The organism is Staphylococcus sp. AC872 (assembly GCF_979255425.1).
Genome location: NZ_CEEDKW010000005.1, coordinates 1 through 57,671, shown reverse-complemented (window position 1 = coordinate 57,671; position 57,671 = coordinate 1). Strand labels below are relative to the sequence as shown.

Sequence of the window (57,671 nt, the reverse complement as noted above, 5' to 3'; positions counted from 1 at the left end):
ATGAACATTTAAAAGCTATAGAAGATAGTTTTGATGTCGTAATACATGCTCGTGGTCAAGAAATTGCGGTTAAAGGTGAAAAAATTGAGCATGTAGAAAAAGCCGAATTAGTGCTTACCAATTTATTGAAAGTGATTGAATTGGGAAATAATATAACGCTAAAAGATGTAGAAGCTGCTATTAAAATGGCGGAAAATGGAACAATTCAACAACTTTTAGACTTATATGATGAAGAAATTACTAAAGATGCTTTTGGCAAAACCATCCGCGCTAAAACTATGGGTCAGCGAATGTACGTAAATGCTATGTATCGAAATGATTTAGTCTTTGGTATAGGTCCTGCAGGAACAGGTAAAACATTTTTAGCAGTGGTCTATGCTGCTAAACAATTACGTAAAGGAAATGTTAAACGTATCGTATTAACACGTCCAGCAGTTGAAGCGGGTGAATCATTGGGATTTTTACCTGGTGATTTAAAAGAGAAAGTCGATCCATATTTAAGACCATTATATGATGGATTAAATACCGTGCTAGGTAGAGAACAAACCGCACGATTTATAGAACGTGGTATTATAGAAATTGCACCATTAGCATACATGCGTGGACGTACGTTAGACGATGCTTTTGTTATTTTAGATGAAGCACAAAATACAACTCATGCTCAAATGAAAATGTTTTTAACTCGTTTAGGATTTGGTTCTAAGATGGTAGTTACAGGTGATCAAACACAAATCGACTTACCAAAAGGTGTTAAAAGTGGATTGAAAGAAGCAGTTAAAAAGTTACATGGTGTTAAAGGGATTAATATTATGAAACTTGATCAAGATGATGTAGTGAGACATCCACTTGTAAGTAAAATTATAGATAGATACGAGGGAGAGGACTAAATGTTTACTATAGATTTTAGTGATCATACTGAGTTAGTTAAAGACGAATGGTATGAACAAATTGAAAAGCTACTTAATTTTGCTAAGCAGGAAGAACAAATAAACGAAGATGCTGAATTATCTATTACCTTCGTAGATAAATCTGAAATTCAAGAGATTAATAAGATGTATAGAGACAAAGACAAAGTTACGGATGTCATATCTTTTGCACTTGAAGAAGATGAGCCAGACATTGATATGAGTGAATTTAATATACCTAGAGTATTAGGAGACATCATTATTTGTACTGATGTCGCTCAAGAACAATCAGAATCATATGGTCATTCTTTTGAAAGAGAGCTTGGATTTTTAGCATTACATGGCTTTCTTCACTTACTAGGCTATGATCATATGAATGAGGAAGATGAGAAAGAAATGTTTGGTCGTCAGGATGCTATTTTAAATGCATATGGATTGACGAGAGACTAGTGATGAGTCGTTTTAAATATGCACTAGATGGTTTGAAAACACTTTTAATAAAAGACCAAAAATTCTCACTTCATATTTATGCTAGTATTATAGCAATTGTTTTTGGGTTTTTACTTCATATTAATCGTTCTGAGTGGATATTTATTTTATTAGCAATTAGTTTAGTTTTAGCATTTGAAGCAATAAATACAGCAGTTGAATATGTGGTTGACTTAGTTACTACTGAGTATCATGATTACGCTAAATATGCGAAAGATATTGCTGCTTTTAGTGTGATGATTGTTTCCATCTTAGCATTAATCATTGGCTTAATCGTCTTCATACCACATTTAATTAATTTAATATAGGAGGGCGAATAAATGAGTTATCAATCTCATTATTTTAAAGAAGTTAGAGAAGCACAACGACGATCATATTCACCATATAGTAACTTTAAAGTTGGCGCCTATTTGAAAGCTAAAGATGGACGAACATTTTATGGAACCAATGTAGAAAATGCTGCTTATTCAATGTGTATATGTGCTGAACGCGCAAGTTTAGTAGCTGCGATATCAGCTGGATATCAACCTGGAGATTTTGAGTCTATTACAGTTACAGTAGATTCAGAAGTACCATCATCACCATGTTGTGAATGTCGACAAGTATTAAAAGAATTATGTGACGATGATATGCCTGTTTATATGACTAATCATAAAGGGGATATGATCGAATCAACAGTGAAAGAATTACTACCATACGGATTTTCTGGAAAGGATTTAAATAAATGACAGAACATAAATCAGGATTTGTTTCAATTATAGGAAGACCAAATGTAGGTAAATCTACATTTGTGAATAGAGTTATTGGGCATAAAATTGCGATTATGTCTGATAAAGCACAAACAACGCGTAATAAAATACAAGGCGTTATGACTAGAGATGATGCTCAAATTATATTTATTGATACTCCTGGTATCCATAAACCTAAACATAAGCTTGGAGACTATATGATGAAAGTAGCCACAAATACACTTTCTGAAATAGATGCGATTATGTTTATGGTAAATGTTAATGAAGATATAGGTCGTGGCGATGAATATATTATGGATATGTTAAAAGATTTAAAAACGCCAGTATTTTTAGTATTAAATAAAATCGATTTAGTACATCCTGATGCATTAATGCCTAAAATAGAAAAGTATCAAGAATATATGAACTTCACTGAAATCGTACCTATTTCTGCACTTGAAGGTTTGAATGTCGACCACTTTATCGATGTATTAAAGTCATACTTACCTGAGGGACCTAAATATTATCCAGACGATCAAATTTCGGACCATCCTGAACAGTTTGTGGTTGGTGAAATTATTCGTGAAAAAATATTACATTTAACAAGTGAAGAAATTCCTCATGCTATTGGAGTTAACGTTGACCGTATGATTAAAGAAGATGAGGATAGAGTTCGAATCGAAGCTACGATATATGTAGAACGTGATTCTCAAAAAGGAATCGTCATTGGTAAGGGTGGTAAGAAACTTAAAGAAGTGGGTAAAAGGGCAAGACATGATATAGAGATGCTCCTAGGTTCAAAAGTATATCTTGAACTATGGGTCAAAGTGCAAAAGGATTGGAGAAATAAAGTTAACTTTATTCGTCAAATCGGTTATATCGAAGACCAAGATTAACTCAGAGAGATGGTGAGTTAGTATGCTAATGAAGCAAAAAGGTATCATAATTAAATCAGTGGAGTATGGCGAATCAGATAAAATTATTACAATTTTAAATGAATATGGTAGCAAAGTGCCATTGATGGCTAGAAGAGCCAAGAAAATAAAATCAGGTTTACAAGCGCATACACAAATGTTTGTGTATGGCTTATTTATTTATAATAAATGGCGAGGTATGGGTACGCTTAATTCTGTAGATGTGATTAACCAACATTATGAATTACAACTAGATTTGTATGAAAGTAGTTTTGCTACTTTATGCGCTGAAACGATTGATCGTTCGATGGAAGAAAATGAAATATCGAAATATAATTACGATTTATTAAACTTTGTTTTAACCAAGATATCATCTGGTCAGTCCGCACAATTAATGTCTATTATTGTATTACTCAAATGTATGAATAAATTCGGTTTTTCTGCTTTATTTAATAAATGTGTCATAAGCGGGAACACTGATCAGTCAAAATTAGTTGGATATAGTTTCAAATTTGATGGTGCAATTTCTCAATCTGTAGCTTACCAAGATCCACATGCATTACAATTATCCAATAAAACATTGTATTTATTAGATGTTCTTTATAAACTCCCCATAGACAAAATGAATGAATTAAATATTCATCAAGATATTTTAGACGAAATGTCAGAATTGATGATGATGCTATATAGAGAATACGCAGGTATGTTCTTTAAAAGTCAAAAGTTAATCAACCAGTTGAAGAGGTTAGAAATGAAAGACTAAGCTTTAACTTGCTCAAAAAAGACCGAACCACATTCACATGTGATTCGGTCTTTTTATAGATTATATATCATAGATGAATTAGAATTTAACTTTTTCAGCTAAGAATGCTTCTAATTCTGATATTGGCATACGAACTTGTTCCATTGAATCTCTGTCACGTACAGTAACTTGATTATCTTCTAAAGAATCAAAGTCGAATGTAATGCAATAAGGCGTACCAATTTCATCTTGTCTACGATAACGTTTACCGATAGATTGTGATTCATCAAAATCTATTGAGAAGCTTTGACTTAATTGTTCAAAGATTTTAATTGCTTCACTTGATAATTTCTTACTTAATGGTAAGATAGCCGCTTTATATGGTGCTAAAGCAGGGTGGAATTTAAGTACAGTACGTTCATCCTTACTTCCTTCAACACCTTCTTGTGAATACGCATCACATAAGAATGCTAATGTCACACGATCGGCACCTAATGAAGGTTCAATACAATACGGGATATATTTTTCATTTGTTTCAGGATCGTGATATTTGAAATCTTCACCAGAATGTTCACTATGTTTTTTCAAGTCAAAGTCAGTACGACTTGCGATACCCCATAGTTCGCCCCAACCAAATGGGAATTTATATTCGATATCAGTTGTAGCATTTGAATAATGAGATAATTCATCAGCATCATGGTCTCTTAAACGCATGTTTTCTTCACTGATATTTAAGTCTTTTAACCATTGGCTAGCAAATGTCTTCCAGTAGTTTTGCCATTCAATTTCTTCACCTGGTTTACAGAAGAATTCAAGTTCCATTTGTTCGAATTCACGTGTTCTGAAGATGAAGTTGCCTGGCGTAATCTCGTTACGGAATGATTTACCAACTTGTCCAATACCAAATGGTAATTTTTTACGCATTGATCGTTGAACATTTTTGTAGTTTACAAAAATACCTTGGGCTGTTTCTGGACGTAAGAAAAGTTCATTTGTTGAATCTTCAGTTACACCTTGGAATGTTTTGAACATTAAATTGAATTGACGAATATCAGTCCAATTAGCAGTACCACTTACAGGACAAACAATACCTTCATCATCAATAATTTTTTTCATTTCATCAAAGCTTAAACCATCAGCAATGAAGTTTTCGTCGCCTTTTTCATGTTGCATGTAATCTTCAATTAATTTGTCAGCACGATAACGAATTTTACTATCTTTGTTATCGATCATAGGATCATTAAAGTTACCTAAGTGTCCAGAAGCTTCCCAAGTTTTCGGGTTCATTAAAATCGCAGCATCTAGACCTACGTTATAAGGTGATTGCGTAATAAATTTTTGCCACCATGCTTTTTTGACATTATTTTTTAATTCAACACCAAGTGGACCATAATCCCATGTATTAGATAAACCACCATAAATGTCACTACCTGGGAATACAAAACCTCTGTGTTTTGCTAATTGTACAATTTGTTCCATATCATTTGCCATAATTTTTCTCTCCTTACACATAAAAACGCCCCAAGACAACAAAGCATCATAAATATACTTTATTATCTTGGGACGAGTTAATCATTTTTTATTTAGTATAAATCATATACATTAAAATATCATTTAACCCGCGGTTCCACCCAAATTAGTGTAGCCACTCACTTTAAAATTAATTAAATTTTTTATGCCAAAATTTTTATGCTAAGCTCACACCACCCTTAGCTCGCTTTATAATTATTCTAATTGATTAAATATTTAATAGCAAGCGTTTATATGTGTTTGTGGCAAATAAAAATAACAGTTATAATATGTAATGTATATAAGAGGGGTGAGGACCTATAGAATTAAATCAAAGACAAGAACAAATTATTGAAATCGTTAAGCAACATGGACCAATAACTGGTGAGCATATTGCTGATCAATTAAATTTAACACGTGCTACATTACGACCTGACTTAGCTATTTTAACTATGTCTGGCTTTTTAGAAGCACGACCAAGAGTGGGTTATTACTATTCAGGTAAATCAAAAAATAAAATTATACATGAACAGTTACGACAATATGTTGTAAAAGATTACATGTCTCAACCTGTTGTGGTTAAAGAAGATATGTCAGTGTATGACGCAATTTGTACGATATTTTTAGAAGATGCTGGAACATTATTTATTACAAATGACGATAATGACTTTATCGGTGTTTGTTCTCGTAAAGACCTTTTAAGAGCATCAATGATTGGAAATGATATTCATACAATGCCTATAAGCGTCAATATGACTCGTATGCCAAATTTAACATATCTTGAAGAAAGTGAACTAATTATTTATGCGGCAAATCAAATGATAGATAAGGAAATAGATGCAATCCCCATCGTTAGATCTAAAGATAACCAAAAATTTGAAGTAGTTGGTAGAATATCTAAAACGACAATTACAAAATTATTTGTATCATTATTTAAAGAATAGGTGGTTAATAGATGGATAATATAAATATTATTGTTGCTTCTGATTCAATCGGGGAAACAGCAGAATTAGTAGCGAGGGCTGGTGTTTCTCAATTTAATCCTAAGCAATGTAAACATGAATTTTTACGTTACCCATACATAGAATCCTTTGAAAATGTCGATGAAGTGATTCAAGTTGCTGAAGATACAGACGCAATTATTGTATATACTTTAGTCAAACCAGAAATCAAAAAATACATGGTTGCTAAAGTTAAAGAGCATCAATTAAAGTCAGTTGATATTATGGGACCACTTATGGACTTATTATCTGGTTCAATAGAAGAAACACCTTACTATGAACCAGGTATTGTACATAGATTAGATGACGCTTATTTTAAAAAAATAGATGCTATAGAGTTTGCCGTTAAATATGATGATGGTAAAGAACCTAAAGGTTTACCCAAAGCTGATATTGTTCTATTAGGTATTTCAAGAACGTCTAAAACACCTTTATCACAATACTTGGCACATAAAAGTTATAAAGTGATGAATATACCGATTGTTCCAGAAGTGACACCTCCAGATGCATTGTTTGATATTGATCCTTCAAAATGTATTGCTTTAAAAATTAGCGAAGAAAAATTAAATCGTATTCGTAAAGAAAGACTCAAACAACTTGGATTAGGTGACTCTGCTAGATATGCTACAGAAACTAGAATTAAAGAGGAATTAGAATACTTTGAATCATTAGTAGAAAAAGTAGGGTGTCCAGTTATCGATGTAACTGATAAAGCAATAGAAGAAACAGCAAATGATATCATTTATTTTATCGAAAACAATAAAACAAAATAATTTCAATTAATGCATAAAAAAGGTATAATATTAAGACTAATATGTCATAGGTGATTTAATTTGCGTATAGAACAATCAGTTATAAATGAAATTAAAGATAAGACAGATATACTCGACTTGGTAAGTGAATATGTAAAGTTAGAAAAGAGAGGGCGCAATTATATAGGTTTGTGTCCTTTTCATGATGAAAAAACACCTTCGTTCACAGTTTCTGAAGACAAACAAATTTGTCATTGCTTCGGATGTAAAAAAGGTGGTAATGTATTTCAATTTACTCAAGAAATAAAAGATATTTCGTTTACAGAAGCAGTAAAAGAACTTGGTGAACGTGTTAATATTACGGTTGATGTTGGAAATAACGAATATCAGAATACTAATACTCAAATTGCTTCAGATGATTTACAAATGATAGAAATGCATGAGCTAATGCAAGAATATTATCACTATGCACTTATGAAAACAGTGGAAGGTGAAAAAGCTCTTACCTATTTAAAAGAAAGAGATTTTCCAGAACAGTTGATCAAAGAAAGAGGTATAGGTTATGCACCTAATTCATCACATTTCTGTCATGATTTCTTAGAAAAAAAAGGGTATGATATTGAATTAGCTTATGAAGCTGGACTTTTATCAAGAAATGAAGAGAATTTTAGTTATTACGATCGCTTTAGAGATAGAATTATGTTCCCATTAAAAAATGCTCAAGGCCGAATTGTTGGATATTCTGCAAGGACGTATACTAATCAAGAACCTAAGTATTTAAATAGCCCGGAAACACCAATATTCCAAAAAAGAAAATTGTTATATAACCTCGATAAAGCACGTAAAAGCATTAGAAAAAATGATGAAATCATATTACTTGAAGGTTTTATGGATGTTATAAAATCAGATCATGCAGGTTTAAAAACAGTCGTTGCGAGTATGGGTACCCAACTTTCAAACGAACATGTTACCTTTATAAAAAAGTTAACTTCTAATATTACATTAATGTTTGATGGTGACTTTGCAGGTAGAGAGGCAACCTTAAAAACTGGTCAAGCATTATTAGAACAAGGATTAAATGTGTTCGTTGTACAATTACCGTCAGATATGGATCCAGATGAATATATTAGAAAATATGGAAATGATGCATTTATAGAATTTGTTCAAAAAGATAAAAAATCATTTGTAATGTTTAAAGTCAATACACACAAAGATGAAATTCAAAATAATGATTTAGCATATGAAAAATATTTAAAAGAAGTAACTCAAGATATTGCGGCTATGACTTCACCTATACTACAGAAAAAAGTATTGCAAGACGTTGCAGAATTGTTTAAAGTAAGTTTTGAGACTCTAGACTATGAAGTGGGATTACGTCAGCAATCTCAAGGAAACGTACCTTCGTATCCAGACTATGCATACGCATACGAAGGACAACCTCAGCAAGTTATTCAATTTAACCAACTCACTCGTCATGAAAAAGCTGAACGAGCACTCTTAAAACATTTCTTGCAAGATAAAGATACGTTCCTAAACTATCATCAACAGATAGAAGTAGATGACTTTACAAATGCTTATTTCAAGCGTATATTTAATATTTTGCATGATTATTATTCAAATAATGATACGTATCAACTCAGTTCTATGATTCAATATATAGATTCTGATGATTTAAGAGAAGCGCTAATTTCTTTAGACTCACATGTTTTAAATGAAGAACCATTTGAACATGAATTAGAAGATTACATCAACATATTAAATGAGAATAAAAATGAAGATTCATTAGAAGTCTTGAACCATAAACTGCGTGAAGCAACGAGAATAGGGGATATTGAACTTCAAAAGTATTACTTGCAATTAATAGTAAATAAAAACAAAAGTAGAATGTAATATTATAAAAATTTATGGTATTGTTATACTTTAGGCATTGAATAATGGTTATTACACTCATACATTGGGTAAATATGTAATATCGAATATTGCACAATATGACCTAACCATTAAATTATTAGGGAGTTTAGAATAGAAACTTATTTGATTGGTGTTGAATTAAAAATTAATTAGGCCACATCTCATACAATAAGTTATGATGAATGCGTTATTAAAAAAGTAATATATTGAGTTTCGATAATTAGACGCATCATCAAATAAAATGAAGTAATTACAAATAATTATATGAATAAATTGAAAGTTTATATTAATACCAGGAGGCCTTTTCATGTCTGATAAAGTTAAAATTAAAAAACAAACAATTGATCCGACTTTAACATTGGAAGATGTTAAAAAACAATTAATTGAAAAAGGGAAAAAGGAAGGTCACTTAAGTCACGAAGAAATTGCAGAAAAATTACAGAATTTCGAAATGGATTCTGATATGATGGATGATTTCTTTGATCAATTAAATGATAATGATATCACATTAGTAAATGAAAAAGACCATTCAGATACAGATGCTAAATTAAATCCTAATGATTTAAGTGCACCTCCAGGAGTTAAAATTAATGACCCTGTGCGTATGTATTTAAAAGAAATAGGTCGAGTTGACTTATTAAGTGCCCAAGAAGAAATTGAACTTGCTAAAAGAATTGAGCAAGGTGATGAAATCGCTAAATCAAGACTAGCAGAGGCCAATTTACGTTTAGTAGTAAGTATCGCTAAAAGATATGTCGGAAGAGGTATGTTATTCCTTGATTTAATTCAAGAAGGTAATATGGGCCTTATTAAAGCCGTTGAAAAATTCGATTTCAATAAAGGATTTAAGTTTTCTACTTATGCAACGTGGTGGATACGACAAGCAATCACACGTGCAATTGCTGACCAAGCACGTACAATTCGTATACCTGTACACATGGTTGAAACTATTAACAAATTAATTCGTGTTCAACGTCAGTTATTACAGGATTTGGGTCGTGATCCAGCACCTGAAGAAATTGGGGAAGAAATGGACTTACCACCTGAAAAGGTAAGAGAAATTCTTAAAATTGCACAAGAACCTGTGTCATTAGAAACTCCAATAGGTGAAGAAGATGACAGTCACTTAGGAGACTTCATTGAAGACCAAGAAGCACAAAGTCCTTCAGATCATGCTGCCTATGAATTGTTAAAAGAACAACTTGAAGATGTTTTAGATACATTAACAGACCGTGAAGAAAACGTTCTTCGTTTAAGATTTGGACTAGATGATGGAAGAACTAGAACATTAGAAGAAGTTGGTAAAGTATTTGGTGTGACTAGAGAACGTATTCGTCAAATCGAAGCAAAAGCATTAAGAAAGTTAAGACATCCAAGTAGAAGTAAACGTCTAAAAGACTTTATGGATTAATATATTTAGGCTGGGGCATAATGGTTGTCCCAGCCTTTATTTCATTTATAAGTGATATAACATACATACAATTATATACATTTAAATACATGTAAAAAGGAGACCATCTTAATGATTACGATAAATCATAGATTACGAACTGTATCAGAATTTATCAAACCTGGTAAACTTGCTGATATTGGTTCAGATCATGCTTATTTACCTATTTACGCTATTCAAACAAATTTAATTTCGCAAGCTATTGCTGGTGAAGTTATAAAAGGGCCTTTCGAAGCTGCAAAAAAGAATGTTCGAGAATACGCGCTAAGTAACCAAATTGATGTGCGTCTTGGGGATGGTTTAGAGGTAATAAAACATAATGAACAGTTAGACAATATCACAATTTGTGGTATGGGCGGTCCTTTAATAGCAAAAATATTAAAAGAAGGACAACAAAAACTTAAATCAAATCCTAGACTTATCCTCCAGAGTAATATACAAACACAAAATTTAAGAACGTTATTACAAGACATTCAATATCAAATCATTGATGAAAGAATTATGGAAGAGAAAGGACATATTTATGAAATTGTAGTAGCTGAGCATCAACCCAAAATGTTCAAATATAACGAATTTGAACTTAAATTTGGCCCAGTTTTACTAGAAAACAAAAATGAATGTTTTTATAATAAGTGGGAAAGAGAATTACAAGCTTTAGAAAAGATAAAACAACAACTTAATCCAGACATTCATCAACATCGATATCAAGAGATTGAGACAGAAATAGAAATGATCAAAGAGGTGCTTACAAATGAAAATCAATGAATTAATGGTTATGTTAGATGAACATGTGCCTTTTAACACTGCAGAATCATGGGATAATGTTGGACTACTTATAGGTGATGAATCGCAAGAAGTTACTGGGATTTTAACTGCACTAGATTGTACGTTAGAAATTGTAGAACAAGCAATAGAAGAAAATATCAATACTATTATTAGTCATCATCCATTAATTTTTAAAGGTGTCCAATCCATTACTAATCAAGGCTATGGTGAAATAATAAGATTACTTATACAAAACAATATCAATTTAATAGCAATGCATACCAATCTAGACGTTAATCCTAGAGGTGTCAATGCTATGCTTGCTTCTAAGATTGGTCTGAAAAATACTAGTTTAATTAATAAAGAACCTGAACGATACTTCAAAGTTCAGACTTTTATTCCCGAGAGCCATGTTGAAACATTTAAACAACAACTCAATAATATTGGTTTAGCTAAAGAAGGTAATTATGAATATTGCTTCTTTGAAAGTAAAGGTAAGGGACAATTTAAACCTATAGATGATGCCAATCCTTATTTAGGTGAAATCGGTGAAATTGAATATGTAGATGAAGTGAAATTAGAATTTATGATTTCATATCAACAACAACAACTAACTGAAAAAGCGATTCACCAATATCATCCATATGAAACCCCAGTTTATGATTTTATTGAATTAACAAAAGAAGGTTCGTATGGTTTGGGCATTATTGGAGAATTAAATGAACCAATGAATATAGAGGATTTTGTTTCGTTAGTAAAATCTCGATTACAAATTCCTAGTGTACGTTACGTTGGTAGTTCAAATACACTGATTAATAAAGTAGCTATGATTGGTGGTTCTGGTATTGGTTTTGAATACGAAGCTTCACAATTAGGTGCAGACATATTTATTACGGGCGATATCAAACATCATGATGCACTTGATGCCAAAATTGCAGGTGTCAACTTACTAGATATCAATCATTATAGTGAATTTGTGATGAAAGAAGGACTAAAACAATTATTAGAAGAATGGTTAGTTGAAGAAAATGAAAATAACATAAAATTAGTAGCGTCAAATATTAATACAGATCCATTCACATATATTTAAAGTATAATTATAAATCTGATAATCGTTAATCAAGCAATTATAACTGGTATCAAAGATGAATTATATTTAAAAACACCATTAATTACTTTATAATAGTAAAGATGAACTTATAAGGAGGCCATACAATGGCAAAACATCCATTTGAACACTTCGGTTTAAACTCAAGTATGATCGAAGCTGTAAAAGATTTAAAATTTGAGAAACCTACTGAAATTCAAAATAGAATTATTCCAAGAATATTAAAAGGAACTAACATTATTGGACAATCACAGACGGGGACAGGTAAATCCCATTCGTTTTTATTACCGTTAGTTAATCAAATTGATACGGACATTCATGAACCTCAAGCTATCGTTGTTGCACCTACAAGAGAATTAGCACAACAACTTTATCAAGCAGCTAACCATTTAAGCGGTTTTAAAGAAGGCGTCAATGCTAAACTATTTATCGGCGGTACAGATATTGAGAAAGACAGACAACGTTGTAACCAACAACCACAGCTAGTCATTGGTACACCAACAAGAATTAATGATTTAGCTAAAAGTGGTCATTTACACACACATTTAGCCTCATATTTAATCATAGATGAAGCTGATTTAATGATAGATTTAGGATTGATTGAAGATGTAGACTTTATCGCTTCACGTTTAGAAGAACATTCAAATATTGCTGTATTCAGTGCAACAATTCCAAAATCATTACAGCCATTTTTAAATAAATATTTAGAGCAACCTGATTTTGTAGAAGTTGATAGCCAATCACAAAATAAAAAGAATATTGAATTTTATTTAATTCCTACTAAAGGAACTGCAAAAGTTGAAAAGACACTTAAATTAATTGATATACTAAACCCTTATTTATGTATTATTTTCTGTAATAGTAGAGACAGCGCAGATGAATTAGCACGAACACTCAATGAAGCCGGTATCAAAGTGGGTATGATTCATGGTGGATTAACACCTCGTGAACGTAAACAACAAATGAAACGTATTAGAAATCTAGATTTCCAATTTGTGATTGCCAGTGATTTAGCATCAAGAGGTATTGATATTGAGGGTGTAAGCCATGTCATCAATTTCGATGTACCAAATGATATTGATTTCTTTACTCATAGAGTAGGACGTACTGGTCGAGGAAACTATCGAGGTGTAGCAATTACCTTATATAGTCCAGATGAAGAGGAAAATGTTTCTGCGATTGAAGATAGAGGTTATGTCTTTGAAAATGTGGATATTAAAAACGATGAACTTACACCTATCAAAGCACATAATACTAGACGCACTAGACAGCGCAAAGATGACCATTTAACTAATGAAGTTAAAAACAAAGTCCGTAGCAAAACAAAACGCAAAGTTAAACCAGGTTATAAAAAGAAATTTAAACAAGAAGTTGAAAGAATGAAACGACAAGAACGTAAACAATTTAGTAAACGTCAAAACCGTCAAAATAGAAAGAGTAGAAAAGGATAGGTGGATTATATGTTACTTGGATCACATGTATCAATGAGTGGTAAAAAAATGTTAGAGGGATCTGCAGAAGAAGCACACAAATTCGGTGAATCTACATTTATGATTTATACAGGTGCACCTCAAAATACTCGTCGAAAAAGTATTGAAGATTTAAATATCACAAAAGGTCATGAAGCTATGGAAAAATATGGCTTATCTAATATCGTGGTACATGCGCCTTATATTATAAACATTGCTAATACTACTAAACCAGAAGTTTTCGAATTAGGCGTTAACTTTTTACAAAATGAAATTGAACGTACTCAAGCCATAGGAGCTAAAGATATCGTCTTACATCCAGGATCACACGTTGGTGCTGGTGCAGAAGTAGGTATTAAAAAGATTATCGATGGATTAAATGAAGTATTAACCAATGACAATAATGTCAGAATCGCATTAGAAACAATGGCTGGAAAAGGATCAGAAGTAGGTCGTACATTCGAAGAAATCGCGCAAATTATTGATGGCGTAACACATAATGAACGTTTATCAATATGTTTTGATACTTGCCATACACATGATGCTGGTTACAACATTAAAGATGATTTTGATGGTGTATTAAACGAATTTGATAAAATTATTGGTGTAGATAGAATTAAAGTCGTTCATGTCAATGATAGTAAAAACGAACAGGGTGCACATAAAGATAGACATGAGAATATTGGATTTGGTCATATCGGCTTTGATGCACTCAATTATGTAGTACATCATGATACATTTAAAGATATACCTAAAATTTTAGAAACACCATATGTTGGAGAAGATAAAAAAAATAAAAAGCCTCCATATAAACACGAAATTGAAATGTTAAAATCACAAACATTTGATCCAAATTTAAAAGAGAAAATTTTAAATCAATAATTAAGTAAACTGGCGTTACAGATAATTCTGTAACGCTATTTTAGTCGTAAACATTACTATTTACATTACGTATATCAAGATGTATAGTATAAAATGAGGTGAAAAAATGACAACACCAGTATTTGAACTCAAAAACATTGATTATTATTTTGATCATAAGCAAGTACTCGAAAATATAAATATTAAAATTAATAAAGGGGAATTTTTAGCAATAGTAGGTCCTAATGGTGCTGGAAAATCGACTCTTTTAAAAATCATTTTAGGATTATTACCTTTACAATCTGGAGAAATTTTTATTGATGGTCATCCAATAAAAAATAATAAATCTTCCTTGAAAATAAGTTATGTTTCTCAAAAGGCCTCTTCATTTACTGCCGGTTTCCCAGCAAGTGTTAAAGAAGTAGTTCTTAGCGGACTAACTAAGACGAAAAAACTCTTCCAACGTTTTAATCAAAATGATGTGAAACAAGTTGAACATGTTTTAGAACGATTAAATATTTCACATTTAATTCATAAAAATATTGCGGAGCTTTCAGGTGGTCAACAGCAACGTGTTCTCATTGCTCGTGCTTTAATTTCTAACCCGAGTGTATTGGTTTTAGATGAACCAACTAATGGAATTGATGCTAAACACGTCAATGAGTTTTATGAAACTCTAGATCGCTTAAAAAAAGAAGGCATAACTATTATTTTAGTTACACATGATATTGGTGTAGTTGCTGATACAGCTACAGAAGTTGCATGTTTAAACAAACATTTACATTTTCATGGTACTACAGAAGATTTTAAATCTCTTGACGAAGTTGAAATTTCTAAAATATATGGTCATCCTATTCAATTCGTTGATCATCAACACAATAGAGAATGTTGTAACTAATATTATTATTAATGTTTATATATCTAATTAGAAATATTTTTGAGGAGTGTAACTCATGATAGATGCATTATTAAATTTTGATTTTATGAGATACTCCTTAATTAGTGGTATCTTAATAGGTTTTATTGCACCTTTAATTGGTGCTTTTATAGTAGTACGAAGGCTTTCACTTATTGCTGATGCATTGAGCCATGTTACATTAGGTGGAATATCATTTGGGATGTTTGTGATTACTGTTATACCTGCACTAACTTTAATTAACCCAATGTGGTTTGGTATATTATTTGCTATTATTGGTGCATTATTAATAGAAAAATTACGTACATCTTATACAAATTATCAAGAAATCGCAATTCCGATTATTATGAGTGCGGGTATCGCATTAAGTGCTATTTTTATTTCATTGGCAGATGGATTTAATCAGGAAATTGTTGGCTTGTTATTTGGTTCTATCAGTGCAGTAAACCTAAGTGATTTAACAACTATCATTTTCATTACTATATTAGTATTATTATTTATTACATTATTTTACAAAGAACTGTTTATATTATCTTTCGACGAAGAATATAGTAAAGTGATTGGTATTCCAAAATGGATTCAGTTTTTATTTATTGTCGTAGTGGCAATGGTTATTTCTGCATCCATGAGAGTAGTTGGAATATTATTAGTTAGTGCGTTAATCACATTACCTGTAGCAATTGCTATGCGTTGGACGAAAGGATTTAAACAATTAATTGTGTTAAGTATTATTATTGGTGAACTTTCAGTTATATTAGGACTTATTGTAGCTTTTTATATCAATATTTCACCTGGTGGCGTGATTGTAGTACTATTAGTCATTATGCTAATGATAACGATGACTTATCAAAAATTAAAAACAAAGTCACAAAAGGGAGATCGAAAATATGAATACTAGTGATGCAATAAAAATTTTAAAAGATAACGGTTTGAAGTATACAGATAAACGTAATTATATGCTTAATATTTTTGTTAAGGAAGATAAATATATTAATGCTAAATATATTCAACAAGTGATGGATAAAGATTATCCAGGTATTTCATTTGATACTATTTATCGAAATCTTCATTTATTTAAAGATTTAGCCATTATTGAAAGTACTGAATTAGATGGCGAAATGAAATTTAGAATTGCTTGTACGAATCATCACCATCATCACTTCATCTGTGAAAAATGTGGTGACACAAAGGTGATCGATTTTTGTCCAATTGATCAAGTCAAACAATATTTACCAAATGTCGATATTCATACACATAAACTTGAAGTTTATGGTGTTTGTGAAAAATGTCAAAAGGTAGCTAAATAATTAAACGATACTTTAATATTAAGATGGAATCATCAATAGGCTTTAGTAATTAGTCTAACTGATTCCATCTTATTTATTGTGAAAGTACACAAATATTCTCAATATGCATACTCCATTAGTATGAAATCGATTAATATGCATTTTTTATTATGTTTTAATGTTTAAAATAAGCCATTTTGAGATATATAATGACTGTAACGATAATTAGTAGCACATAAGTAAGCACATTAATTGTCGAAATTGTGACTGCTTGTTATGATGAAATTACAGACATTTTAGGAGGATGATTATTTATGGCATTTGAATTACCAAAATTACCATATGCATTTGACGCATTAGAACCACACATCGATAAAGAAACTATGGAGATTCACCATGATAAACACCACAACACTTATGTAACAAAATTAAATGCAGCTGTAGAAGGTACTGACTTAGAAGCTAAATCAATCGAAGAAATTGTAGCTAACTTAGATAGTGTTCCTTCTGATATTCAAACTGCAGTAAGAAATAACGGTGGCGGACACTTAAACCACTCATTATTCTGGGAATTATTAACACCTAATTCAGAAGAAAAAGGTGAAGTAGTAGATAAAATTAAAGAACAATGGGGTTCTTTAGATGAATTCAAAAAAGAATTTGCTGACAAAGCTGCAGCTCGTTTTGGTTCAGGTTGGGCTTGGTTAGTTGTTAATAATGGTCAATTAGAAATCGTTACAACTCCAAACCAAGATAACCCATTAACTGAAGGTAAAACACCTATCCTAGGCTTAGATGTTTGGGAACATGCTTATTACCTTAAATATCAAAACAAACGTCCAGATTATATCAGTGCTTTCTGGAATGTTGTTAACTGGGAAAAAGTTGACGAATTATACAACGCTGCTAAATAATTTAACAGTATTTACTAGAGTCTGGAACTTTAATAGTTTTCCAGACTCTTTTTTTATCAAAATGATAGAAAAATTTCTGATTTTCATATATCATTTTAAAGAGATACTTTGAATAGAGGTAGGTTGTTTTGCTTAAAAGATTAAAGGAAAAATCAAATGATGAAAAAGTAAGAAACACCATGAATCGAAGAATAAATTTTATCTTTGGTTTAGTTGTGTTTATTTTTGCAATTATGGTATTAAGGCTTGGCTATTTACAGATTGCACAAGGTTCACATTATAAACAGTTAATTAAAAATGATGAGAATATTACCGTGAATGAATCTGTACCTAGAGGACGCATTGTAGACCGTAATGGTAAGGTCTTAGTAGACAATGCATCTAAGATGGCTATTATATATACAAGAGGACGTAAGACATCGCAAAAAGAGATGCTCGAAACAGCTAAAAAGTTATCTTCATTAATTAAGATGGATACAGACAAAATTACTGATCGAGATAAAAAGGATTTTTGGGTCACTTTACATCCCCAAAAAGCCAAAGACTTAATGAAAAAAGAGCAGTCTATGTTAGAAGATGGAAGCATCTCTCAAGAACAATATGATGAACAACAACGTAAGAAAATCGGTAAAAAGCAATTAAGCGAATTATCCAAAAAAGATTTACAAATTTTAGCTATTTATCGAGAAATGAATGCGGGTAGTACATTGGACCCTCAAACAATTAAAAATGAAGATGTTACAGAAAAAGAATATGCAGCAGTATCTCAACAATTATCTAAATTGCCAGGTGTTAATACATCTATGGATTGGGATAGAAAATATCCTTATAAAGATACGCTAAGAGGTATTTTTGGTGATGTATCTACGTCAACAGAAGGTTTACCAAAAGAACTAACCGAGCAATATTTATCTAAAGGCTATTCACGAAATGATCGAGTAGGGAAATCATACCTAGAATATCAATACGAAGATGTACTTCGTGGTAAAAAGAAACAAATGAAGTATACAACTGATAAATCTGGTAAAGTCATCAATTCTGAAGTCGTTAATCCTGGTTCAAGAGGACATGATTTACAGTTAACAATAGATATTGACCTACAGAAAAAAGTAGAATCTCTTTTAGATAAACAAATTGCAAAGCTACGTAGTCAAGGTGCTAAAGACATGGACAATGCAATGATTGTTGTCCAAGACCCTAAAAACGGGGATATCTTAGCTATGGCAGGTAAACAAATTAGTAAAAACGGTAAATTAACGGATTATGATATCGGAAACTTTACAGCACAATTTGCTGTAGGTTCTTCTGTTAAAGGTGGTACATTACTTGCCGGATATCAAAATAAGGCTATTAAAGTTGGAGAACAAATGGTTGATGAACCATTAAAATTCCAAGGTGGACTAACAAAACGTTCTTACTTTAATAAAGATGGTCGTGTAACTATTAATGATAAAGAAGCGTTAATGCATTCATCTAACGTTTATATGTTTAAAACAGCCTTGAAATTAGCAGGAGATCCATATTATTCAGGCATGCCATTACCTAATGATATCTCAATTGCAGGGCAAAAACTTCGTAAAGGGCTAAATCAAGTTGGTTTAGGTGTTAAAACAGGTATCGATTTACCAAATGAAACAAATGGTCAAATTGAACCATTAACAAATAATCCAGGTAATTATCTAGATTTGTCTATTGGTCAATATGATACGTATACACCTTTACAATTGTCACAATACGTTTCAACTATTGCTAATAATGGATACAGAATTCAACCACATATTGGACTTTCTATACACGATGCAACAAATAAAGATGAATTAGGTCCAGTAAAAAGAAAAGTAAAAGGAAATGTATTAAACAAAGTTAATAATTCTCAAAAAGAAATTGATGAAGTGAAAGATGGCTTTAAAATGGCATTTAACGAAAAAGATGGAACAGGATATGCTAGTTTCAAAGATACAGTAGTACCTTCAGCAGGTAAGACAGGAACAGCTGAGGTATTCCAAGATGGTGAACCAAGAGTAAATTCGACATACATTGGTTATGCACCAATTAAAGATCCAAAATTAGCTTTCTCAATAGTTTATACGAATCAACCTGTACCGCCTCCTTGGTTAAATGGTGGAGATTTAGGAAGAGATGTCATTAATTATTACTTTAAAGATAAAGATAAAAATGGTGATAGTACAGAAAACTAGTCGTTTCATTTAATTCTATTTAGTATTATTTTCAAAAGTATTACTATTGATTCTTAAAATTTACTTTGCATTTAATAAACTAATTGGTATAATGTAAAGGTCGTATTTAGAAAAGGTAAGGAGGAATAATCATGCGCGTTAACGTTACATTAGCTTGTACAGAATGTGGTGAAAGAAACTACATCTCTACAAAAAACAAAAGAACAAACCCAGAACGTATTGAAATGAAAAAATACTGTGCACGTGATAATAAACAAACTTTACACCGTGAAACTAAATAATTAATTTATTTAACTAAACAAATATTCAATACAAAAAGACGGAAATCTAAATTTAGATTCCGTCTTTTATTTTTAAGCAATGCTTAACATTAGTTAAATTTTGACAATCATTCTACAGAATTTTGAACAATATCTTCAATATAGAAATGGTATTCACTAATATACGATTCAACTTAATGACATAAAATTATATAAACGTTATAATATGGAATAGTAAAAGTAGGTGAAAAAATGAATAAAAAAGATATAAGATCGTCTATTTTAACCACAATGAAAAAACATTCTAATACTGAAAAAAATATTGCTGATGATTGGTTAGCCAATCAATTTTTTAATTCTCAATCATATCAAGAGGCAACATCAATTGGTATAGTTTTATCCTTACCGCATGAAGTTAATACATATATAATTATTCAACAATCACTGAAAGATCATAAAAAAATATTTGTTCCTGAAGTAGACTACAAATCCAAATTGATGACTTTTAAACAATTATTAGATTTGAATGAAATAGAACGTGATGCAAAAGGGATTTATCATTCCATTTCAAATACTCAAACCACAGATCAATTAGATTTAGTTGTCGTCCCCGGTGTCGGATTTAAAAGTGATGGATATAGGATAGGATATGGGGGCGGTTTTTATGATCGTTTTATTTCAAATTTTAATCCGAAAACAATTAGTTTATTATATGATTTTCAATTAATTGATTTTGAACCGGATAAACACGATCAGCCTGTAGATGAGTTGATTATATATAAAAGCCGCAAATGGAGGCAAAAATGAACATAAAAAAACAATTTTGGAAAACCATATATTACTGGATTAGATATTTAAATTATGATGTTATAAGTAGGGAAAAAGATGACCAAGAAATATGGTTAAGTAATAAAAAGAAAAAAAGTATAGTCATATTTTCAAATTATGTTACTACCACGCAAGAAATTCGTTTTGATAAAAGTAAAATAATTGAAAATAAAGAAAAAATTGAATCAAATGTTGGATACAAACCTTCATCCATTCAATTTTATTACTTTACAGACAAATCAATAACAACAGATGCTTTAGACAGAACATATCCTTTAAAATTGAAATTCAAAATTATAAATGAAGATAGAGATTTAGAACGCGCGATGCCTAATGTTTTCTTAACTAAATTGTTTAAACGTGATGATTCAAAAAAAACAGCTATCTCATATAGAAATAAAGTACTATCGAACAATATTTTAGATAAACATATGCAACGTTTTTCACCCGTTACTTATATATTAATTATATCGAATGTTATCTTATGGTTATGTATGATACTTTATTTCAACCGCTTTTCTGATATAAAATTACTTGATGTAGGTGGGTTAGTACATTTTAATGTTGTTCATGGTGAGTGGTATCGATTAGTGACATCAATGTTTCTACACTTTAATTTTGAACATATTTTGATGAATATGTTATCACTTTACATTTTTGGTAAAATTGTAGAATCAGTGTTAGGATCCTGGAAGATGTTGGCTATTTATTTATTTGCTGGCATTTTCGGTAACTTCGTATCATTATCTTTTAATACAACTACAATTTCCGTTGGTGCTAGTGGTGCAATCTTTGGACTAATAGGTTCAATTTTTGCCATTTTATATTTAAGTAAAACATTTGATAAAAGAGTAATTGGTCAATTATTAATTGCATTGGTTATTTTAATTGGTCTATCATTATTCATGTCAAATATTAATGTTATGGCTCATTTAGGAGGATTTATTGGTGGACTACTAATCACCTTAATTGGCTATTATTTTAACGTAAACCGTAATATATTTTGGATATTATTGATTGTCTTATTAGTGCTTTTTGTGGCAATGCAAATTAGAATATTTAGTATTAAAGAGGATAATATTTATGACAAATTAATACGAGATCAAATGTTATCAGGACACTATGATGAAGCCAAAAAAATTGTTAATCAATCTATTAAAAAAGATTATGCAGATGATCAAACATATTATTTAAGTGGATTGATCACTGCTACTAAAAGTTCTAAAGCCGAAGCTATGGCAGACTGGGAACGTGGGTTAAGATATTTTCCCAATTCGGCTACATTAAATTATGAAATGGCAATAGCCAACCGTTCATTAAAAGATAATGATAAAGCTTTAAAATATATAAAAAAAGCGGTAAAAGCTAACCCTAAAAATTCTCAATATAAAAATTTAGAAAAAGAGTTGAGTGAAAAAAGTGACTCGTAAACTTAATAATTTTTATGATGTTTTACAGTTATTAAAAAAATATGGATATATCATCTATTTCAAAGATCCTCAAGATATGTATGAAATGATGTTACAAGAAATCAAATCTTTATACCATTTTGAGTTATTAACCAAAGATGAATATCTTAAATGTATAATGATAATAAACCAAAGAAGGAATGAACATAAATGACGAAAATTATTTTAGCTGCAGATATTGGTGGGACTACTTGTAAATTAGGTATATTTAATACTAATCTCGACCGTATTGAAAAATGGTCAATCCATACAGATACAACTGATCATACAGGAAAATTACTTTTAAAAAATATACATGAATCATTTGAAGAAAAAGTTGCTGAACTAGGTTATGAGATGTCAAATGTTATCGGAGTGGGAATTGGTGTTCCTGGACCGGTAGACTTTGAAACTGGCGTAGTTAATGGTGCTGTCAATTTACATTGGGAAGATAGTGTTAACGTTACTGAAATTTATCAAAGTTTCATAGATTGCCCAGTCTATGTTGATAACGATGCGAACGTTGCAGCATTAGGTGAAAAACATAAAGGCGCAGGTAAAGGCGCTGATGATGTTGTTACCATCACTTTAGGAACAGGCCTTGGTGGCGGCATTATTTCAAATGGTGAATTGGTACATGGCCATAATGGTTCTGGTGCTGAAATAGGTCACTTTAGAGCTGACTTTGATCAACGATTCAAGTGTAATTGTGGTAAATCCGGTTGTATAGAAACTGTTGCCTCTGCTACTGGTGTTGTTAATTTGGTTAATTTTTATTATCCTAAATTAACTTTTAAATCATCAATCCTACAACTCATTAAAGATAATAAAGTAACAGCTAAAGCAGTATTTGATGCAGCTAAAGAAGGTGACCAATTCTGTATTTTCATTACTGAAAAAGTCGCTAATTATATTGCATACTTATGTAGTATTTTAAGTGTAACTAGCAATCCTAAATACATTGTATTAGGTGGAGGCATGTCTACAGCAGGACTAATCTTAGTAGAAAATATTAAAACTGAATACCGTAACTTAACATTTACGCCTGCACAACAAGATACTGAAATTGTACAAGCAGAGTTAGGAAATGATGCAGGTATAACTGGCGCAGCTGGCTTAATTAAAACATACATTTTAGATAAAGAGGGTGTGAAATAATGGCAATTGTTGACGTTGTAGTTATTCCAGTAGGTACTGAGGGTCCAAGTGTTAGTAAGTACATTGCTGAGATTCAAACAAAATTAAAAGAATATAAAGATCAGGGCAAAATAGATTACCAATTGACTCCTATGAACACGCTTATCGAAGGTGATTTAAAAGATTTATTTGAAGTAGTACAAGCAATTCACGAATTACCATTTGATAAAGGTTTAGATAGAGTTTGTACCAACATCAGAATTGACGACCGCAGAGATAAATCTAGAAAAATGAATGATAAGTTAAAATCTGTACAAAAACATTTAGATAATGGTGGGGAGTAAATCATGAGAATCTCTAGTTTAACTTTAGGGTTAGTAGATACCAACACGTACTTTATAGAAAATGATAAAAAAGTATTACTTGTGGATCCATCTAGTGAAACAGATAAAATTGTTAAAAAGTTAAATCAAATTAACAAACCTTTAGAAGCAATAATACTTACTCATGCACATTATGATCATATCGGGGCATTAGACGATATTATAAATAAATACAATGTACCAGTATATATGCATAAAGAAGAATTTGACTTCTTAAACGATCCAGAAAAAAATGGTGCATCAAAATTTAAACAATACGGTATGCCACAAGTAATTAGTCAGGCGAATCCTGAAGCACTTGATGAAGGTCAGGCACAAATAGGGGATTTCACATTTAATGTATTGCATACACCTGGACACTCGCCTGGAAGTTTATCATTTGTATTTGATGAATTTGCAGTCGTAGGCGATACTTTATTTAATAATGGTATTGGTAGAACTGATTTATATAAAGGTGATTATGAAACCCTAGTTGATTCTATTAAAGATAAATTATTTGAATTAGATGGCGATTTACCATTATTCCCTGGACATGGACCATATACCACAGTCGACGATGAACAATTGAATCCATTTTTAAATGGTTAAAGTAAATTTAACACCTCCTACGTAAATATAAGTAGGAGGTGTTTCTTTGAAGATATTATTTCAAGAAATAATTAATAAAGCTATAGTTTATAAAGCAAGTGATGTACATTTTATTCCAATGGAACATTATGTTCATATAAAATTCAGAGTGAATGATACTTTAACATCATATGAAACTCTTGATATCGGAATTTATCGTAAATTACTTGTTTTTATGAAATTTCAAGCAGGATTGGATGTGTCGACGCAGCAAATCGCTCAAAGTGGTCGTTACACATATAAATTAAGATCAGTTTATTACTTACGTATTTCAACTCTCCCTTTATCAATCGGTAGTGAAAGTTGTGTAATTAGAATAGTGCCTCAATATTTTCAAAATAAAAAGGAAACTTATGAATTTAACGATTTTAAACATTTAATGAATAAGAAACAAGGATTATTGCTTTTTACAGGACCAACTGGTTCAGGTAAAAGCACACTCATGTATCAAATGGTTATGTACGCGCAAAAAGAATTGAATCTCAATGTCATATCTATCGAAGACCCCGTAGAACAAATTTTAAAAGGTATTACTCAAATCTCAGTGAATACTAAAGCCGGTATTACTTATGCAAGTTCATTTAAAGCCATACTTCGGTGCGATCCAGATGTTATTTTGATTGGAGAAATCAGAGACGCTGAAATAGCAAAATATGTGTTTCAAGCAAGCTTGAGTGGCCATTTAGTATTAAGTACATTACATGCTAATGATTGCAAAGGGGCATTGTTAAGATTATTAGAGATGGGTATTACGATTCAAGAACTATCACAAGCTATCAATTTAATATCTAACCAACGTTTAATAACCACTTCAAGCCAACGACGCCAATTAGTTTGTGAACTTATGTTCAAAAATCAAATCAATTACTTTTTTGAACATAATCAAACAATGCCTAGATCTTTTAAGCGACTATCTTCAAAACTAGATGATATGACTAAAGAGGGAATTATATGTGAAACAATTGCTGATAAATATATTTAATCAATCTAAGCGAAAATGTTTAACCAAAGTCGAACAGTTAGATTTGATGCAACGATTACATCAATTACTAACAAATGGATTCACATTATACGAATCCTTTAAATTTTTGAACTTGCATTTTAAATATAAAGGCGACAAAACTCAAATGGAACTTATGGCGAAGATAGAAAATGGTGCACATTGCTATGAAGTCTTTCAATATTTAGACTTTTCCAATGATATCATTACTCAAATATACCTAGCTGAAAGATTTGGAAATCTGGAGGCTACTTTACATGAATCAATACTTTTTTTAAAAAAGCAAATTCAAGTTAAACAAAGTGTTATTAAAACGATTCAATACCCTGTTGTATTAATGATTATATTTTTCCTTATCTTAATGCTTTTAAATTTCACTGTAATACCTCAATTCAAAGAACTATATCAATCAATGAATATTGCATTATCACCACTCCAATTAGTACTTTCCTCATTTATATCTGGACTTCCATTTTTCATTTTATTTCTCACTTGTATTATTTTAGTTATTGTTATCCTCATTCATACTAGTTATAGAAATATGCCTACAATCAAACAAATTCATTTAATGAGCAATCTACCTATTATAAAAAGCTACTATAAAATTTTTAAAACATATCAATTATCTAATGAACTTGCTCATTTTTATAGAAATGGAATTAATCTTCAACTTATCGTAGAAATCTTTCAGCAATCAAATAGTAATCAATTCCACCAATATTTAGGCGATATAATTTTAAAACAGTCCAATCAAGGTGAAAAACTTCCTAATATTTTAAAGCAATTTAAGTGCTACGAAAGTGATTTGATCAAATTCATAGAACAAGGTGAAAAGAGCGGAAAGCTTGATATTGAATTAACACTATATAGTCAAATACTTGTACATCAATTTGAAATATTAGCGAAACGACATATCAAATTCATCCAACCAATAATATTTCTAATGCTAGGTATATTTATTGTTACTTTATATTTATCTATCATGCTACCAATGTTCGATATGTTGCAATCAATTAATTAGAGGTGTCATATAATGAGAAAACATAAATACTCACTTAAAACTAAAGCTTTCACCTTAATAGAAATGCTTTTAGTATTATTAATCATAAGTTTATTACTTATTTTAATTATACCTAATGTCGCCAAACAGACGGCACATATTCAATCAACTGGCTGCGATGCACAAGTTAAAATGATAAATAGCCAAATTGAAGCGTATACTTTAAAACATAATAGAAATCCAAATACTATTCAGGATTTAATTACAGAAGGATATATTAAAGAGAATCAAAAAAGTTGTAAAACAGGTGAAACAATTTCAATAAGTAATGGCGAAGCGATTGCAAATTAAAGCGTATAATTACATAGAAATATTAATGGTATTATTCATTTTGTCTATACTATTGTTGTGTACTTTAAGCAGTAAAAATCTTTTAACATTATCAATGTCTAATGATGAAATGAATATTAATCTACTAATAACTCAATTGAATTATATAAAATCAAAAGCAATTAGCGAAAAACAATCAATCACTTTAATGTTTAATCATCAATCTTCTCATATAAATGTTAAAGAAGAACATGGTAAAAAGTATCAAATAAAAATAAAAGATGGGAAGATCATAAAGATAACGAAAATAAATCTAATTACCTTTGATAAAAATGGCAATGTTAATCATTTTGGTTCGTTAAATATAAAAATGAAACATTCAATATACAAAGTCATATTTCATATTGAGAAAGGACGAATAAGGTATACCAAACTATAAAATAAAGGGCAGTTTCATGCTGGATAGCTTATTTGCATTTTTTATTATGAGCATAATCACCTTAACATTTATTGAAATGATCAATCATTTAATGATTAATTATCAAAATCAATTAGATAATATCGAGATGCAAAAAATAACCATTGTAAGCTTAAATAAATTTGATTTAGATCATTTGAAGCAAGGAGTTAAAATAGATGATTTTACAATTAAATTGTCTAATAAGGAAATTTGTACCACAAATAACCAAAATCAAAAGCGCTATTGTATTAAAAAATAAACTACCTAGTTTTACATTTATTGAAATGATTTTTTCATTATTGATAACTATAGTCCTACTAAGTACAGTACCATTGACTATCAAAATTATTAGTCAATATAAACAAATTGCTTTAGAAAATAGTTCAATAGAATTTGAATTATTTCATAGCGATTTGTTAAAAGAACAAAAAAAGGATGCACTTAAACCAATTATTAAAGATAAGCATACTTTACACTTAATCAATAAAGAAAAGAATGCAGAATATATTTTCAAAAACAATAAAATATATAAACAAATAAATGGTAAAGGCAATATTACATTGCTGAATCAAGTCAGTATGGTAAAAATGATAAAGTCGAACGATAATATCATCAAAATAATTTTGAAAGTAGGAAATCCGAATTATAATCAATACAAAACATTATTTTTATAAACAAAAAGCCTTTATTAGTCCATTCTTGATGATTATTTTTTCTTTATATTTAACAGTTATATCTTTTTATATTACTCAATATAGTTTAAAATTAAAGACAACACATAACTTAGAAAAAATATATAAAGAAGTTATCGTTAATAAGCTTATAGAGGTTGATGTTGTTGAAAAATCTAGAAATACCAATCATTCTAATAGGATTCATGGGAACCGGTAAAACAACAGTAGGTCAATATTTGATGAATCAATTACATCTAAGTTATGTAGATCTAGATGAGTATATCGAGCAAAGAGAAAGCATAACTATTCCTGAAATATTTGATGAAAAGGGAGAATCTTACTTTAGAAAATTAGAATTTAAATATTTGAATGAATGTATCAACCAATTTGATATCATTTCTACTGGTGGTGGAATAATAGAAAATGATGCTTCATTAGATCTTTTAAAAAAACAGAAGCAAGTCATATGGTTAGATTGTGATATTAAGATTGTCTTTAATAGAATAGTGAATGATCCCCATCGTCCTAATGCGAATAATAAGTCCCTAGAACAACTAAAAAACTTGTATTTATCAAGGATTTCAAGATATAATGAAATCGCATTCATGAAAGTGAATAGTAATCAAAATGTATCTGAAATTTATCAAGAAATAACAACTTTATTAAGTAGCGATTGATCAGTATTAGAGAGCATAAAAAGATAACTTTTTATCGCCGAAGGTGCAAGTAATTTTATTACGAAACTCTCAGGCAAAAGGATAATACTGTAACGCGTTCCTGGAAAAAATATTTAAACAGGGTAGCAAGTTTTGCTATCCTGTTTTTAAATAAATATAGGGGGTTTTCAAATGACAAGTGAGTTAAAAAAGACGCCATTATATCAAAATTACGTAGACAGTGGTGCTAAAATAGTAGAATTTGGTGGATGGGCAATGCCTGTTCAATTCTCAAGTATTAAGGAAGAACACAACGCTGTTAGATATGAAATCGGACTTTTCGATGTAAGTCATATGGGAGAAATTGAAATTCAAGGTAATGATGCGAAATCTTTTGTACAATATATTTTATCCAATGACACTAATAATCTAACAGATTCTAAAGCACTATATACTGCATTATGTAATGAAGAAGGTGGCATTATTGACGACTTGGTTACATATAAACTAGCAGATGATGACTATTTATTAGTGGTTAATGCTGCCAATACTGATAAAGACTTTAAATGGATTGAAAAACATGTTAAATCTTTTGAAGTTGAAGTTAAAAATGTATCTGAACAATATGGCCAATTAGCACTTCAAGGTCCTAAAGCTAGAGACTTAATGCAAAAATTAGTAGATATAGATATTTCTGAAATGGGAATGTTTGAATTTAAAAAAGATGTTCAATTATTCAATAAAAATGTAATTCTTTCACAATCTGGCTATACTGGTGAAGATGGCTTCGAGATATATTGTGATGCCAATGATACAGTAGCAATCTGGGAAGGTTTACTTGAATATGATGTAACACCATGTGGTCTAGGAGCCAGAGATACTCTTAGATTAGAAGCAGGACTTCCATTACATGGTCAAGATTTAACAGAATCTATAACACCATATGAAGGTGGTATCGCATTTGCTGCTAAACCATTAATTGATGATGACTTTATTGGTAAATCTGTTTTAAAAGATCAAAAAGAAAATGGATCATCTAGAAGAACAGTTGGTTTAGAACTTTTAGATAAAGGTATCGCTAGAACTGGCTATGAAGTATTAGACATAGATGGTAATCAAATTGGAGAAGTCACTTCAGGAACAAAATCTCCTTCGTCTGATAAATCAATTGCATTAGCTATTATTAATAGAGATGCATTTGAAATGGGTCGAGAGTTATTAGTACAAGTAAGAAAAAGACAGGTAAAAGCTAAAATCGTTAAGAAAAATCAAATCGAAAAATAGAACAAAGGGGTGGACAAGTTGAGTCATCGTTATATTCCATTAACTGATCAAGATAAGCAAGACATGTTAGACACTATTGGTGCGAAATCTATTAATGAATTATTTGGAGATGTGCCTTCTGACATTTTATTAAATAGAGATTTAGGTATCGCCAGTGGAGAAGCAGAAACTACTTTACTTAAACGACTAAACAAAGTTGCAAGTAAAAATATTACTAAAGAAACACATACTTCTTTCCTTGGCGCAGGTGTTTATGATCATTATGCACCATCAGTTGTAGATGCAATGATTTCTAGATCTGAATTCTATACTGCTTATACACCATATCAACCTGAGATTTCTCAAGGAGAATTGCAAGCAATTTTTGAATTCCAAACATTAATTTGTGAATTAACTAATATGGATGTAGCAAATTCATCAATGTATGATGGTATGACTAGTTTTGCAGAAGCATGTATTTTAGCATACAGCCATACTAAGAAAAATAAAATTGTCGTTTCAAAAGGACTACATTACCAAGCTTTACAAGTTTTAAACACATACGCTAAAACTCGTGAAGAATTCGAAGTTGTAGAAATTGATTTAGATGGTACGATTACTGATTTAGAAAAATTAGAACAAGCTGTAGATGATAATACTGCAGCAGTTGCCGTTCAATATCCTAACTTCTTTGGTTCAATAGAAGATCTTGAAAAAATTCAAAGCTTTATTGAAGGTAAAAAAGCATTATTTATCGTGTATGCAAATCCATTAGCATTAGGTTTATTAACACCACCAGGTTCATTCGGTGCTGATATTGTTGTTGGTGACACACAACCATTTGGTATCCCTGCACAATTTGGTGGACCACATTGTGGTTATTTTGCAACTACAAAAAAATTAATGCGTAAAGTACCAGGTAGACTCGTGGGTCAAACACAAGATGACGAAGGAAATAGAGGTTTCGTTCTCACTTTACAAGCTCGTGAACAACATATCCGTCGTGATAAAGCGACATCAAATATTTGTTCTAACCAAGCATTAAATGCATTAGCTTCGTCAATCGCAATGTCTGCATTAGGTAAACAAGGTGTTTATGATATTGCTGTGCAGAACTTTGAACATGCAAATTATGCTAAGCAAGCATTTAAAGAAGCTGGGTTCAATGTATTAGAAGGTACTTCATTTAATGAATTCGTTGTTGAATTTAATAAATCAATCACTGAAGTTAATAAGGCATTAGCAGAAGAAGAGATTATTGGAGGCTTCGACCTAAGTGTTGTTTCTAATGAGTTTGAAAATCATATGTTAATAGCTGTTACTGAGTTAAGAACAAAAGATGAGATTGATACATTTGTTAAGAAAGCTGGTGAAATTAATGGTAAGTAAATCAAGCCCACTTATTTTTGAAAGATCTAAAGAAGGAAGATATGCCTATTCTTTACCGCAAAGCGATATTAACAATAAATCATTTGAATCTATTTTAGATGATAAATTTATTAGAAAAGAAAAAGCAGAATTTCCTGAAGTAGCAGAATTAGATTTAGTACGTCACTATACAGAATTATCTAATAAAAACTTTGGTGTAGACTCAGGATTCTATCCTTTAGGATCTTGTACTATGAAATACAATCCTAAAGTAAATGAAAAAGTAGCTAGAATTCCTGGATTTAGTGAAGCACATCCATTACAAGATGAAAATCAAATTCAAGGTTCTCTTGAAATTATTTATAATTTACAAGAAGAACTTAAAGAAATAACAGGTATGGATGAAGTGACGCTTCAACCAGCTGCTGGTGCACATGGTGAATGGACTGCACTAATGATTTTTAAAGCGTATCATCAAAATAATGGAGAAGGACATCGTGATGAAGTTATTGTACCTGACTCAGCTCACGGAACAAACCCTGCTTCAGCATCATTTGCAGGTTTTAAATCAGTAACGGTTAAATCAAATGAACGCGGCGAAGTAGATATTGATGACCTAAAACGTGTTGTTAATGAAAACACTGCAGCTATTATGTTAACAAATCCAAATACTTTAGGTATTTTTGAAAAGAATATTATGGAAATCAGAGAAATTGTCCATGAAGCAGGAGGATTATTATACTATGATGGTGCTAACCTAAATGCCATCATGGATAAAGTACGTCCTGGTGATATGGGATTCGATGCTGTACATTTAAATCTCCATAAAACATTTACAGGCCCTCATGGAGGTGGCGGCCCTGGTTCAGGACCAGTCGGTGTCGTGAAGGAATTAGCTAGTTACTTACCTAAGCCAATGGTTATAAAAGAAAATGACTATTTCAAATATGATAATGATATTAAAAACTCAATTGGACGAGTAAAACCATTTTACGGTAACTTTGGAATCTATTTAAGAGCCTATACTTATATTAGAACAATGGGTGCTCAAGGATTAAAAGAAGTTTCTGAAGCGGCAGTATTAAATGCTAATTATCTTAAAGCAAGATTAACTGATCATTTTGAAATTCCATATAAACAATACTGTAAACATGAATTTGTATTAAGTGGAATTAAACAAAAACAATATGGTGTTAGAACTTTAGATATGGCCAAACGATTATTGGACTTTGGTGTACATCCACCTACAATTTACTTCCCATTAAATGTTGAGGAAGGAATGATGATTGAACCTACTGAAACAGAATCTAAAGAAACGTTAGATCATTTTGCTGATACGTTAATTCAAATTGCTAATGAGGCGAAAGAAGACCCAGATAAAGTACTTGAAGCACCTCATACTACAATTATCGATAGATTAGATGAAACGACTGCAGCAAGAAAACCTATTCTTAAATTTGAAAACTTGCACGCTGAAAAATAATATATTACTTCAAAAACCATTCCTTTACCTAGTTAATTGTAGAGGGATGGTTTTTTGAATAAAAAAATGAGTGAAAAGTATAAGGCATTAATTTGCCTCAAACGTTTCACTCATAATTCATAAATATTATTCTAGGCCGAGCCTAACTATTTTTTGGACTTGATTTTGCCAGTCCATTTTTTATAGCCGCCTTTAAGCATATAAAGATCTGTATAGCCGTTTTTTCTTAACATACGAGCAGCACGATAACTAGCAATACCATTTGCATCACAAAGATAAATAGGTTGGTCTTTTCTTAGACCTTGAAATCTTTGTTTAAACATAGTAATGGGAATATTTCGAGCGCCATTGATGTGACCATAATCATAGTCAACTTTTTCTCTCACATCAACCACTTGTGCTTTACGTAAGCCTTTATGAAAATTCTTTTGGTCTAATTCTTTAACAGCTCGCTTATTAAGAATTTGTTGAACGACCATATAACCAATTATTATAACTAATATAATAATTGCAATATACAAAGAGATACTCATGTTGCATCCTCCCTAATTTACCGATATTATAATTATAAGACTGTTAGAACAAATTATCAAAATATTTTTATGATATCACAGATGTTTTAATAATTTATTCAAAATTAATAAGCAAAATAGCAAATTTTGTTACTAAGCATTCATTTAATGGGGGATTTTAATCATGACAGAAACATGGAACTTTATTAATACTGGTAGTCACGATCCATATTATAATATGGCAATGGATGAAGCATTACTTAATTTCGTATCTAGAGGTGAAATTGATCCTGTCATTCGTTTCTATACTTGGGACCCAGCCACATTATCAATCGGCTATTTCCAACGATTAACTAAAGAAATTGATATCGAAAAAGTGAAAGAAAAGGGCTATGGACTTGTAAGACGCCAAACTGGTGGTAGAGGCGTATTGCATGACAAAGAGTTAACTTATAGTGTTATAGTACCTGAATCACATCCTAAAATGCCATCAACGATAACAGAAGCTTATAGAGTAATTTCACAAGGATTATTAGAAGGATTCAAAAACCTAGGCTTCGATACTTATTTTGCTGTTCCTCGTTCTAAAGAAGAAAGAGAGAAATTAAAGCAACCTCGTAGCTCTGTATGCTTTGATGCACCAAGTTGGTATGAGCTTGTAGTAGAAGGCCGCAAAATAGCTGGTAGTGCTCAGACACGTCAAAAAGGTGTCATTCTACAACATGGATCTATATTACAAGATATAGATATCGATGAACTATTTGATTTGTTCATTTTCAAACATGATCGTTTAAAAGCAAAAATGAAAGAAGCTTTTGTAGACAAAGCAGTGGCCATCAACGACATATCAGAACAACATATTACTTTAAATGAAATGGAAAAAGCATTTGAAGATGGCTTCAAAAAGGGATTACAGATTACGTTTAAACCACTAACATTAACTGATGCACAATTAGAAGAAGTAAGAGCATTGGAAGAAAAATTCCGTTCAGACGATTGGACCTATAGAAAATAAAAAATGAATCAATACAAAAAGCAGTAGTCAATCAAATCTATTTGATAATGATGACTACTGCTTTATTATAATTTGTTTATTATTTACGTTTACGATACTTACGTTGCGCTCTTTTATACTTACGCTGTTCTTCTGTTAAGAAGAAGAAATAATATATAAGATATATCACTAAAACTAAAATTGCAAAGCTAATTAACATTCTAACGATTGAAAATAGAAACACATCTAAATTCATAATTAAACCAAATGCTGCAATAGCTAGTACAATATAAAACCAAATATTTTTCATTGAAATTCACCTAATTCTAATTTGCATCTGTTTGTATAGTCGATAATTTTTGTTGACCTTTTTCTATTTTCTTTTTATCTTTTTCTTGATATCCTGTTTCAATTTTATCAAAGGCAGAAGTAATATCTTTATTTAAACTGCTAATATTTTTTTTAGTTTGTTTATCTTCACTAGTCATAGAATCTTCATCGATATCAGAATTATACGTATTATACGCATCTTCTAAATCCGAAGATATCGTCGATAATTTCTTTTGGATTGATTGACTACCTTTATTTTTAGTTACATCAGGTTTAATGTTATTATACTTATCAACCGCACTTGCTACATTGTCATAATACGTAGAACTCGCCTTTAAATTTTTCTCTTTTTTCTTATTATCTGCTGTTTGTTTGCCATTCTCTTTATCTTTTTGTAATCCTGCAATCGTCGACTTTTGATTACTAATGTCTTGATTTAATTGTTGAATATCTAATTTTAATTGATGATTGTCATCTCTTAATTTTGTAGTTTTATCTTCGAGTGGTGCAAGATTTTGACTACCACAACCAGCTAATAAACAAGATGCGCCAATCACGATTATATATCTCTTCATGATTATCTCCCTAAACTAAAAACTATTATATTATTTATTGATTATGCTATCATTTTAATGTATTCATATAAAATGTACAAACGTTATACAAGATTTGGAGGGGATTCTATGAACAAATTAGGACAAGTACATGAACTTTTAGAACGAAAAAAGCTAGATGCAGTTGTGATTCTTTCAGATTTTAACAGAAGATATTTATCTGAGTTCACAGGCACAAGTGGTGCATTAATTATTTCACCAAACCATCAATATTTGGTTACAGACTTTAGATATATTGAACAAGCAAAAAATCAAGCTTCAGAATTTGAAATCATAAATAGAAAATCTGATTTAATTTCTGAAATAAAAGCAATATTAAAAAAAGAGAACTTAAGTAACGTAGGATTTGAAGGTCATGAAGTTAGTTATGATACTTATATAGAATTAAATAAAGGTATGATAACTTTAATCAGCATTTCTGATGCTATTGAAAAAATCAGAGAGGTAAAATCACAATCAGAAATCGAAATAATCAAAAAAGCTGCTCAAATTGTTGATGAAACATACGATTATATTTTAACAATTGCTAAAGCAGGTATGACAGAACGTGAAGTAAAAGCTGAACTTGAAAGTAAAATGTTACATTTAGGTGCGGATGGTCCATCTTTTGATACAATTGTAGCATCTGGCCATCGAGGCGCTTTACCACACGGTGTTGCAAGTGATAAAATTATTGAGCAAGGTGATATGGTTACATTAGATTTTGGTGCATACTATAAAGGTTATTGTTCAGATATCACAAGAACTTTTGCGATAGGTGAACCAGATCCTAAAATGAAAGAGATTTATGATATAGTATTAAAAGCACAACAAAAAGCGCTCGATGAAATTAAACCGGGTATGACTGTAAAAGAAGCTGATGCTTTATCCCGAGATTTCATTGAAGCACATGGATATGGTGAGGAATTTGGCCATTCATTAGGTCATGGTATTGGTTTAGACATACACGAAGGACCATTACTATCTAAAAATGCATCCGGTCAACTTCAAGTTAATAACTGCGTCACTATCGAACCAGGTATATATGTTGATGGTTTAGGTGGCGTTCGAATTGAAGATGATATATTGATGACAGAAAATGGTTGTGAAGTCTTTACTAAATGCACAAAAGACCTTATTATTTTAAAATAAGCGTGTATATTGAGGAGGAAACTGAATGATTTCAGTAAATGATTTTAAAACAGGTTTAACAATTTCTGTAGATAATGGCATTTGGAAAGTAATTGATTTCCAACATGTAAAACCAGGTAAAGGATCTGCTTTCGTACGTTCAAAATTACGTAATCTAAGAACAGGTGCTATACAAGAAAAAACATTTAGAGCTGGTGAAAAAGTAGAACAAGCTATGATTGAAAATCGTCGTATGCAATACTTATATGCTGATGGAGATAATCATGTTTTCATGGATAATGAAACATTTGACCAAACAGAATTACCAGGTGACTACTTAAAAGACGAATTAAATTACTTAAAAGCCAATATGGAAGTTCAAATTCAATCATATGATGGTGAAGTAATTGGATTAGAATTACCGAAAACAGTAGAATTACAAGTAACTGAAACTGAACCAGGTATTAAAGGTGATACTGCCACAGGTGCTACTAAATCAGCTACTGTTGAGACAGGATATACATTAAATGTACCTTTATTTGTTAACGAAGGTGACATTCTTGTTATCAACACTGGTGACGGAAGCTACATTTCTAGAGGTTAATCTAGAAAGGCAGTTTTAACATTAAGCACATAACTTACAATGTTGTAGGTTATGTGTTTTTTTATGCGAACAATTGGGCGTGCATCTTGCCAATTATTAAATTGTGCACTTGCTTTTTTATATTTTATACTATAAAATTGTATAAAAATACGAAAAGAGGTTTAAGTATGCGTATAAGTATTGTAGGAATCACTGGATATTCAGGGCTAGAACTATTGCGTCTTATACATCATCATCCTCATATTGAGGTATCATCAATACATGCTACTCAATCAATTGGTAATCCTATTTCAGATCTATATCCACATTTAAAGGGGATATGCGATTTAACTGTACAACCATTTGATGCAAATGAAATTATGAAACATAGCGATCTAGTTGTATTCGCAACTCCTAGTGGTATTGCTAGTCAATTATCTCCAGAATTTGTCATTTCAGATTTTCCAGTAGTTGATATTTCAGGCGATCATAGATTACCACCAGATGAATATAAATTATGGTATAAAAAAGAACCAGTTGATTATCATATTCAAAAGCAATTCACATATTGTTTGCCAGAGTTTAATACATCTAAGAACCATCGCTTTATATCAAATCCTGGGTGTTATGCAACTGCAGTTGAACTGGCACTCATTCCTTTGTTACAAAACAAATTGATACAGTTAGACTCAATTATCATTGATGCTAAAAGTGGTTTGTCAGGTGCTGGTAAAAATCCTACAACAGCTAGTCACTTTGTTAATATAAATAACAATTATTTAACTTATAAATTAAACGAACATCAGCATATACCTGAAATAATACAGATGTTAAAACATTACGATCATAATTTACAGAATATTCAGTTTTCCACTTCTTTAATACCTGTTAATAGAGGTATCGTTGCAACCATTTACTGTAAATTAAACAATCCGACATTCACTAATCAGATTACAGCAACATATGAATCAATTTATAAAGATAAGCCATTTATACGCATTCTAAGAACCATGCCACAATTAAATGAAGTTGTCGGAACTAATTATGTAAATTTAGGATTTAGATACAATGATAAAACAAATGTTTTAACAGTTATGGTAGTACTAGATAATTTAATCAAGGGCGCTTCTGGACAAGCACTACAAAACATCAACCTTATGTATGGTTTTGATGAAACTGAAGGACTATGCAGTGTACCTCCATTAGTGTAGTAAGGAGTTTAAAAAATGAAAGAAATTTTAGGGAATATTGCGAGTCCAAAAGGTTTTTCTGCAGATGGAATTCATACTGGTATCAAAAAAAGAAAATTGGATTTAGGTTGGATTGTGTCCGAATGTCCATCAAGTGTCGCTTATGTTCAAACAACAAACAAAGTCAAAGCAGCACCTTTAATTTTAAATAAAAGAACAATACAAACTAAAGGAAAAATTCAAGCTATCATTGCCAACTCAGGGATAGCCAATGCATGTACAGGAGAAAAGGGTATGGAAGATGCCATTTCAATGCAACAGCAAACATCAGAATCATTAAGTATCAATCAGGATTTAATTTGTGTTGCTTCTACCGGAATTATTGGTCAACGTTTACCAATGGTTAAAGTTAAAAAAGGTATACAACAACTTAACATAGATGGTAATGCTAATCATTTTGCAAAAGCAATTTTAACTACTGATTTAACAACTAAAACATGTGTCGTAAATGAAACATTTGACCAAACGACTGTGACCATGGCAGGTGTTGCTAAAGGTTCTGGCATGATTCACCCAAATATGGCTACAATGCTAGCTTTTATAACATGTGATGCTAATATTTCTACTGAAACATTGCAAGTTGCATTAAAAACAAATATAGATAAAACGTTTAATCAAATTACTATCGATGGCGATACATCTACTAATGATTTAGTGTTAGTTTTATCAAATGGCTTAGCTAAAAATAAAGAAATTTTACCGAACACTGAAGAATTCACAACATTTTGCAATATGTTAGAACATGTCATGCGTTCACTTGCGATACAAATTGCCAAAGACGGTGAAGGCGCTACAAAATTAATTGAAGTGACTGTAGACGAAATGCCAGATGAAATAACCGCAAGAATGATAGCCAAGACAGTTGTGGGTTCCAATTTAGTAAAGACTGCTATTTATGGAGAAGATCCTAATTGGGGACGCATATTCGCAGCAATAGGTTATACACAATCCAACTTTGACATCAATAACGTTGATATTTTAATAGAAGGTATCCCTGTTATGAAAGGTTCAACACCTATCACTTATAACATTGATACGATGCAAAATAAATTAAAAAATAAAGATATTCATATCAACATTAATATGCATCAAGGTAATACCTCAGGTACTGCATGGGGTTGTGATTTAACTTATGATTACGTAAAAATTAATGCATTATATACAACATAGAGGTAACAAAATGAAACAAATTATAGTAATTAAAATGGGTGGCATAGCTATAAAACATTTAACCGAAGATACTCTTATACAAATAAAGCATTGGATTCAACAAAACTATCAAATAATCATCGTCCACGGTGGAGGTAATGTTATAGAATCATTATTGATAAAAGCTAAACACCCCACAATCAAAAAAGATGGATTAAGAGTAACTGCTAAGGAAGATTTACCAATTATTAAGGATGCCCTGTTTAATTATATTGGTAAAGGGTTAGCTAGTGATTTAAAAGCTGTAAACTTAAATGTTAAGCAGTTAAGAGAAGAACAATTTTTAATCATTCAAGCTGATTATTTGGATTATCATCAATACGGTTCAGTAGGTAAAAATATACAAGTAAATGTAAGTGCAATTCAGAAATATTTAAATCAAAATATGATTCCTGTTATAAGTTCTATCGGTTCACATCAAGATGATGATTTAATTAATATCAATGCCGATCATTTAGCAACAGCAATTGCCATCGCAATGAAAGCACAAAAATTAATATTAATGACTGACGTTCAAGGTGTGATAGAACATGGAACTTTGATAAAAAGGTTAAATATTAGCGATGTGCAATCTAAAATAGACAACCGTATCATTACTGGTGGCATGATACCTAAAGTTGAAAGTGCAGTAGCAACAATTAAGGCAGGAGTTAATGAAGTCATAATTGGAAATAATTTATTAACAGGAACCATCATAGAAGGGAACAACAAATGAGTTATTTATTTCAAAATTACAAAAGAACAAATGTCGAATTCGTAAGAGCAGAAGGAAATGAGTTAATTGATACAAACGGTAATAAATATCTCGATTTTTCTTCAGGTATAGGTGTAACAAATTTAGGATTTCACCCATACGTTAAAGAGCAATTACAGATACAAGTTGCCAGTATTTGGCATACACCTAATTTATATTTAAATACGCTACAAGAAGATGTGGCTCAATTATTAGTACGTCAATATGACTATTGTGTATTTTTCTGTAATAGCGGTGCTGAAGCAAATGAGGCTGCTATTAAATTAGCACGTAAATATACGGGCAAACAATCTATTATATGTTTTGACCAATCATTTCATGGCAGAACATATGGTGCAATGTCTGCTACAGGACAAGGAAAAATAAAAGCAGGCTTTGGAGATGTAGTTCCTCACTTTAGTTATGCAAAATTTAATGACATCAATAGTGTGAAATCACTAATCACTAAAGATACAGCAGCTATCATGTTAGAACTTATTCAAGGTGAATCTGGTATACACGTTGCTAAATCAACCTTTATTAAACAATTAAGTCAACTATGTAATGAACATGATATCTTATTAATCGTAGATGAGGTACAAACTGGTATTGGACGAACGGGTAAATGTTTTGCTTTTGAACATTACGATATAGAACCTGATATTATTACTTCTGCTAAAGGACTTGCTAATGGCGTACCCGTAGGCGCTATGTTAGGAAAGCGAAGTTTATCATATGTTTTTGATTATGGTAGTCATGGGTCTACATTTGGTGGGAATAAACTTGCAATGACAGCTGCCAAAGCCACCTTAGAAACCATTAATGATGCACAATTTTTAAATGACGTTTCAAAAAAATCAGAAGAATTATTTACTAAATTAAACAAAGCTTTATTTGACAACCCTCGTATCATTGACATACGTGGCAAAGGATTAATGATAGGTATTGAAACAGATTTAGACTTGTCTCAACTTGTAAACAAAGCACGTCAGCATGGTTTAATCATTTTAACTGCAGGTCAAAACGTTATACGATTATTGCCACCACTAACCATTAGTTCTCAAGAAATTAATCAAGCAGTATGTGTGTTAAAAGACATCTTTAATGAATCATAAATAAAGTTTAATGTGAGGATATGATTAGCTATTATATCCTCACATTTTTATACTTTTAATGAGTTATCTTAACTATCGTCCTTTGATTTGGATTATCTCTCGATACTGTGATTTTAAGCTAACCATTTTATTTCATAATATAGGATATCTTATCATGCTTGAATTGAAAGGTTGTCTCAAGTAAAATAGACGGGTAGATGAAAACAAACTGAAGGAGTCAGTAATAATTATGAACTTTAAAGAAATAAAAGAATTAATAGAGATTCTTGATCAATCAAACTTAACAGAAATTAACATTGAAGATAATAAAGGTAGCGTAGTTAACTTAAAAAAAGAAAAAGAAACTGAAATTATCACACCTCAAGTAGCACAACAACCAGCACCCTCTGTAGCTCAACCTCAAGTTGCTCAATCTGCACCACAAGTGAGTGAAGATACACAATCACAAGAAGTTGTGGCAGATAATTACGAAACTATTAATGCACCAATGGTTGGTACATTTTATAAATCACCATCACCAGAAGAAGGTGCTTACGTACAAGTTGGAGATAAAGTCTCTAATGACACAACTGTTTGTATTTTAGAAGCAATGAAACTATTTAATGAAATTCAAGCAGAAATCTCAGGTGAAATTGTTGAAATATTAGTAGAAGACGGACAAATGGTAGAGTATGGCCAACCGTTATTTAAGGTGAAATAATGAAAAAAGTACTTATTGCAAATCGTGGCGAAATCGCAGTTAGAATCATCAGAGCTTGCCACGAGCTAGGTATTCAAACAGTTGCTATTTATTCAGAAGGAGACAAAGACGCTTTACATACTCAAATTGCTGATGAAGCATATTGCGTTGGTCCAACTCTGTCTAAGGATTCATATTTAAATATTCCTAATATCTTATCAATTGCTACATCAACAGGATGTGATGGTGTTCATCCAGGTTACGGTTTCTTAGCTGAAAATGGTGATTTTGCTGAATTATGTGAAGCTTGTCAATTAAAGTTTATCGGGCCAAGCCATGAATCTATTCAAAAAATGGGTATAAAAGATGTCGCTAAAGCTGAAATGATCAAAGCCAATGTTCCTGTTGTTCCAGGTAGTGAAGGTTTAGTTCATAATATTGACGATGCGAAAAAAGTTGCAAAGAAAATTGGTTATCCTGTCATAATTAAAGCCACAGCTGGTGGTGGTGGAAAAGGTATACGTGTAGCTCGTGATGAGAAAGAACTAGAAACAGGCTATCGAATGACACAACAAGAAGCGGAAACTGCATTTGGTAATGGCGGGTTATATTTAGAAAAATTCATTGAAAATTTCCGTCATATTGAAATTCAAATCATAGGTGACAGTTATGGTAATGTAATTCATTTAGGTGAACGTGACTGTACAATTCAAAGACGTATGCAAAAATTAGTAGAAGAAGCACCTTCACCAATCTTGTCAGAAGAAACACGTCAAGAAATGGGTAACGCTGCTATAAGAGCTGCTAAAGCCGTTAACTATGAAAATGCTGGAACGATAGAATTTATATATGATTTAAATGATGATAAATTCTACTTCATGGAAATGAATACCCGTATTCAAGTTGAACACCCAGTTACTGAAATGGTTACAGGTGTGGACTTAGTTAAACTGCAATTAAAAGTGGCGATGGGTGAAGCATTACCATTTAAACAAAAAGATATCAAAATTAATGGTCATGCGATTGAATTTAGAATTAACGCCGAAAATCCTTACAAAGATTTCATGCCATCTCCTGGTAAAATCACACAATATTTAGCACCAGGTGGATTCGGAGTCAGAATTGAATCTGCATGTTATACTAATTATACAATTCCGCCATATTATGATTCTATGGTTGCTAAACTTATCGTACATGAGTCAACAAGAGATGAAGCAATCATGACAGGTATCAGAGCGTTAAGTGAATATTTAGTTTTAGGAATTGATACTACGATTCCATTCCATTTAAAATTATTAACAAATGATATCTTTAGAAGTGGTGAATTTAATACAAAATTCCTAGAAAAATATAATATTATGGCTGATGACAACCAATAGGAGGTTAAAACAATGGTCAATGTTGCGGATTATTCTCATACAAATTTAGGCAAAATCGAAATTGCTCCAGAAGTTTTATCTGTTATTGCTAGTATTGCTACATCAGAAGTAGATGGCATTACAGGACATTTTGCAGAATTAAAAAATACTAACTTAGAAAAAATTAGTCGTAAAAATTTAAATAGAGATTTAAAAATAGAAGCTCGAGAAGATGGTATTTATATCGATGTTTATTGCGCTTTTAAACACGGTATCAATATCTCTAAAACAGCTAATCAAATTCAGTCTGCTATTTTCAATCAAATTTCTACAATGGCAGCAATTGAACCAAAACAAATTAACGTTCATATTACACAAATTGTAGTAGAAAAATAAATATTAAATTAAGTTAGGTACTAGTATAGAGATGTCATCAATTTAAAATACATCTCAATAGTACCTAATCTTTTATAAATACGTTTGAAGGAGTTATTTATGAGTCGTAAAGAATCAAGAGTTCAAGCTTTTCAAACTTTATTTCAATTAGAAATTAAAGACACTGATTTAACTATCAAAGAAGCAATTAACTTTATTAAAGATGACTACCCAGATTTAGACTTTGATTTTATTAATTGGTTAGTGACTGGTGTTAAAGATCATGAACCCGTATTAGATGAAAAAATCAAACCATATCTTAAAGATTGGTCACTCGAAAGATTACTAAAAACAGATCGTATTATCTTACGCATGGCAACTTTTGAAATATTACACAGTGATACACCAGCTAAAGTAGTCATCAACGAAGCCGTTGAATTAGCAAAACAATTTAGTGATGATGATCATTATAAATTTATCAATGGCGTACTGAGTAACATAAACTAATAAAATTGAGTGATATATATGACTGATTACTTAACAGTTTCGACATTAACAAAATATATTAAGTATAAATTTGATCAAGACCCACATTTACAGTCTGTTCTTATAAAAGGAGAACTTTCAAATTTTAAAAAACATTCAAGTGGGCATTTATATTTCAATGTAAAAGATAAAGAAAGCGTTATTAGTGCAATGATGTTTAAAGGTAGTGCTTCTAAACTCAATTTCGAACCTAAAGAGGGCGATGAAGTACTATTAGAGGCACGTGTATCTGTCTATGAACGTAGAGGCAACTATCAAATATATGTAAATAAGATGCAGCTTGATGGTATTGGTAATCTATATCAAAAATTGGAAGAACTAAAGAAAAAACTTTCAAAAGAAGGTTATTTTGATAATAGTAATAAAAAACCTATACCGCGTTTTCCCAAAAGAATTGCTGTCCTTACTGCAAGTACAGGTGCCGCTATCAGGGATATACATTCAACAATCAATAGTCGCTATCCACTTGTGGAACAAGTACAAATTAGTACATTAGTACAAGGGAAACAAGCCAAAGACGACATTATAGAAAAGATTAAGTATGCAGATCAATTAGATGTAGATACCATTATTGTTGGACGTGGTGGAGGATCAATTGAAGATTTATGGAACTTTAATGAAGAAGAAGTTGTTAAAGCTATATTTGAATGTCAAACGCCAATTATCTCAGCAGTTGGACATGAAACCGATTTTACATTAAGTGATTTTGTGGCTGATGTAAGAGCGGCTACACCAACACAAGCTGCAGTTATGGCAACGCCAGATCAGTACGAATTATTGCAACAAATCAAGCAATATCAATTCACTCTAACTAGACATATTAAACAATATGTGGAACAACATAAAAAGCATCTTGAACATCTAGCCTCGTACTACAAATTTAAACAGCCATCTCTCTTATATGATCAACAAATTCAAAGAAGAGATGATCTTGAGAAGCAATTAAATCAAAAGTTGGCTAGTAAGTTAGAGCAACAACAACATCAATTAAATATTTTGAAACAAAGATTTAATCCAAAACATCTCGAAACGTCTATTGTTAGAAATCAACAACAAAATGGTCAACTTAAATCACGACTAACTCAAAAGATAAATAACGATTTATCACAATATAAAAATGCACTTAAATCAAAAATTGAACAACTGAATCAATTAAGCCCAACAAATACTATGTTACGTGGATACGCAATTGTAAACAAAGATGATGACGTAGTTACAAGTACCAAAGATATGTCGGAAAATGATGAAATTGTTTTAACTATGAAAGATGGACAAATTGATGCTATTGTTAAGAAAGTAAGGTGTAATGATGAGTAAAGAAAAACAAAGCTTTGAAGAAATGATGCAAGAACTTGAGAGCATTGTACAAAAATTAGATAATGAAACTGTATCATTAGAAGAATCTCTAGATTTATATCAACGAGGAATGAAATTATCTACAGCATGCGATTCAACATTAAAAGATGCCGAGAAAAAGGTAAATAAATTAATGCAAGAAGAAGCAGAGGAACAAGATAATGAAGAAACTACAAATGAATGATTTAATTAATGAAATAAATGACGCTCTTAAGAAGTCAATACCAGAGTCTACTCTAAATACGAATTTAGAAGAAAGTATGCTTTATTCTCTTAATGCAGGTGGAAAAAGAATTAGACCTGTATTATTGTTACTTACTTTAGATATGTTAAATGAAGATTATCGTCAAGGTATGCAAAGCGCTTTAGCCTTAGAAATGATTCATACATATTCACTTATTCATGATGATCTTCCAGCAATGGATAATGATGATTATCGTAGAGGCAAGCTTACTAACCACAAAGTATATGGTGAATGGAAAGCCATTTTAGCCGGCGATGCACTTTTAACTAAAGCTTTTGAACTCGTATCTTACGATTCAGCTTTAAGTGACACCAAAAAAGTTAAAGTCATACAAAGACTAGCTTTTGCTAGTGGACATCTTGGTATGGTTGGTGGACAGACACTAGACATGCAAAGTGAAGATAAAGCTATAGATATTTCAACATTAGAATCTATTCATAGAACAAAAACAGGTGCACTACTTACTTTTGCAATTATGAGTGCAGTAGACATTGCCGACACTGATGAACATACATCTGCAATGTTAAATGAATTTAGTGACCATCTTGGATTAATGTTTCAAATCAAAGACGATTTATTAGATATATATGGCGACGAACAAAAGCTAGGTAAAAAAGTGGGTAGTGATTTAGAAAATGATAAAAGTACTTATGTCTCATTATTGAATAAAGGCGGCGCAGAAGATAAATTAAATTATCATCGTAATGAAGCACTCAAATGTTTAGATAAAATAAGTGATCAATATGAAACTACAAATTTAAGAGACATAGTAGATTTATTCTACCATCGTGATCATTAATTTTATTTATTTTTCCATTTTAATCACATAATAGAGGTTAACAGAAATTATTTTCAATTTTTGTTAACCTCGTTTTATGTTCAAAATTAAATTCAAAATTGTTATACAATAATTATTCATCAATATCATCAAAATGCATATAAAGTACGATTAATTTATTTGTATAATAATATTCTTAAAAAACTATATTAACAGTTTTTTAACGTGCTTTATTACCTTGTTTAAAAGGGTGATGAGTAGTAGTTAATAAATGCATATGTTAAAATAACTGTATAAATATTCGTAACTAGAGGTGTTAATTTTGCCAAAAAAATCGGTAAGACATATAAAAATCAGAGAAATAATATCGAATGAACAAATTGAAACACAAGATGAATTAGTTAAACGATTGAATGAATATGAATTAAATGTGACACAGGCGACAGTCTCTCGTGATATTAAAGAATTACAACTAATAAAAGTACCAGCTGCATCAGGCCAATATGTTTATAGTTTACCTAATGACCGTAAATATCATCCTCTTGAAAAACTCGGAAGATATTTAATGGACTCATTTGTAAATATAGAAGGTACCGGTAATCTACTAGTATTAAAAACATTACCAGGTAATGCACAATCTATAGGCGCAATATTAGACCAAATCGATTGGGAAGAAGTGTTAGGTACAATTTGTGGTGATGATACTTGCCTTATTATTTGTCGTAATGATGAAGCGAGTGAAGAAATCAAAACTAGAATTTTCAATTTATTATAAGGATGCGATGAATTTATGTTACAAACCTTATCAATAAAACAATTTGCAATCATCGATGAATTAGAAATTCAATTTTCAGATGGTTTAACTGTTTTAAGTGGTGAAACAGGTTCAGGTAAATCAATTATTATAGATGCTATTGGACAACTTATTGGTATGCGCGCGTCATCAGATTATGTTAGACATGGTGAGAAAAAAGCAATCATTGAAGGGATATTCGATATCGATAATAGCAAAGATGCGATACATGTGTTACAAGATTTAAATATAGATATCGACGAAGACTTTTTATTAGTTAAAAGAGAAATTTTTAGTTCTGGCAAAAGTATCTGCCGAATTAATAATCAAACAATTACGTTACAAGATTTAAGAAAAGTGATGCAGGAACTTTTAGATATTCATGGTCAACATGAGACGCAATCATTGCTTAAACAAAAATATCATTTACAATTACTCGATGATTACGCTGGCGATCAATATAGTGATCTTTTATCACAATATCATGATGTCTTTAATCGATATAAATCTAAGCGCAAAGAACTCGAAGAACTAGAATCTGCTGACCAAGCATTACTACAAAGATTAGACTTGATGAAATTTCAATTAGAAGAATTGACTGAAGCATCTTTAAAAGAGGGAGAAGTCGATCAGCTAGAAACAGATATTAAAAGAATTCAAAATTCAGAAAAACTAAGTTTAGCATTAAATAATGCACATATGACTTTAACAGATGAAAATGCAATTACTGATCGACTCTATGAGCTAAGCAATTTCTTAAATGAAATTAATGACATCGTTCCAGATAAATATGTGAAATTAAAAGAAGCAGTCGATCAGTTTTACTATACGTTAGAAGATGCCAAGCATGAACTTTATGATGAAATGACTAACACTGAATTTGATGAACAAGTCCTTAATGAACTTGAATCACGTATGAACTTGCTTAATAACTTAAAGCGCAAATATGGTAAGGATGTTTCTGAGTTGATTGCATATCAAGGCAAACTTGAAAATGAAATCAATAAAATTGAAAACTATGAACAAAGCACATCTCAATTACGTGAAGAGATTAACGATTTATACAAACAAGTGATTAAAGTAGGTAAATCGTTATCTGCTAAAAGAAGGAAAGTTGCAAGAGAATTAAGAGACCACATTGTATCAGAAATACAAAATTTACAAATGAAAGATGCCAATTTAGAAATTTCATTTAAACCACTCGATGAACCAAATATTGAAGGTATTGAATTTGTGGAATTTTTAATTAGTCCAAATAAAGGTGAACCTTTAAAAAGCTTAAATAAAATAGCTTCAGGCGGAGAACTATCTAGAATTATGCTTGCATTAAAAAGTATATTTGTTAAATCAAGAGGACAAACAGCTATTTTATTCGATGAAGTTGATTCTGGTGTTTCAGGTCAAGCAGCTCAAAAAATGGCTGAGAAAATGCGTGATATCGCTGAATATATTCAAGTTATATGTATTTCACACTTACCTCAAGTAGCTACAATGAGTGATCATCATTTACTTATTTCGAAACATACTACAGAAGATCGAACAACCACTCAAGTTAAAGAACTTGAAAATGATGATCGGATTGATGAAGTAGCTCGTATGATTTCTGGCGCAAGTGTTACAGATTTAACGAGAGAAAACGCAAAAGAAATGATTGCTCAAAATCAAAGAAAATAATGTCTTAGATTTAAGTAAGTAAAACTTCTATTTAAAAAGTAACCTTAATCTTTGATGAATTGTTAGTCTGTATATTTTCCGGTAGTATTGATTAGTCACTTTTTATACAAAAAAATGAAGTTTTTAGAATTTCGAAAATGTTTTAACTGATGTAGAATATTATAGTATTGATTAATTTTGAAGATGCAAAGAAAGATAACCATTTATTATCAGAGAATTTTTAATAAACTTAGTTTTATTAATGTTCTCTATACATATAGTTAGGAGTAAGCAAATGTCTGAAAAGCAATATGATTTAGTTGTATTAGGTGGTGGCACTGCAGGTTATGTAGCAGCAATACGTGCTTCACAGTTAGGTAAAACGGTTGCTATTGTTGAAAAATCGCTATTAGGAGGTACGTGTTTACATAAAGGATGCATTCCTACTAAATCACTACTAAAATCTGCAGAAGTAGTCCATACTATAAAAAATGCGAAACAATTTGGTATTGAAGTTCCTGAGTATCATTTGAATTATGAACGTATTTTAGATAGGAAAGATGAAATCGTAAATCAAATGTATCAAGGTGTTCAGCATTTAATGAAACAGAATCACATTGATGTGTTTAACAGCACTGGTCGTATTTTAGGAGAATCTATATTTTCTCCACAAAGTGGTACGATATCAGTAGAATTTGAAGATGGAGAAAATGAAGTGATTCCAAATCAATTCGTACTTATAGCTACTGGTTCTTCACCACAACCGTTGCCATTTTTAAACTTTGATCATCAAGTAATATTATCGAGTGATGATATTTTAAATATGGATATTTTGCCAGATAGTATCGCAATTATTGGTGGGGGTGTCATTGGTTTAGAATTCGCATCGTATCTTACGGATTTAGGTGTCGATGTGACAATTATTGAAGCTAATGAACGCATTTTACCAAATGAAAGTGCTCAAATTGCAAAAACAATTAAACGAGAATTAGAAAATCGCGGAGCAAAATTCTTTGAAAATGTTGCCTTAGATGAACAAAGTGTTGAGATTAACAAAGATAACAATAGCGCAACAATTCATATGAATAATCAACAAATCTCTGTAGATAAAGTCTTGTTATCGGTTGGACGTAAACCAAATACTTCTGATATCGGATTACAAAATACAAAAGTGAAAACGACTCAATCAGGTCACATTATCACAAATCAATATCAACAAACTGAAGATAAGCATATATATGCTGCAGGTGATTGTATTGGTAAATTGCAATTAGCACATGTAGGGTCAAAAGAAGGTATCGTTGCAGTTGAACACATGTTTGATGATTCACCTTTACCTATCAACTATGATTTGATGCCAAAATGCATTTACACTTATCCTGAAATAGCTTCAATAGGGAAAAATTTAGAACAGGCTAAAGAAGCTAATATTAATGCTAAAAATTACAAAGTTTCATTTAAAGCAATTGGTAAAGCAATGATAGAATCTACTGGTCCACAAAATGGCTTTTGTGAAGTGGTAGTTGATCAGGATCAAGATGAAATAATTGGATTAAATATGATTGGCCCACATGTAACAGAATTAATCAATGAAGTATCATTATTACAATTTATGAATGGCTCATCATTAGAATTAGGTTTAACCACTCATGCCCATCCATCTCTATCTGAAGTATTGATGGAACTTGGCCTAAAAATTGAAAACCGAGCAATTCACGTTTAAATAGGAGGAAATAACATGATTGACTATAAGTCAGCAGGCCTTACAGAAGAAGACCTAAAAAATATGTATAAATGGATGGACCTTGGACGCAAATTAGATGAAAGACTTTGGTTACTCAATAGAGCTGGAAAAATTCCTTTCGTCGTTAGTGGTCAAGGACAAGAAGCAACTCAAATTGGTATGGCGTATGCTATGGAACAAGGCGATATTTCATCTCCATATTATAGAGATTTAGCTTTTGTAACATACATGGGTATGACGCCACTCGATACAATGTTAGCTTCTTTCGGTAAGAGAGACGATATTAACTCAGGTGGTAAACAAATGCCATCTCACTATAGTCATAGAGAAAAAGGTATTTTATCTCAAAGTTCTCCAGTAGCTACTCAAATTCCGCATTCTGTAGGTGCAGCATTAGCGCTAAAAATGGACAAAAAGCCAAATATCGCTACTGCAACAGTTGGTGAAGGTAGTTCTAACCAAGGAGACTTTCATGAAGGCTTGAACTTTGCTGGCGTACATCAATTACCTTTTGTATGTGTCATTATAAATAATAAATATGCAATTTCAGTACCTGATTCCTTGCAATATGCTGCAAAAAATTTATCAGATCGTGCCATTGGTTATGGTATGGAAGGTGTACAAGTTGATGGTAATGATCCAATTGCAATGTATAAAGCTATGAAAGAATCGAGAGACAGAGCACTTAATGGTGAGGGTGCAACTCTAATTGAAGCAATCACAACTCGAATGACAGCACATTCATCAGACGATGATGATAAATATAGAACACAGGAAGAACGTGACGGATTAAAAGAAGCCGATTGTAATATCCGCTTTAAAAATCATTTATTAGATTTAGGAATCATTGACGATGCTTGGTTATCGGAAATAGAACAAGAACATAAAGACATTATTAATCATGCGACAAAAGCTGCAGAAGAAGCACCATATCCTTCAGTTGAAGAAGCTTATGCCTATGTTTATGAAGAAGAAGGGAGTATCAATCATGACTAAGCTATCTTATTTAGATGCAATTCGCCAAGCACAAGACTTAGCTATGGAAAAAGACCAAAACACTTTTATTCTTGGTGAAGATGTTGGTAAAAAAGGTGGCGTATTTGGTGCTACTTTGGGATTACAAAGTAAATATGGCAAAGAACGCGTCATTGATACACCATTAGCTGAATCAAATATCGTTGGTACTGCAATAGGTGCAGCCATGTTAGGTAAACGTCCTATTGCCGAAATTCAATTCGCAGATTTTATTTTACCAGCTACAAATCAAATTATTAGCGAAGCAGCAAAAATGCGCTATCGTTCCAATAATGATTGGCAATGCCCGATTACAATCAGAGCACCATTTGGTGGTGGCGTGCATGGTGGATTATATCATTCACAAAGTATTGAAAGTATCTTTGCTTCAACACCGGGATTAACAATTGTTATACCATCATCCCCATATGACGCCAAAGGATTACTGTTATCTTCAATTGAATCTAACGACCCAGTGCTTTACTTTGAACATAAAAAAGCATATCGCTTCTTAAAAGAAGAAGTACCAGAAGATTACTACACAGTCCCTTTAGGTAAAGCTGATGTAAAACGTCATGGCGATGACATAACAGTATTTTGTTATGGATTAATGGTTAATTATTGTTTACAAGTTGCTGATATTCTTGCAGAAGATGGTATCAACGTTGAAGTAGTTGACTTAAGAACTGTTTATCCACTAGATAAAGATACTATTATCGACCGTGCCAAAAAGACAGGAAAAGTCTTATTAGTCACTGAAGATAATTTAGAAGGTAGCATTATGTCAGAGGTATCCGCTATTATCGCTGAAAACTGCTTATTCGACTTAGATGCACCTATTATGCGATTAGCTGGTGCCGATGTACCTTCAATGCCATTCTCACCAGTTTTAGAAAATGAATTAATGATGAATCCTGAGAAAATACAGGCGAAAATGCGTGAACTCGCAGAATTTTAAGGAGGCTTTACAATGGATATTAAAATGCCAAAATTAGGCGAGAGTGTTCATGAGGGTACAATTGAGCAATGGCTCGTATCTGTTGGTGACCATGTCGATGAATATGATCCACTTTGTGAAGTAATTACTGATAAAGTAACAGCAGAAGTACCATCTACAGTTTCAGGTACGATAACAGAATTAACTGTAAGTGAAGGGGAAACTGTAGAAATCAATACAGTCATTTGTAAAATTGATTCACCTGATGAGAGTAATGCAAATACATCCTCAAATGAGGATAAACAAAATGAGTCACACTCTCAATCGCAAAACGTAGCAGATGAGACAGCAACAAAACAACATCATACTGCTCAACATCATAATGATAATCAACCTAAAAATAATGGTCGCTTTTCACCTGTAGTATTTAAATTGGCGTCTGAAAATCAAATTGATTTATCACATGTACCAGGAACTGGATTTGAAGGTAGAGTTACCAAAAAAGATATCTTAGCGTATATCAATTCAACAGATTCACATTCAACACAAACTAACACGTCACAATCATCAGTTAACGCACAACCAAAAGTTACAACAGAAGCAAACGATTCACAACAATGGGACGGTGATCAAAGTACAATACCTGTTAATGGTGTTCGTAAAGCGATTGCTAATAACATGGTAACAAGCGCAACTGAAATACCACATGGTTGGATGATGATTGAGGCAGATGCTACTAATTTAGTTAAAACTAGAAACTATCATAAAAATAGTTTTAAAAAGAATGAAGGCTACAATCTTACATTCTTTGCTTTCTTTGTCAAAGCAGTCGCAGAAGCATTAAAAGCTTACCCTATGTTAAATAGTAGTTGGAATGGCAATGAAATTGTCATTCATAAAGATATCAATATTTCCATTGCAGTTGCACATGAAAATAAATTATATGTACCAGTCATTAAACATGCTGATGAAAAATCAATTAAGGGTATCGCTCGAGAGATTAATGAACTAGCTCAAAAAGCAAGAAATAATCAATTAACTCAAGAAGATATGCAAGATGGCACATTTACTGTTAATAATACAGGTTCATTTGGTTCTGTATCCTCAATGGGTATTATCAACCATCCACAAGCAGCTATTTTACAAGTTGAATCTGTCGTTAAAAAACCTGTGGTCATCGATGATATGATAGCAATTAGAAGTATGGTTAATCTTTGCATATCCATCGACCACCGTATCTTAGATGGTTTACAAACTGGCCAATTTATGAATCATATTAAACAACGCGTAGAACAATACACAGTAGAAAACACTAATATATATTAGTCACTATTTTATTCGTAGACATAAGTACTTTCTCATTTACGAAAGTATTTATGTCTATTTTAATTTCCAATAATCATGCATGTTGAAGTATCGAAGTTTAATTAGTAAAATAAAGACAGTTAAATTAATAACGAAAGGTGATTCTAATTTATGGATTTAAACTTTGATTTATATATGAACGGGGTCGTGGACCAAGCAAGAAACGAAATTGAAGAAGCTGGCTATGAGCAACTAACAACAGCTGATGAAGTTGATAAAGTATTAAAACAAGATGGTACAACACTTGTTATGGTTAACTCTGTGTGTGGTTGTGCAGGTGGTATTGCACGTCCAGCAGCTGCACATGCACTACATTATGATAGATTACCAGATCGATTAGTAACTGTATTTGCTGGACAAGACAAAGAAGCTACACAACAAGCTAGAGATTATTTTGAAGGTTATGCACCTTCAAGTCCTTCATTCGCATTGATTAAAGATGGTAAGATCACAGAGATGATTGAACGTCATCAAATAGAAGGTCATGATGTCATGAATGTGATTAATCAATTACAAAACTTGTTCGATCAATATTGTGAAGAAAGATAAGAGGTCCTAGTCAGATGCTCAAGTTAAATCCGTATAAGATTGGATTTAGAACACTCAAGACAGCAGTAGGAATGACATTAGGTGTTATAATTTGTAAGCTTTTGGGCCTCGATAACTATGCTTCAAGTGCAATACTTGTTGTACTTTGTATTAAACATACTAAAATGCATTCACTAACGGCAATTGTTTCTCGCTTAGTATCATGCTTATTAATCCTATTTTTAGGGTCAGCAATATTTTCAATACTAGGACAACATGCCGTCGTATTAGGTTTAATTGTATTATTGTTTATTCCATTAACAGTTGTATTAAATGCGCAAGAAGGTGTTATTACAAGCTGTGTTATATTACTACATGTTTTCAATGCTAAAACAATCAATGGACATCTGATTCTTAATGAAATAATGTTGTTAATTGTTGGACTCGGCATTGCCTTTATAATGAATTTAATCATGCCAAGTTTAGACAAAACGTTAAAACATTTTAAGAATGAGATAGAACATCAAATTACTGATGTTTTTATAGCTTTTGAAAATGCATGTAAACACGATAACCATGAACTCAATATTACTTTTGAACCGCTTGCATTAAATATTAGAAAAGCCAAATCATTAGCATTTAGAGATGTTAAGAATCACTTTGTAAGAAATGAGAATTCATATTATCATTATTTTGATATGCGCGAAGAGCAACTAGATTTATTAAAAAGAATGAAATTTTTAATTGAAAATATACAAACTAAAGATCCAATTTTAGACCGAATTTCACAATTACTCTCTGAAATAGGTAGTAATGTTAATAGCAATGACTATACTGCTTTACGTTTACATTCATTGTATGAAATAAGATTATCTTTAGATGAATTACCATTGCCGACTTCACATCAAGCTTTAAATTCGCGTGCTAATATTATTCAATTACTTAACGAATTAGAAGAGTATTTAAATATTAAATCTCAATTTGGCTCATTAAAATTGCATAGTGAAATTAAAAATTATGCTTAAAAATATAAATTTCCATATACAAAAGCCAGAGACATCAATCATAGATGTCTCTGGCTTTTTAAATATTTTAAAAGATTAGTTCAACATTGGGACTAAACTAGTAAGTAGTAGGGCTAATACTACCGCTACTAACATCACTACTATAATTACACGTAATACTTTATTCGTCATATGAAGTTCCTCCAATTGCATAAAACGTATTTAAGACTTAATTCATAATACAAAATCTAGGTATAGATTAACATTATATGATTTAATTCTGAATTGCAATCAATTTATTTTTGATATATTCAGAATTCAGTTAAACTGTAGTTATAGGATTAAGGGGGAATGACAATGATGAATAAAGAACGTCTCTTAGATACATTTTTAGAATTAGTAAAAATCAATTCAGAAACTGGTAATGAAGAGAAAATTCAACCCATTTTAAAACAAAAATTTGAAGCACTCGGGTTAAAAGTTGAGGAAGACCAGGCAAGTCAAACAGATGGTTTAGGTGCTAACAATCTTGTTTGTACGATGCCAAGTAATATTTCAAATAAAGATGTACCTAAATTATATTTTACAAGTCATATGGATACTGTAGTTCCTGGTCTTGATATCAAGCCCCATGTTGCAGAAGATGGCTACATATACTCAGATGGAACTACCATTCTAGGTTCTGATGATAAAGCAGGTTTAGCAGCTATTATTGAAGCAATTACTACTATAAATGAACAACACTTATCCCATGGACAAATTCAATTTGTAATTACAGTAGGTGAGGAATCAGGTCTATTAGGTGCTCAAGCTCTGGATACATCTTTATTAGATGCTGACTTTGGATATGCTATTGATGCCAGTGTTGACGTCGGTACTACTGTTGTCGGCGCCCCAACACAAATGAAGATTAATACAACAATTAACGGGAAGACTGCGCATGCAAGTACACCAGATCAAGGTATTAGTGCTATTAATATAGCCGCTAAAGCGATTAGTAAAATGCATCTAGGTCAGATCGATGATTTAACTACTGCAAATATAGGTAAATTTCATGGTGGTTCAGCAACAAATATTGTAGCTGATGAAGTAATTATCGAAGCAGAGGCACGCTCACATAATGATCAAAGTATTGAAAAGCAAGTACAACACATGAAAGATACCTTTGAACAAACTGCTAAAGATTTAGGTGGTCAAGCTCACGTAGAAATAGAGAAAAGTTATCCTGGATTTAAGGTTAATGATGATGAACTGGTAACTAAAATAGCTAAAGAAAGTGCTGTTACTTTAGGGCTAAAAGGTAATACAGTAATCTCTGGCGGCGGTTCAGATGGTAGTATCATTAATACGTATGGTATTCCATCCGTTATTTTAGGGGTTGGTTATGAAAATATTCACACTACAAGTGAAAGAATTGCCGTTAAAGATCTTAATATGTTAACTAGCCAAGTACTAAAAATTATTGAACTCGTTGCAGATTAGCACGGCCAATTTAGTGAAGTATGTACACAATTTGTGATACAATATGAATGAAATATTCGAATAAGAGAGGTAAGTAATATGACACAACAAATAGGTGTAGTAGGTTTAGCCGTAATGGGTAAAAACCTTGCATGGAATATTGAATCACGTGGTTATAGTGTATCTGTTTATAATCGTTCTAGACAAAAAACGGATGAAATGGTGGAAGAATCAAAAGGTAAAAGCATCCACCCAACATATTCTTTAGAAGAATTTGTTAATTCATTAGAAAAACCCCGTAAAATTTTATTAATGGTTAAAGCTGGTCCTGCTACCGATGCAACAATAGATGGTTTATTACCTTTATTAGATGATGATGATATTTTAATTGATGGTGGTAATACAAACTATCAAGATACAATTCGTCGAAATAAAGCATTAGCTGAAAGTGGCGTTAATTTCATTGGTATGGGTGTATCAGGTGGTGAAGTAGGCGCTTTAACTGGTCCTTCATTAATGCCTGGTGGTCAAGAAGCCGCTTATAATAAAGT

General features: G+C 31.4%; 63 protein-coding genes and 1 riboswitch (1 of these 64 running past the window's edge). Of the genes, 59 read left to right on the top strand and 4 right to left on the bottom strand.

The window, feature by feature from the left end; translation table 11 throughout:
• The 6 genes in view from ACZ267_RS09015 to recO are tightly spaced (at most 28 nt apart) and all read left to right on the top strand, a layout consistent with a single transcriptional unit that may run on beyond the window.
• Nucleotides 1–887, top strand: the 3' portion of a protein-coding gene (locus ACZ267_RS09015; RefSeq protein ID WP_015364957.1) for a PhoH family protein. It extends 61 nt beyond the left edge of the window; only the last 887 of its 948 coding nucleotides appear in the window; the start codon falls outside the window, past its left edge; its stop codon occupies nt 885–887.
• Nucleotides 888–1,355, top strand: coding sequence for an rRNA maturation RNase YbeY (gene ybeY, locus ACZ267_RS09010; protein WP_002465659.1), 468 nt, complete (start codon nt 888–890; stop codon nt 1,353–1,355).
• Nucleotides 1,356–1,357: 2 nt separating this feature from the next.
• The gene (locus tag ACZ267_RS09005; protein ID WP_002465669.1) at nt 1,358–1,702 is read left to right on the top strand and encodes a diacylglycerol kinase family protein; all 345 of its coding nucleotides are present in this window, start codon (nt 1,358–1,360) and stop codon (nt 1,700–1,702) included.
• Between the two features lie 12 nt (nt 1,703–1,714).
• Complete coding sequence (gene cdd / locus ACZ267_RS09000) at nt 1,715–2,122, top strand: cytidine deaminase (RefSeq protein WP_079449020.1); 408 nt, start codon at nt 1,715–1,717, stop codon at nt 2,120–2,122.
• The gene (gene era, locus ACZ267_RS08995) at nt 2,119–3,018 is read left to right on the top strand and encodes a GTPase Era (RefSeq protein WP_015364958.1); all 900 of its coding nucleotides are present in this window, start codon (nt 2,119–2,121) and stop codon (nt 3,016–3,018) included. The genes cdd and era overlap by 4 nt, the downstream gene beginning before the upstream one ends.
• Before the next feature lie 28 nt (nt 3,019–3,046).
• Nucleotides 3,047–3,799: a DNA repair protein RecO gene (gene recO, locus ACZ267_RS08990; RefSeq protein WP_171001913.1), complete on the top strand. Its 753-nt coding sequence runs from the start codon at nt 3,047–3,049 to the stop codon at nt 3,797–3,799.
• Between the two features lie 78 nt (nt 3,800–3,877).
• On the opposite strand, the gene ACZ267_RS08985 is transcribed toward recO, so the two are convergent.
• Nucleotides 3,878–5,269 (bottom strand): glycine--tRNA ligase, encoded by a 1,392-nt coding sequence (locus tag ACZ267_RS08985; RefSeq protein WP_002465672.1) that lies wholly within the window; start codon nt 5,267–5,269, stop codon nt 3,878–3,880.
• 338 nt (nt 5,270–5,607) lie between these two features.
• Here ACZ267_RS08985 and ACZ267_RS08980 point away from each other — a divergent pair, with 338 nt between their 5' ends.
• The 29 genes from ACZ267_RS08980 (at nt 5,608) to gcvPB (ending at nt 32,835) form a co-directional block, all read left to right on the top strand.
• On the top strand, nt 5,608–6,231 hold the full coding sequence (locus ACZ267_RS08980; RefSeq protein WP_071561241.1) for a helix-turn-helix transcriptional regulator: 624 nt from the start codon (nt 5,608–5,610) through the stop codon (nt 6,229–6,231).
• Between the two features lie 11 nt (nt 6,232–6,242).
• Entirely contained in the window at nt 6,243–7,061 is an 819-nt protein-coding gene (locus ACZ267_RS08975; RefSeq protein ID WP_015364961.1) for a pyruvate, water dikinase regulatory protein, read from the top strand.
• Nucleotides 7,062–7,121: 60 nt separating this feature from the next.
• Nucleotides 7,122–8,930: a DNA primase gene (gene dnaG, locus ACZ267_RS08970; protein WP_015364962.1), complete on the top strand. Its 1,809-nt coding sequence runs from the start codon at nt 7,122–7,124 to the stop codon at nt 8,928–8,930.
• 328 nt (nt 8,931–9,258) lie between these two features.
• Nucleotides 9,259–10,362, top strand: coding sequence for an RNA polymerase sigma factor RpoD (gene rpoD / locus ACZ267_RS08965; protein ID WP_002451872.1), 1,104 nt, complete (start codon nt 9,259–9,261; stop codon nt 10,360–10,362).
• Nucleotides 10,363–10,473: 111 nt separating this feature from the next.
• Nucleotides 10,474–11,166 carry a tRNA (adenine(22)-N(1))-methyltransferase gene (locus tag ACZ267_RS08960; protein ID WP_002465739.1) on the top strand — a complete coding sequence of 231 codons (693 nt, stop codon included), beginning with the start codon at nt 10,474–10,476 and terminating at the stop codon, nt 11,164–11,166.
• On the top strand, nt 11,153–12,256 hold the full coding sequence (locus tag ACZ267_RS08955) for a Nif3-like dinuclear metal center hexameric protein (protein ID WP_002465722.1): 1,104 nt from the start codon (nt 11,153–11,155) through the stop codon (nt 12,254–12,256). Before ACZ267_RS08960 ends, ACZ267_RS08955 begins: the two co-directional genes overlap by 14 nt.
• A gap of 125 nt (nt 12,257–12,381) precedes the next feature.
• Complete coding sequence (locus ACZ267_RS08950; RefSeq protein ID WP_002465729.1) at nt 12,382–13,725, top strand: DEAD/DEAH box helicase; 1,344 nt, start codon at nt 12,382–12,384, stop codon at nt 13,723–13,725.
• Nucleotides 13,726–13,734: 9 nt separating this feature from the next.
• Nucleotides 13,735–14,625 (top strand): deoxyribonuclease IV, encoded by an 891-nt coding sequence (locus ACZ267_RS08945; RefSeq protein ID WP_002465749.1) that lies wholly within the window; start codon nt 13,735–13,737, stop codon nt 14,623–14,625.
• Nucleotides 14,626–14,731: 106 nt separating this feature from the next.
• Entirely contained in the window at nt 14,732–15,502 is a 771-nt protein-coding gene (locus ACZ267_RS08940; protein ID WP_002465755.1) for a metal ABC transporter ATP-binding protein, read from the top strand.
• A 55-nt stretch (nt 15,503–15,557) separates the two neighbouring features.
• Nucleotides 15,558–16,418: a metal ABC transporter permease gene (locus ACZ267_RS08935; protein ID WP_002465718.1), complete on the top strand. Its 861-nt coding sequence runs from the start codon at nt 15,558–15,560 to the stop codon at nt 16,416–16,418.
• Nucleotides 16,408–16,827: a Fur family transcriptional regulator gene (locus ACZ267_RS08930; protein WP_002465728.1), complete on the top strand. Its 420-nt coding sequence runs from the start codon at nt 16,408–16,410 to the stop codon at nt 16,825–16,827. The genes ACZ267_RS08935 and ACZ267_RS08930 overlap by 11 nt, the downstream gene beginning before the upstream one ends.
• A 293-nt stretch (nt 16,828–17,120) precedes the next feature.
• Nucleotides 17,121–17,720 (top strand): superoxide dismutase, encoded by a 600-nt coding sequence (locus tag ACZ267_RS08925; protein WP_002451880.1) that lies wholly within the window; start codon nt 17,121–17,123, stop codon nt 17,718–17,720.
• A 128-nt stretch (nt 17,721–17,848) separates the two neighbouring features.
• Complete coding sequence (locus tag ACZ267_RS08920; RefSeq protein ID WP_047210842.1) at nt 17,849–19,918, top strand: peptidoglycan D,D-transpeptidase FtsI family protein; 2,070 nt, start codon at nt 17,849–17,851, stop codon at nt 19,916–19,918.
• 131 nt (nt 19,919–20,049) lie between these two features.
• Nucleotides 20,050–20,199: a 50S ribosomal protein L33 gene (gene rpmG / locus ACZ267_RS08915; protein ID WP_002451882.1), complete on the top strand. Its 150-nt coding sequence runs from the start codon at nt 20,050–20,052 to the stop codon at nt 20,197–20,199.
• Nucleotides 20,200–20,430: 231 nt separating this feature from the next.
• Nucleotides 20,431–20,985 (top strand): 5-formyltetrahydrofolate cyclo-ligase, encoded by a 555-nt coding sequence (locus tag ACZ267_RS08910; RefSeq protein WP_015364967.1) that lies wholly within the window; start codon nt 20,431–20,433, stop codon nt 20,983–20,985.
• The gene (locus tag ACZ267_RS08905) at nt 20,982–22,436 is read left to right on the top strand and encodes a rhomboid family protein (protein ID WP_047210840.1); all 1,455 of its coding nucleotides are present in this window, start codon (nt 20,982–20,984) and stop codon (nt 22,434–22,436) included. The genes ACZ267_RS08910 and ACZ267_RS08905 overlap by 4 nt, the downstream gene beginning before the upstream one ends.
• A complete protein-coding gene (locus tag ACZ267_RS08900; protein ID WP_002451885.1) occupies nt 22,426–22,629 on the top strand; it encodes a YqgQ family protein in 204 nt (67 codons plus the stop codon). Before ACZ267_RS08905 ends, ACZ267_RS08900 begins: the two co-directional genes overlap by 11 nt.
• Nucleotides 22,626–23,612, top strand: coding sequence for an ROK family glucokinase (locus tag ACZ267_RS08895; RefSeq protein ID WP_002465775.1), 987 nt, complete (start codon nt 22,626–22,628; stop codon nt 23,610–23,612). Before ACZ267_RS08900 ends, ACZ267_RS08895 begins: the two co-directional genes overlap by 4 nt.
• Nucleotides 23,612–23,935 carry an MTH1187 family thiamine-binding protein gene (locus ACZ267_RS08890; protein ID WP_015364969.1) on the top strand — a complete coding sequence of 108 codons (324 nt, stop codon included), beginning with the start codon at nt 23,612–23,614 and terminating at the stop codon, nt 23,933–23,935. Before ACZ267_RS08895 ends, ACZ267_RS08890 begins: the two co-directional genes overlap by 1 nt.
• Before the next feature lie 3 nt (nt 23,936–23,938).
• Entirely contained in the window at nt 23,939–24,562 is a 624-nt protein-coding gene (locus ACZ267_RS08885; protein ID WP_002465751.1) for an MBL fold metallo-hydrolase, read from the top strand.
• Between the two features lie 46 nt (nt 24,563–24,608).
• A complete protein-coding gene (gene comGA, locus ACZ267_RS08880) occupies nt 24,609–25,583 on the top strand; it encodes a competence type IV pilus ATPase ComGA (protein ID WP_002465784.1) in 975 nt (324 codons plus the stop codon).
• A complete protein-coding gene (gene comGB, locus ACZ267_RS08875; RefSeq protein WP_002465743.1) occupies nt 25,555–26,622 on the top strand; it encodes a competence type IV pilus assembly protein ComGB in 1,068 nt (355 codons plus the stop codon). Before comGA ends, comGB begins: the two co-directional genes overlap by 29 nt.
• Before the next feature lie 12 nt (nt 26,623–26,634).
• Nucleotides 26,635–26,952, top strand: coding sequence for a competence type IV pilus major pilin ComGC (gene comGC / locus ACZ267_RS08870; protein ID WP_002465742.1), 318 nt, complete (start codon nt 26,635–26,637; stop codon nt 26,950–26,952).
• Complete coding sequence (comGD, locus tag ACZ267_RS08865; RefSeq protein WP_015364970.1) at nt 26,930–27,370, top strand: competence type IV pilus minor pilin ComGD; 441 nt, start codon at nt 26,930–26,932, stop codon at nt 27,368–27,370. The genes comGC and comGD overlap by 23 nt, the downstream gene beginning before the upstream one ends.
• Before the next feature lie 197 nt (nt 27,371–27,567).
• Entirely contained in the window at nt 27,568–28,065 is a 498-nt protein-coding gene (locus ACZ267_RS08860) for a competence type IV pilus minor pilin ComGF (RefSeq protein WP_002465737.1), read from the top strand.
• Between the two features lie 158 nt (nt 28,066–28,223).
• Nucleotides 28,224–28,742 carry a shikimate kinase gene (locus ACZ267_RS08855; RefSeq protein WP_037539765.1) on the top strand — a complete coding sequence of 173 codons (519 nt, stop codon included), beginning with the start codon at nt 28,224–28,226 and terminating at the stop codon, nt 28,740–28,742.
• Nucleotides 28,739–28,837, top strand: a riboswitch (glycine riboswitch). It overlaps the preceding gene by 4 nt.
• A gap of 76 nt (nt 28,838–28,913) precedes the next feature.
• Nucleotides 28,914–30,005, top strand: coding sequence for a glycine cleavage system aminomethyltransferase GcvT (gene gcvT, locus ACZ267_RS08850; RefSeq protein WP_002465750.1), 1,092 nt, complete (start codon nt 28,914–28,916; stop codon nt 30,003–30,005).
• A gap of 18 nt (nt 30,006–30,023) precedes the next feature.
• Nucleotides 30,024–31,373 carry an aminomethyl-transferring glycine dehydrogenase subunit GcvPA gene (gcvPA, locus tag ACZ267_RS08845; protein ID WP_015364973.1) on the top strand — a complete coding sequence of 450 codons (1,350 nt, stop codon included), beginning with the start codon at nt 30,024–30,026 and terminating at the stop codon, nt 31,371–31,373.
• Nucleotides 31,363–32,835 (top strand): aminomethyl-transferring glycine dehydrogenase subunit GcvPB, encoded by a 1,473-nt coding sequence (gene gcvPB / locus ACZ267_RS08840; protein ID WP_002465783.1) that lies wholly within the window; start codon nt 31,363–31,365, stop codon nt 32,833–32,835. Before gcvPA ends, gcvPB begins: the two co-directional genes overlap by 11 nt.
• A 146-nt stretch (nt 32,836–32,981) precedes the next feature.
• Here gcvPB and ACZ267_RS08835 read toward each other — a convergent pair whose 3' ends face one another.
• Nucleotides 32,982–33,368: a rhodanese-like domain-containing protein gene (locus tag ACZ267_RS08835; protein WP_047210833.1), complete on the bottom strand. Its 387-nt coding sequence runs from the start codon at nt 33,366–33,368 to the stop codon at nt 32,982–32,984.
• A 163-nt stretch (nt 33,369–33,531) separates the two neighbouring features.
• Between ACZ267_RS08835 and ACZ267_RS08830 the strand changes: the two genes are divergently transcribed.
• Nucleotides 33,532–34,362: a lipoate--protein ligase family protein gene (locus ACZ267_RS08830; RefSeq protein WP_002465720.1), complete on the top strand. Its 831-nt coding sequence runs from the start codon at nt 33,532–33,534 to the stop codon at nt 34,360–34,362.
• Between the two features lie 79 nt (nt 34,363–34,441).
• Here the strand turns inward: ACZ267_RS08830 and ACZ267_RS08825 are convergent, their stop codons facing one another.
• Nucleotides 34,442–34,651, bottom strand: coding sequence for an SA1362 family protein (locus tag ACZ267_RS08825; protein WP_002465740.1), 210 nt, complete (start codon nt 34,649–34,651; stop codon nt 34,442–34,444).
• 16 nt (nt 34,652–34,667) lie between these two features.
• Nucleotides 34,668–35,246 carry a hypothetical protein gene (locus ACZ267_RS08820; protein ID WP_002465800.1) on the bottom strand — a complete coding sequence of 193 codons (579 nt, stop codon included), beginning with the start codon at nt 35,244–35,246 and terminating at the stop codon, nt 34,668–34,670.
• Between the two features lie 108 nt (nt 35,247–35,354).
• Here ACZ267_RS08820 and ACZ267_RS08815 point away from each other — a divergent pair, with 108 nt between their 5' ends.
• The 23 genes from ACZ267_RS08815 to ACZ267_RS08705 form a co-directional block, all read left to right on the top strand.
• A complete protein-coding gene (locus tag ACZ267_RS08815) occupies nt 35,355–36,416 on the top strand; it encodes a M24 family metallopeptidase (protein WP_079449019.1) in 1,062 nt (353 codons plus the stop codon).
• A 25-nt stretch (nt 36,417–36,441) separates the two neighbouring features.
• Entirely contained in the window at nt 36,442–36,999 is a 558-nt protein-coding gene (efp, locus tag ACZ267_RS08810) for an elongation factor P (RefSeq protein ID WP_002465773.1), read from the top strand.
• A gap of 167 nt (nt 37,000–37,166) precedes the next feature.
• Nucleotides 37,167–38,189, top strand: a complete 1,023-nt coding sequence (argC, locus tag ACZ267_RS08805; protein ID WP_002465791.1) for an N-acetyl-gamma-glutamyl-phosphate reductase — start codon at nt 37,167–37,169, stop codon at nt 38,187–38,189.
• A 15-nt stretch (nt 38,190–38,204) separates the two neighbouring features.
• Entirely contained in the window at nt 38,205–39,398 is a 1,194-nt protein-coding gene (gene argJ / locus ACZ267_RS08800; RefSeq protein WP_002465757.1) for a bifunctional glutamate N-acetyltransferase/amino-acid acetyltransferase ArgJ, read from the top strand.
• 10 nt (nt 39,399–39,408) lie between these two features.
• Nucleotides 39,409–40,152 (top strand): acetylglutamate kinase, encoded by a 744-nt coding sequence (gene argB / locus ACZ267_RS08795; RefSeq protein ID WP_015364976.1) that lies wholly within the window; start codon nt 39,409–39,411, stop codon nt 40,150–40,152.
• Nucleotides 40,149–41,285 carry an acetylornithine transaminase gene (locus ACZ267_RS08790; RefSeq protein WP_015364977.1) on the top strand — a complete coding sequence of 379 codons (1,137 nt, stop codon included), beginning with the start codon at nt 40,149–40,151 and terminating at the stop codon, nt 41,283–41,285. The genes argB and ACZ267_RS08790 overlap by 4 nt, the downstream gene beginning before the upstream one ends.
• A gap of 229 nt (nt 41,286–41,514) precedes the next feature.
• Entirely contained in the window at nt 41,515–41,985 is a 471-nt protein-coding gene (gene accB / locus ACZ267_RS08785; protein WP_002465760.1) for an acetyl-CoA carboxylase biotin carboxyl carrier protein, read from the top strand.
• Nucleotides 41,985–43,343 carry an acetyl-CoA carboxylase biotin carboxylase subunit gene (gene accC, locus ACZ267_RS08780; protein ID WP_002465754.1) on the top strand — a complete coding sequence of 453 codons (1,359 nt, stop codon included), beginning with the start codon at nt 41,985–41,987 and terminating at the stop codon, nt 43,341–43,343. The genes accB and accC overlap by 1 nt, the downstream gene beginning before the upstream one ends.
• Nucleotides 43,344–43,355: 12 nt before the next feature.
• Complete coding sequence (locus ACZ267_RS08775) at nt 43,356–43,718, top strand: Asp23/Gls24 family envelope stress response protein (protein ID WP_002465721.1); 363 nt, start codon at nt 43,356–43,358, stop codon at nt 43,716–43,718.
• A 99-nt stretch (nt 43,719–43,817) separates the two neighbouring features.
• Nucleotides 43,818–44,204 (top strand): transcription antitermination factor NusB, encoded by a 387-nt coding sequence (gene nusB / locus ACZ267_RS08770; RefSeq protein ID WP_002465725.1) that lies wholly within the window; start codon nt 43,818–43,820, stop codon nt 44,202–44,204.
• 18 nt (nt 44,205–44,222) lie between these two features.
• The gene (xseA, locus tag ACZ267_RS08765) at nt 44,223–45,560 is read left to right on the top strand and encodes an exodeoxyribonuclease VII large subunit (RefSeq protein WP_002465766.1); all 1,338 of its coding nucleotides are present in this window, start codon (nt 44,223–44,225) and stop codon (nt 45,558–45,560) included.
• The gene (locus ACZ267_RS08760) at nt 45,553–45,783 is read left to right on the top strand and encodes an exodeoxyribonuclease VII small subunit (RefSeq protein ID WP_002465761.1); all 231 of its coding nucleotides are present in this window, start codon (nt 45,553–45,555) and stop codon (nt 45,781–45,783) included. The genes xseA and ACZ267_RS08760 overlap by 8 nt, the downstream gene beginning before the upstream one ends.
• Nucleotides 45,761–46,642 carry a polyprenyl synthetase family protein gene (locus ACZ267_RS08755; protein ID WP_015364978.1) on the top strand — a complete coding sequence of 294 codons (882 nt, stop codon included), beginning with the start codon at nt 45,761–45,763 and terminating at the stop codon, nt 46,640–46,642. The genes ACZ267_RS08760 and ACZ267_RS08755 overlap by 23 nt, the downstream gene beginning before the upstream one ends.
• Nucleotides 46,643–46,943: 301 nt before the next feature.
• A complete protein-coding gene (ahrC, locus tag ACZ267_RS08750) occupies nt 46,944–47,396 on the top strand; it encodes a transcriptional regulator AhrC/ArgR (RefSeq protein ID WP_002451915.1) in 453 nt (150 codons plus the stop codon).
• Between the two features lie 15 nt (nt 47,397–47,411).
• The gene (gene recN, locus ACZ267_RS08745) at nt 47,412–49,088 is read left to right on the top strand and encodes a DNA repair protein RecN (protein ID WP_079449018.1); all 1,677 of its coding nucleotides are present in this window, start codon (nt 47,412–47,414) and stop codon (nt 49,086–49,088) included.
• A 274-nt stretch (nt 49,089–49,362) separates the two neighbouring features.
• Nucleotides 49,363–50,790, top strand: coding sequence for a dihydrolipoyl dehydrogenase (gene lpdA, locus ACZ267_RS08740; protein ID WP_079449017.1), 1,428 nt, complete (start codon nt 49,363–49,365; stop codon nt 50,788–50,790).
• 15 nt (nt 50,791–50,805) lie between these two features.
• The gene (locus ACZ267_RS08735) at nt 50,806–51,807 is read left to right on the top strand and encodes a thiamine pyrophosphate-dependent dehydrogenase E1 component subunit alpha (RefSeq protein ID WP_015364980.1); all 1,002 of its coding nucleotides are present in this window, start codon (nt 50,806–50,808) and stop codon (nt 51,805–51,807) included.
• Nucleotides 51,800–52,783, top strand: a complete 984-nt coding sequence (locus tag ACZ267_RS08730) for an alpha-ketoacid dehydrogenase subunit beta (protein WP_015364981.1) — start codon at nt 51,800–51,802, stop codon at nt 52,781–52,783. Before ACZ267_RS08735 ends, ACZ267_RS08730 begins: the two co-directional genes overlap by 8 nt.
• Nucleotides 52,784–52,795: 12 nt before the next feature.
• Complete coding sequence (locus tag ACZ267_RS08725) at nt 52,796–54,088, top strand: dihydrolipoamide acetyltransferase family protein (RefSeq protein WP_079449016.1); 1,293 nt, start codon at nt 52,796–52,798, stop codon at nt 54,086–54,088.
• A 150-nt stretch (nt 54,089–54,238) separates the two neighbouring features.
• Complete coding sequence (brxB, locus tag ACZ267_RS08720; protein WP_002465745.1) at nt 54,239–54,676, top strand: bacilliredoxin BrxB; 438 nt, start codon at nt 54,239–54,241, stop codon at nt 54,674–54,676.
• A 14-nt stretch (nt 54,677–54,690) separates the two neighbouring features.
• Entirely contained in the window at nt 54,691–55,680 is a 990-nt protein-coding gene (locus ACZ267_RS08715; RefSeq protein ID WP_002465753.1) for an aromatic acid exporter family protein, read from the top strand.
• Between the two features lie 336 nt (nt 55,681–56,016).
• A complete protein-coding gene (locus tag ACZ267_RS08710; RefSeq protein ID WP_079449015.1) occupies nt 56,017–57,141 on the top strand; it encodes a M20/M25/M40 family metallo-hydrolase in 1,125 nt (374 codons plus the stop codon).
• A gap of 78 nt (nt 57,142–57,219) precedes the next feature.
• Nucleotides 57,220–57,671, top strand: a 452-nt coding sequence (locus tag ACZ267_RS08705; RefSeq protein WP_340091719.1) for an NAD(P)-binding domain-containing protein, incomplete at its 3' end; no start/stop codon positions are given.

What these genes read in the sequence shown, in the direction of transcription:
- ybeY (WP_002465659.1), top strand. Translation starts at nt 888, where the DNA reads ATGTTTACTATAGATTTTAGTGATCATACTGAGTTAGTTAAAGACGAA.
- ACZ267_RS09005 (WP_002465669.1), top strand. Translation starts at nt 1,358, where the DNA reads ATGAGTCGTTTTAAATATGCACTAGATGGTTTGAAAACACTTTTAATA.
- cdd (WP_079449020.1), top strand. Translation starts at nt 1,715, where the DNA reads ATGAGTTATCAATCTCATTATTTTAAAGAAGTTAGAGAAGCACAACGA.
- era (WP_015364958.1), top strand. Translation starts at nt 2,119, where the DNA reads ATGACAGAACATAAATCAGGATTTGTTTCAATTATAGGAAGACCAAAT.
- recO (WP_171001913.1), top strand. Translation starts at nt 3,047, where the DNA reads ATGAAGCAAAAAGGTATCATAATTAAATCAGTGGAGTATGGCGAATCA.
- ACZ267_RS08985 (WP_002465672.1), bottom strand. Translation starts at nt 5,269, where the DNA reads ATGGCAAATGATATGGAACAAATTGTACAATTAGCAAAACACAGAGGT.
- ACZ267_RS08975 (WP_015364961.1), top strand. Translation starts at nt 6,243, where the DNA reads ATGGATAATATAAATATTATTGTTGCTTCTGATTCAATCGGGGAAACA.
- rpoD (WP_002451872.1), top strand. Translation starts at nt 9,259, where the DNA reads ATGTCTGATAAAGTTAAAATTAAAAAACAAACAATTGATCCGACTTTA.
- ACZ267_RS08960 (WP_002465739.1), top strand. Translation starts at nt 10,474, where the DNA reads ATGATTACGATAAATCATAGATTACGAACTGTATCAGAATTTATCAAA.
- ACZ267_RS08955 (WP_002465722.1), top strand. Translation starts at nt 11,153, where the DNA reads ATGAAAATCAATGAATTAATGGTTATGTTAGATGAACATGTGCCTTTT.
- ACZ267_RS08950 (WP_002465729.1), top strand. Translation starts at nt 12,382, where the DNA reads ATGGCAAAACATCCATTTGAACACTTCGGTTTAAACTCAAGTATGATC.
- ACZ267_RS08945 (WP_002465749.1), top strand. Translation starts at nt 13,735, where the DNA reads ATGTTACTTGGATCACATGTATCAATGAGTGGTAAAAAAATGTTAGAG.
- ACZ267_RS08940 (WP_002465755.1), top strand. Translation starts at nt 14,732, where the DNA reads ATGACAACACCAGTATTTGAACTCAAAAACATTGATTATTATTTTGAT.
- ACZ267_RS08935 (WP_002465718.1), top strand. Translation starts at nt 15,558, where the DNA reads ATGATAGATGCATTATTAAATTTTGATTTTATGAGATACTCCTTAATT.
- ACZ267_RS08930 (WP_002465728.1), top strand. Translation starts at nt 16,408, where the DNA reads ATGAATACTAGTGATGCAATAAAAATTTTAAAAGATAACGGTTTGAAG.
- ACZ267_RS08925 (WP_002451880.1), top strand. Translation starts at nt 17,121, where the DNA reads ATGGCATTTGAATTACCAAAATTACCATATGCATTTGACGCATTAGAA.
- rpmG (WP_002451882.1), top strand. Translation starts at nt 20,050, where the DNA reads ATGCGCGTTAACGTTACATTAGCTTGTACAGAATGTGGTGAAAGAAAC.
- ACZ267_RS08910 (WP_015364967.1), top strand. Translation starts at nt 20,431, where the DNA reads ATGAATAAAAAAGATATAAGATCGTCTATTTTAACCACAATGAAAAAA.
- ACZ267_RS08905 (WP_047210840.1), top strand. Translation starts at nt 20,982, where the DNA reads ATGAACATAAAAAAACAATTTTGGAAAACCATATATTACTGGATTAGA.
- ACZ267_RS08895 (WP_002465775.1), top strand. Translation starts at nt 22,626, where the DNA reads ATGACGAAAATTATTTTAGCTGCAGATATTGGTGGGACTACTTGTAAA.
- ACZ267_RS08890 (WP_015364969.1), top strand. Translation starts at nt 23,612, where the DNA reads ATGGCAATTGTTGACGTTGTAGTTATTCCAGTAGGTACTGAGGGTCCA.
- ACZ267_RS08885 (WP_002465751.1), top strand. Translation starts at nt 23,939, where the DNA reads ATGAGAATCTCTAGTTTAACTTTAGGGTTAGTAGATACCAACACGTAC.
- comGC (WP_002465742.1), top strand. Translation starts at nt 26,635, where the DNA reads ATGAGAAAACATAAATACTCACTTAAAACTAAAGCTTTCACCTTAATA.
- comGD (WP_015364970.1), top strand. Translation starts at nt 26,930, where the DNA reads ATGGCGAAGCGATTGCAAATTAAAGCGTATAATTACATAGAAATATTA.
- ACZ267_RS08860 (WP_002465737.1), top strand. Translation starts at nt 27,568, where the DNA reads ATGATTTTACAATTAAATTGTCTAATAAGGAAATTTGTACCACAAATA.
- ACZ267_RS08855 (WP_037539765.1), top strand. Translation starts at nt 28,224, where the DNA reads ATGTTGTTGAAAAATCTAGAAATACCAATCATTCTAATAGGATTCATG.
- gcvT (WP_002465750.1), top strand. Translation starts at nt 28,914, where the DNA reads ATGACAAGTGAGTTAAAAAAGACGCCATTATATCAAAATTACGTAGAC.
- gcvPB (WP_002465783.1), top strand. Translation starts at nt 31,363, where the DNA reads ATGGTAAGTAAATCAAGCCCACTTATTTTTGAAAGATCTAAAGAAGGA.
- ACZ267_RS08835 (WP_047210833.1), bottom strand. Translation starts at nt 33,368, where the DNA reads ATGAGTATCTCTTTGTATATTGCAATTATTATATTAGTTATAATAATT.
- ACZ267_RS08830 (WP_002465720.1), top strand. Translation starts at nt 33,532, where the DNA reads ATGACAGAAACATGGAACTTTATTAATACTGGTAGTCACGATCCATAT.
- ACZ267_RS08825 (WP_002465740.1), bottom strand. Translation starts at nt 34,651, where the DNA reads ATGAAAAATATTTGGTTTTATATTGTACTAGCTATTGCAGCATTTGGT.
- ACZ267_RS08820 (WP_002465800.1), bottom strand. Translation starts at nt 35,246, where the DNA reads ATGAAGAGATATATAATCGTGATTGGCGCATCTTGTTTATTAGCTGGT.
- ACZ267_RS08815 (WP_079449019.1), top strand. Translation starts at nt 35,355, where the DNA reads ATGAACAAATTAGGACAAGTACATGAACTTTTAGAACGAAAAAAGCTA.
- efp (WP_002465773.1), top strand. Translation starts at nt 36,442, where the DNA reads ATGATTTCAGTAAATGATTTTAAAACAGGTTTAACAATTTCTGTAGAT.
- argC (WP_002465791.1), top strand. Translation starts at nt 37,167, where the DNA reads ATGCGTATAAGTATTGTAGGAATCACTGGATATTCAGGGCTAGAACTA.
- argJ (WP_002465757.1), top strand. Translation starts at nt 38,205, where the DNA reads ATGAAAGAAATTTTAGGGAATATTGCGAGTCCAAAAGGTTTTTCTGCA.
- argB (WP_015364976.1), top strand. Translation starts at nt 39,409, where the DNA reads ATGAAACAAATTATAGTAATTAAAATGGGTGGCATAGCTATAAAACAT.
- ACZ267_RS08790 (WP_015364977.1), top strand. Translation starts at nt 40,149, where the DNA reads ATGAGTTATTTATTTCAAAATTACAAAAGAACAAATGTCGAATTCGTA.
- accB (WP_002465760.1), top strand. Translation starts at nt 41,515, where the DNA reads ATGAACTTTAAAGAAATAAAAGAATTAATAGAGATTCTTGATCAATCA.
- accC (WP_002465754.1), top strand. Translation starts at nt 41,985, where the DNA reads ATGAAAAAAGTACTTATTGCAAATCGTGGCGAAATCGCAGTTAGAATC.
- ACZ267_RS08775 (WP_002465721.1), top strand. Translation starts at nt 43,356, where the DNA reads ATGGTCAATGTTGCGGATTATTCTCATACAAATTTAGGCAAAATCGAA.
- nusB (WP_002465725.1), top strand. Translation starts at nt 43,818, where the DNA reads ATGAGTCGTAAAGAATCAAGAGTTCAAGCTTTTCAAACTTTATTTCAA.
- xseA (WP_002465766.1), top strand. Translation starts at nt 44,223, where the DNA reads ATGACTGATTACTTAACAGTTTCGACATTAACAAAATATATTAAGTAT.
- ACZ267_RS08760 (WP_002465761.1), top strand. Translation starts at nt 45,553, where the DNA reads ATGAGTAAAGAAAAACAAAGCTTTGAAGAAATGATGCAAGAACTTGAG.
- ACZ267_RS08755 (WP_015364978.1), top strand. Translation starts at nt 45,761, where the DNA reads ATGAAGAAACTACAAATGAATGATTTAATTAATGAAATAAATGACGCT.
- recN (WP_079449018.1), top strand. Translation starts at nt 47,412, where the DNA reads ATGTTACAAACCTTATCAATAAAACAATTTGCAATCATCGATGAATTA.
- lpdA (WP_079449017.1), top strand. Translation starts at nt 49,363, where the DNA reads ATGTCTGAAAAGCAATATGATTTAGTTGTATTAGGTGGTGGCACTGCA.
- ACZ267_RS08735 (WP_015364980.1), top strand. Translation starts at nt 50,806, where the DNA reads ATGATTGACTATAAGTCAGCAGGCCTTACAGAAGAAGACCTAAAAAAT.
- ACZ267_RS08730 (WP_015364981.1), top strand. Translation starts at nt 51,800, where the DNA reads ATGACTAAGCTATCTTATTTAGATGCAATTCGCCAAGCACAAGACTTA.
- ACZ267_RS08725 (WP_079449016.1), top strand. Translation starts at nt 52,796, where the DNA reads ATGGATATTAAAATGCCAAAATTAGGCGAGAGTGTTCATGAGGGTACA.
- brxB (WP_002465745.1), top strand. Translation starts at nt 54,239, where the DNA reads ATGGATTTAAACTTTGATTTATATATGAACGGGGTCGTGGACCAAGCA.
- ACZ267_RS08715 (WP_002465753.1), top strand. Translation starts at nt 54,691, where the DNA reads ATGCTCAAGTTAAATCCGTATAAGATTGGATTTAGAACACTCAAGACA.
- ACZ267_RS08710 (WP_079449015.1), top strand. Translation starts at nt 56,017, where the DNA reads ATGATGAATAAAGAACGTCTCTTAGATACATTTTTAGAATTAGTAAAA.